62 protein-coding genes and 1 riboswitch (2 of these 63 running past the window's edge) are annotated in these 52,447 nt (G+C 67.6%); of the genes, 29 read left to right on the top strand and 33 right to left on the bottom strand.

The features are described 5' to 3' along the window. Positions 1-298, top strand: the end of a protein-coding gene (locus ACFQ2S_RS04810) for an aldo/keto reductase (RefSeq protein ID WP_386073156.1). The gene continues 533 nt to the left of window position 1, outside the view; only the last 298 of its 831 coding nucleotides appear in the window; its start codon lies beyond the left edge, outside the window; it ends in the stop codon at positions 296-298. Between the two features lie 16 nt (positions 299-314). Here the strand turns inward: ACFQ2S_RS04810 and trmB are convergent, their stop codons facing one another. The 6 genes from trmB to ACFQ2S_RS04780 form a co-directional block, all read right to left on the bottom strand. Continuing rightward, a complete protein-coding gene (trmB, locus tag ACFQ2S_RS04805) occupies positions 315-1,028 on the bottom strand; it encodes a tRNA (guanine(46)-N(7))-methyltransferase TrmB (protein WP_386073154.1) in 714 nt (237 codons plus the stop codon). A 244-nt stretch (positions 1,029-1,272) separates the two neighbouring features. After that, positions 1,273-2,442 (bottom strand): methionine adenosyltransferase, encoded by a 1,170-nt coding sequence (gene metK, locus ACFQ2S_RS04800; protein ID WP_386073152.1) that lies wholly within the window; start codon positions 2,440-2,442, stop codon positions 1,273-1,275. A gap of 3 nt (positions 2,443-2,445) precedes the next feature. Next, a riboswitch (SAM-SAH riboswitch) is annotated at positions 2,446-2,494 on the bottom strand. A 32-nt stretch (positions 2,495-2,526) separates the two neighbouring features. Next, entirely contained in the window at positions 2,527-4,059 is a 1,533-nt protein-coding gene (gene lnt / locus ACFQ2S_RS04795) for an apolipoprotein N-acyltransferase (RefSeq protein ID WP_386073150.1), read from the bottom strand. 6 nt (positions 4,060-4,065) lie between these two features. After that, entirely contained in the window at positions 4,066-4,995 is a 930-nt protein-coding gene (locus ACFQ2S_RS04790) for a transporter associated domain-containing protein (protein ID WP_386073148.1), read from the bottom strand. Between the two features lie 38 nt (positions 4,996-5,033). Next, positions 5,034-5,534, bottom strand: a complete 501-nt coding sequence (ybeY, locus tag ACFQ2S_RS04785) for an rRNA maturation RNase YbeY (RefSeq protein ID WP_386073146.1) — start codon at positions 5,532-5,534, stop codon at positions 5,034-5,036. A gap of 13 nt (positions 5,535-5,547) precedes the next feature. Then, entirely contained in the window at positions 5,548-6,564 is a 1,017-nt protein-coding gene (locus tag ACFQ2S_RS04780) for a PhoH family protein (RefSeq protein ID WP_386073144.1), read from the bottom strand. A gap of 386 nt (positions 6,565-6,950) precedes the next feature. Here ACFQ2S_RS04780 and ACFQ2S_RS04775 point away from each other — a divergent pair, with 386 nt between their 5' ends. Further along, on the top strand, positions 6,951-7,280 hold the full coding sequence (locus ACFQ2S_RS04775; RefSeq protein ID WP_089230895.1) for a hypothetical protein: 330 nt from the start codon (positions 6,951-6,953) through the stop codon (positions 7,278-7,280). 54 nt (positions 7,281-7,334) lie between these two features. On the opposite strand, the gene miaB is transcribed toward ACFQ2S_RS04775, so the two are convergent. Continuing rightward, positions 7,335-8,654: a tRNA (N6-isopentenyl adenosine(37)-C2)-methylthiotransferase MiaB gene (miaB, locus tag ACFQ2S_RS04770; RefSeq protein WP_386073141.1), complete on the bottom strand. Its 1,320-nt coding sequence runs from the start codon at positions 8,652-8,654 to the stop codon at positions 7,335-7,337. Positions 8,655-8,800: 146 nt separating this feature from the next. On the opposite strand from miaB, the gene ACFQ2S_RS04765 reads away from it, so the two are divergent. Beyond that, complete coding sequence (locus tag ACFQ2S_RS04765; RefSeq protein WP_386073139.1) at positions 8,801-9,655, top strand: hypothetical protein; 855 nt, start codon at positions 8,801-8,803, stop codon at positions 9,653-9,655. 104 nt (positions 9,656-9,759) lie between these two features. Here the strand turns inward: ACFQ2S_RS04765 and ACFQ2S_RS04760 are convergent, their stop codons facing one another. Both ACFQ2S_RS04760 and irrA read right to left on the bottom strand, forming a co-directional pair. Then, entirely contained in the window at positions 9,760-11,178 is a 1,419-nt protein-coding gene (locus ACFQ2S_RS04760) for a uracil-xanthine permease family protein (RefSeq protein WP_386073137.1), read from the bottom strand. A 180-nt stretch (positions 11,179-11,358) separates the two neighbouring features. Beyond that, complete coding sequence (gene irrA, locus ACFQ2S_RS04755) at positions 11,359-11,775, bottom strand: iron response transcriptional regulator IrrA (RefSeq protein ID WP_386073135.1); 417 nt, start codon at positions 11,773-11,775, stop codon at positions 11,359-11,361. A 179-nt stretch (positions 11,776-11,954) separates the two neighbouring features. Here irrA and fabA point away from each other — a divergent pair, with 179 nt between their 5' ends. The 3 genes from fabA to ACFQ2S_RS04740 are packed head-to-tail and all read left to right on the top strand — an operon-like array spanning position 11,955 to position 14,524. Beyond that, positions 11,955-12,467, top strand: coding sequence for a 3-hydroxyacyl-[acyl-carrier-protein] dehydratase FabA (fabA, locus tag ACFQ2S_RS04750; RefSeq protein ID WP_386073133.1), 513 nt, complete (start codon positions 11,955-11,957; stop codon positions 12,465-12,467). Positions 12,468-12,499: 32 nt separating this feature from the next. Next, positions 12,500-13,729, top strand: a complete 1,230-nt coding sequence (gene fabB, locus ACFQ2S_RS04745) for a beta-ketoacyl-ACP synthase I (protein WP_386073131.1) — start codon at positions 12,500-12,502, stop codon at positions 13,727-13,729. 6 nt (positions 13,730-13,735) lie between these two features. Then, complete coding sequence (locus ACFQ2S_RS04740; RefSeq protein ID WP_386073129.1) at positions 13,736-14,524, top strand: enoyl-ACP reductase FabI; 789 nt, start codon at positions 13,736-13,738, stop codon at positions 14,522-14,524. A 56-nt stretch (positions 14,525-14,580) separates the two neighbouring features. Here the strand turns inward: ACFQ2S_RS04740 and ACFQ2S_RS04735 are convergent, their stop codons facing one another. Further along, positions 14,581-15,036: a VOC family protein gene (locus ACFQ2S_RS04735; RefSeq protein ID WP_386073128.1), complete on the bottom strand. Its 456-nt coding sequence runs from the start codon at positions 15,034-15,036 to the stop codon at positions 14,581-14,583. Positions 15,037-15,203: 167 nt separating this feature from the next. Between ACFQ2S_RS04735 and ACFQ2S_RS04730 the strand changes: the two genes are divergently transcribed. The 6 genes from ACFQ2S_RS04730 to ACFQ2S_RS04705 are packed head-to-tail and all read left to right on the top strand — an operon-like array spanning position 15,204 to position 20,925. Beyond that, positions 15,204-15,893, top strand: a complete 690-nt coding sequence (locus ACFQ2S_RS04730) for a haloacid dehalogenase type II (protein ID WP_386073127.1) — start codon at positions 15,204-15,206, stop codon at positions 15,891-15,893. After that, positions 15,890-16,726, top strand: a complete 837-nt coding sequence (locus ACFQ2S_RS04725; protein ID WP_386073126.1) for an alpha/beta fold hydrolase — start codon at positions 15,890-15,892, stop codon at positions 16,724-16,726. Before ACFQ2S_RS04730 ends, ACFQ2S_RS04725 begins: the two co-directional genes overlap by 4 nt. Further along, positions 16,723-17,694, top strand: a complete 972-nt coding sequence (locus ACFQ2S_RS04720) for a threonine ammonia-lyase (RefSeq protein WP_386073125.1) — start codon at positions 16,723-16,725, stop codon at positions 17,692-17,694. Before ACFQ2S_RS04725 ends, ACFQ2S_RS04720 begins: the two co-directional genes overlap by 4 nt. Before the next feature lie 22 nt (positions 17,695-17,716). Continuing rightward, the gene (pcaD, locus tag ACFQ2S_RS04715; RefSeq protein ID WP_386073123.1) at positions 17,717-18,502 is read left to right on the top strand and encodes a 3-oxoadipate enol-lactonase; all 786 of its coding nucleotides are present in this window, start codon (positions 17,717-17,719) and stop codon (positions 18,500-18,502) included. 52 nt (positions 18,503-18,554) lie between these two features. Continuing rightward, positions 18,555-19,805 carry a TCR/Tet family MFS transporter gene (locus ACFQ2S_RS04710; protein WP_386073122.1) on the top strand — a complete coding sequence of 417 codons (1,251 nt, stop codon included), beginning with the start codon at positions 18,555-18,557 and terminating at the stop codon, positions 19,803-19,805. 31 nt (positions 19,806-19,836) lie between these two features. Continuing rightward, entirely contained in the window at positions 19,837-20,925 is a 1,089-nt protein-coding gene (locus ACFQ2S_RS04705; protein ID WP_386073120.1) for a Zn-dependent alcohol dehydrogenase, read from the top strand. A 36-nt stretch (positions 20,926-20,961) separates the two neighbouring features. Here the strand turns inward: ACFQ2S_RS04705 and ACFQ2S_RS04700 are convergent, their stop codons facing one another. Beyond that, positions 20,962-21,222 carry a hypothetical protein gene (locus ACFQ2S_RS04700; protein WP_089230880.1) on the bottom strand — a complete coding sequence of 87 codons (261 nt, stop codon included), beginning with the start codon at positions 21,220-21,222 and terminating at the stop codon, positions 20,962-20,964. 211 nt (positions 21,223-21,433) lie between these two features. On the opposite strand from ACFQ2S_RS04700, the gene ACFQ2S_RS04695 reads away from it, so the two are divergent. Further along, positions 21,434-21,616, top strand: a complete 183-nt coding sequence (locus ACFQ2S_RS04695) for a hypothetical protein (RefSeq protein WP_386073118.1) — start codon at positions 21,434-21,436, stop codon at positions 21,614-21,616. A gap of 44 nt (positions 21,617-21,660) precedes the next feature. Here ACFQ2S_RS04695 and ACFQ2S_RS04690 read toward each other — a convergent pair whose 3' ends face one another. Both ACFQ2S_RS04690 and ACFQ2S_RS04685 read right to left on the bottom strand, forming a co-directional pair. Then, complete coding sequence (locus tag ACFQ2S_RS04690) at positions 21,661-21,936, bottom strand: hypothetical protein (RefSeq protein WP_089230878.1); 276 nt, start codon at positions 21,934-21,936, stop codon at positions 21,661-21,663. 81 nt (positions 21,937-22,017) lie between these two features. Then, the gene (locus ACFQ2S_RS04685) at positions 22,018-22,779 is read right to left on the bottom strand and encodes an alpha/beta fold hydrolase (RefSeq protein WP_386073117.1); all 762 of its coding nucleotides are present in this window, start codon (positions 22,777-22,779) and stop codon (positions 22,018-22,020) included. Between the two features lie 82 nt (positions 22,780-22,861). Between ACFQ2S_RS04685 and ACFQ2S_RS04680 the strand changes: the two genes are divergently transcribed. From ACFQ2S_RS04680 to ACFQ2S_RS04670, 3 genes are all read left to right on the top strand, one after another. Further along, positions 22,862-23,236, top strand: coding sequence for a hypothetical protein (locus tag ACFQ2S_RS04680; RefSeq protein WP_386073115.1), 375 nt, complete (start codon positions 22,862-22,864; stop codon positions 23,234-23,236). A gap of 220 nt (positions 23,237-23,456) precedes the next feature. Then, positions 23,457-23,756 (top strand): type II toxin-antitoxin system Phd/YefM family antitoxin, encoded by a 300-nt coding sequence (locus ACFQ2S_RS04675; protein WP_386073114.1) that lies wholly within the window; start codon positions 23,457-23,459, stop codon positions 23,754-23,756. A 66-nt stretch (positions 23,757-23,822) separates the two neighbouring features. Further along, entirely contained in the window at positions 23,823-23,957 is a 135-nt protein-coding gene (locus ACFQ2S_RS04670; protein WP_386073112.1) for an entericidin A/B family lipoprotein, read from the top strand. A gap of 4 nt (positions 23,958-23,961) precedes the next feature. Here ACFQ2S_RS04670 and ACFQ2S_RS04665 read toward each other — a convergent pair whose 3' ends face one another. Further along, positions 23,962-24,138, bottom strand: coding sequence for a CTP synthetase (locus tag ACFQ2S_RS04665; protein ID WP_386073110.1), 177 nt, complete (start codon positions 24,136-24,138; stop codon positions 23,962-23,964). Positions 24,139-24,334: 196 nt separating this feature from the next. Between ACFQ2S_RS04665 and ACFQ2S_RS04660 the strand changes: the two genes are divergently transcribed. After that, on the top strand, positions 24,335-24,538 hold the full coding sequence (locus ACFQ2S_RS04660; RefSeq protein ID WP_386073109.1) for a hypothetical protein: 204 nt from the start codon (positions 24,335-24,337) through the stop codon (positions 24,536-24,538). Positions 24,539-24,626: 88 nt separating this feature from the next. On the opposite strand, the gene ACFQ2S_RS04655 is transcribed toward ACFQ2S_RS04660, so the two are convergent. From ACFQ2S_RS04655 to ACFQ2S_RS04640, 4 genes are all read right to left on the bottom strand, one after another. Next, positions 24,627-25,001: a glycine zipper family protein gene (locus ACFQ2S_RS04655; protein ID WP_089230871.1), complete on the bottom strand. Its 375-nt coding sequence runs from the start codon at positions 24,999-25,001 to the stop codon at positions 24,627-24,629. Positions 25,002-25,206: 205 nt separating this feature from the next. Then, positions 25,207-25,464: a hypothetical protein gene (locus ACFQ2S_RS04650; protein ID WP_386073107.1), complete on the bottom strand. Its 258-nt coding sequence runs from the start codon at positions 25,462-25,464 to the stop codon at positions 25,207-25,209. A 101-nt stretch (positions 25,465-25,565) separates the two neighbouring features. Further along, the gene (locus tag ACFQ2S_RS04645; RefSeq protein WP_386073105.1) at positions 25,566-26,111 is read right to left on the bottom strand and encodes a tetratricopeptide repeat protein; all 546 of its coding nucleotides are present in this window, start codon (positions 26,109-26,111) and stop codon (positions 25,566-25,568) included. A 108-nt stretch (positions 26,112-26,219) separates the two neighbouring features. After that, positions 26,220-26,549 carry a GYD domain-containing protein gene (locus ACFQ2S_RS04640; protein ID WP_386073103.1) on the bottom strand — a complete coding sequence of 110 codons (330 nt, stop codon included), beginning with the start codon at positions 26,547-26,549 and terminating at the stop codon, positions 26,220-26,222. A gap of 238 nt (positions 26,550-26,787) precedes the next feature. Here ACFQ2S_RS04640 and ACFQ2S_RS04635 point away from each other — a divergent pair, with 238 nt between their 5' ends. The 3 genes from ACFQ2S_RS04635 to ACFQ2S_RS04625 all read left to right on the top strand — a co-directional run bounded on the left by ACFQ2S_RS04635 (position 26,788) and on the right by ACFQ2S_RS04625 (position 28,923). Further along, positions 26,788-27,216 (top strand): CBS domain-containing protein, encoded by a 429-nt coding sequence (locus ACFQ2S_RS04635; protein ID WP_386073102.1) that lies wholly within the window; start codon positions 26,788-26,790, stop codon positions 27,214-27,216. Positions 27,217-27,509: 293 nt separating this feature from the next. Further along, positions 27,510-28,175 carry a hypothetical protein gene (locus ACFQ2S_RS04630; protein WP_386073100.1) on the top strand — a complete coding sequence of 222 codons (666 nt, stop codon included), beginning with the start codon at positions 27,510-27,512 and terminating at the stop codon, positions 28,173-28,175. A 415-nt stretch (positions 28,176-28,590) separates the two neighbouring features. Beyond that, positions 28,591-28,923: a nuclear transport factor 2 family protein gene (locus ACFQ2S_RS04625; protein WP_386073098.1), complete on the top strand. Its 333-nt coding sequence runs from the start codon at positions 28,591-28,593 to the stop codon at positions 28,921-28,923. Positions 28,924-28,932: 9 nt separating this feature from the next. Here the strand turns inward: ACFQ2S_RS04625 and lepA are convergent, their stop codons facing one another. Beyond that, entirely contained in the window at positions 28,933-30,744 is a 1,812-nt protein-coding gene (lepA, locus tag ACFQ2S_RS04620; RefSeq protein WP_386073096.1) for a translation elongation factor 4, read from the bottom strand. A 200-nt stretch (positions 30,745-30,944) separates the two neighbouring features. Here lepA and ACFQ2S_RS04615 point away from each other — a divergent pair, with 200 nt between their 5' ends. Next, a complete protein-coding gene (locus tag ACFQ2S_RS04615) occupies positions 30,945-31,847 on the top strand; it encodes a calcium-binding protein (protein ID WP_386073095.1) in 903 nt (300 codons plus the stop codon). A gap of 66 nt (positions 31,848-31,913) precedes the next feature. Here the strand turns inward: ACFQ2S_RS04615 and ACFQ2S_RS04610 are convergent, their stop codons facing one another. Beyond that, positions 31,914-33,308 (bottom strand): calcium-binding protein, encoded by a 1,395-nt coding sequence (locus ACFQ2S_RS04610; protein ID WP_386073094.1) that lies wholly within the window; start codon positions 33,306-33,308, stop codon positions 31,914-31,916. 199 nt (positions 33,309-33,507) lie between these two features. Here ACFQ2S_RS04610 and ACFQ2S_RS04605 point away from each other — a divergent pair, with 199 nt between their 5' ends. The 4 genes from ACFQ2S_RS04605 to ACFQ2S_RS04590 all read left to right on the top strand — a co-directional run bounded on the left by ACFQ2S_RS04605 (position 33,508) and on the right by ACFQ2S_RS04590 (position 35,935). Further along, positions 33,508-34,347 carry a calcium-binding protein gene (locus ACFQ2S_RS04605; RefSeq protein WP_386073092.1) on the top strand — a complete coding sequence of 280 codons (840 nt, stop codon included), beginning with the start codon at positions 33,508-33,510 and terminating at the stop codon, positions 34,345-34,347. A gap of 245 nt (positions 34,348-34,592) precedes the next feature. Beyond that, positions 34,593-35,183 carry a VOC family protein gene (locus tag ACFQ2S_RS04600; protein WP_386073091.1) on the top strand — a complete coding sequence of 197 codons (591 nt, stop codon included), beginning with the start codon at positions 34,593-34,595 and terminating at the stop codon, positions 35,181-35,183. Positions 35,184-35,187: 4 nt separating this feature from the next. Then, the gene (locus ACFQ2S_RS04595) at positions 35,188-35,460 is read left to right on the top strand and encodes an acylphosphatase (RefSeq protein WP_386073089.1); all 273 of its coding nucleotides are present in this window, start codon (positions 35,188-35,190) and stop codon (positions 35,458-35,460) included. A gap of 151 nt (positions 35,461-35,611) precedes the next feature. After that, positions 35,612-35,935 carry a hypothetical protein gene (locus ACFQ2S_RS04590; protein WP_386073088.1) on the top strand — a complete coding sequence of 108 codons (324 nt, stop codon included), beginning with the start codon at positions 35,612-35,614 and terminating at the stop codon, positions 35,933-35,935. A 67-nt stretch (positions 35,936-36,002) separates the two neighbouring features. On the opposite strand, the gene ACFQ2S_RS04585 is transcribed toward ACFQ2S_RS04590, so the two are convergent. After that, positions 36,003-36,482, bottom strand: a complete 480-nt coding sequence (locus tag ACFQ2S_RS04585) for a low molecular weight protein-tyrosine-phosphatase (RefSeq protein WP_386073087.1) — start codon at positions 36,480-36,482, stop codon at positions 36,003-36,005. A 306-nt stretch (positions 36,483-36,788) separates the two neighbouring features. Here ACFQ2S_RS04585 and ACFQ2S_RS04580 point away from each other — a divergent pair, with 306 nt between their 5' ends. Continuing rightward, the gene (locus tag ACFQ2S_RS04580) at positions 36,789-37,499 is read left to right on the top strand and encodes an NAD-dependent deacylase (RefSeq protein ID WP_386073085.1); all 711 of its coding nucleotides are present in this window, start codon (positions 36,789-36,791) and stop codon (positions 37,497-37,499) included. Between the two features lie 178 nt (positions 37,500-37,677). Here ACFQ2S_RS04580 and ACFQ2S_RS04575 read toward each other — a convergent pair whose 3' ends face one another. The 5 genes from ACFQ2S_RS04575 to meaB form a co-directional block, all read right to left on the bottom strand. After that, positions 37,678-38,145 (bottom strand): copper chaperone PCu(A)C, encoded by a 468-nt coding sequence (locus ACFQ2S_RS04575; protein WP_386073084.1) that lies wholly within the window; start codon positions 38,143-38,145, stop codon positions 37,678-37,680. Positions 38,146-38,216: 71 nt separating this feature from the next. Further along, entirely contained in the window at positions 38,217-38,555 is a 339-nt protein-coding gene (locus ACFQ2S_RS04570; RefSeq protein WP_386073082.1) for a hypothetical protein, read from the bottom strand. A gap of 97 nt (positions 38,556-38,652) precedes the next feature. Continuing rightward, positions 38,653-38,940: a 50S ribosomal protein L28 gene (rpmB, locus tag ACFQ2S_RS04565; RefSeq protein ID WP_089230852.1), complete on the bottom strand. Its 288-nt coding sequence runs from the start codon at positions 38,938-38,940 to the stop codon at positions 38,653-38,655. Positions 38,941-39,108: 168 nt separating this feature from the next. Then, entirely contained in the window at positions 39,109-39,984 is an 876-nt protein-coding gene (locus ACFQ2S_RS04560) for a DMT family transporter (protein WP_386073080.1), read from the bottom strand. Between the two features lies 1 nt (position 39,985). Further along, the gene (meaB, locus tag ACFQ2S_RS04555) at positions 39,986-40,969 is read right to left on the bottom strand and encodes a methylmalonyl Co-A mutase-associated GTPase MeaB (protein WP_386073079.1); all 984 of its coding nucleotides are present in this window, start codon (positions 40,967-40,969) and stop codon (positions 39,986-39,988) included. A 396-nt stretch (positions 40,970-41,365) separates the two neighbouring features. Between meaB and ACFQ2S_RS04550 the strand changes: the two genes are divergently transcribed. Both ACFQ2S_RS04550 and hrpB read left to right on the top strand, forming a co-directional pair. After that, positions 41,366-42,094 carry a DUF3108 domain-containing protein gene (locus ACFQ2S_RS04550; RefSeq protein ID WP_386073077.1) on the top strand — a complete coding sequence of 243 codons (729 nt, stop codon included), beginning with the start codon at positions 41,366-41,368 and terminating at the stop codon, positions 42,092-42,094. Positions 42,095-42,102: 8 nt separating this feature from the next. Next, positions 42,103-44,547, top strand: coding sequence for an ATP-dependent helicase HrpB (gene hrpB / locus ACFQ2S_RS04545; RefSeq protein WP_386073075.1), 2,445 nt, complete (start codon positions 42,103-42,105; stop codon positions 44,545-44,547). Between the two features lie 114 nt (positions 44,548-44,661). Here the strand turns inward: hrpB and argF are convergent, their stop codons facing one another. The 3 genes from argF to ACFQ2S_RS04530 form a co-directional block, all read right to left on the bottom strand. After that, positions 44,662-45,588, bottom strand: a complete 927-nt coding sequence (gene argF, locus ACFQ2S_RS04540; protein ID WP_386073073.1) for an ornithine carbamoyltransferase — start codon at positions 45,586-45,588, stop codon at positions 44,662-44,664. A gap of 109 nt (positions 45,589-45,697) precedes the next feature. After that, entirely contained in the window at positions 45,698-46,879 is a 1,182-nt protein-coding gene (locus ACFQ2S_RS04535) for an aspartate aminotransferase family protein (protein ID WP_386073071.1), read from the bottom strand. A 230-nt stretch (positions 46,880-47,109) separates the two neighbouring features. Beyond that, complete coding sequence (locus ACFQ2S_RS04530) at positions 47,110-47,913, bottom strand: ABC transporter permease (protein WP_386073069.1); 804 nt, start codon at positions 47,911-47,913, stop codon at positions 47,110-47,112. A gap of 148 nt (positions 47,914-48,061) precedes the next feature. Between ACFQ2S_RS04530 and ACFQ2S_RS04525 the strand changes: the two genes are divergently transcribed. Then, a complete protein-coding gene (locus tag ACFQ2S_RS04525) occupies positions 48,062-48,685 on the top strand; it encodes a GcrA family cell cycle regulator (RefSeq protein WP_386073068.1) in 624 nt (207 codons plus the stop codon). Between the two features lie 135 nt (positions 48,686-48,820). Here the strand turns inward: ACFQ2S_RS04525 and ACFQ2S_RS04520 are convergent, their stop codons facing one another. The 4 genes from ACFQ2S_RS04520 to ACFQ2S_RS04505 all read right to left on the bottom strand — a co-directional run. After that, positions 48,821-49,867, bottom strand: coding sequence for a cytochrome-c peroxidase (locus ACFQ2S_RS04520; protein WP_386073066.1), 1,047 nt, complete (start codon positions 49,865-49,867; stop codon positions 48,821-48,823). 179 nt (positions 49,868-50,046) lie between these two features. Next, complete coding sequence (locus ACFQ2S_RS04515; RefSeq protein WP_386073064.1) at positions 50,047-50,808, bottom strand: ABC transporter permease; 762 nt, start codon at positions 50,806-50,808, stop codon at positions 50,047-50,049. Then, positions 50,805-51,746 (bottom strand): ABC transporter ATP-binding protein, encoded by a 942-nt coding sequence (locus tag ACFQ2S_RS04510; RefSeq protein WP_386073063.1) that lies wholly within the window; start codon positions 51,744-51,746, stop codon positions 50,805-50,807. The genes ACFQ2S_RS04515 and ACFQ2S_RS04510 overlap by 4 nt, the downstream gene beginning before the upstream one ends. A gap of 147 nt (positions 51,747-51,893) precedes the next feature. After that, positions 51,894-52,447: the 3' end of a hypothetical protein gene (locus ACFQ2S_RS04505; protein WP_386073062.1), read on the bottom strand. The gene runs 1,534 nt beyond the window's last position; the window shows 554 of its 2,088 coding nt (coding positions 1,535-2,088); the start codon falls outside the window, past its right edge; it ends in the stop codon at positions 51,894-51,896.

Here is a 52,447-nt window from a genome sequence, read left to right as displayed (position 1 = left end):
CGCAAGGCACGGCATCGTGACCCAGGCCTGGACACCGCTCGGCAACGCCCGCTCCTTCGAGGACGCGCCCATTACCGAGGCCGCCGCACGCACCGGGAAGAGCCCGGCTCAGGTCGTTTTGCGCTGGCACATCCAGCTCGGCAACGCGGTGATCCCGCGCTCCGAAAAGCCTTCGCGCCAGGCCGAGAACCTCGACGTCTTCGATTTCGATCTGACCCCGGCCGAGATGGAGGCGATCGCCGGGCTCGACATCGGCCTGCGCTGCGGGCCGGACCCGTCGGTCTTCCGCCTGCTCTGAGCGGCCTGCCTGCGGGTCAGTCCCGCAGGAAGGTCAGGTAATGCGGCACCCGGCCCTCGCGCAGCGCCTTCTGCTCGTAACGGGTGGAGATCCAGTCATCCCAGGGCTCGCGCCAGTCGGCCGGGCCCTCCGCCGTCCAACGAAACCCGTGGCGAGGCACCTGCTCCAGAGTCTGGCGAACGTAGTCGGGGATGTCGGTGGCCACCCGCAGCTGGGCGCCGGGCTTTAGCACCCGCGCCAGCGGCGACAGGTGCTCGGGCGTGACGAAACGGCGCCGGTGGTGCCGCTTCTTCGGCCAGGGGTCGGGATAAAGCAGGAAGGCGCGCGAGATCGACGCCTCGGGCAGCACGTCGAACATATCGCGGGCGTCGCCGGGATGGACGGCGATGTTCTCCGCCCCCGCGGCCCGGATCTTGCCGAGCAGCATCGCGACGCCGTTGATGAAGGGCTCGCAGCCGATGATCCCGGCCTGCGGATGGGTCACGGCCTGGTGGACCATGTGCTCGCCGCCGCCGAATCCGATCTCCAGCCAGACATCGCGCTCACCGAACAGGCCGGCGAGGTCGAGCGGCCGGCGCTCGGGGTTGGACTCCCAGTCGACGGGGCCGGGCGACAGCTCCGCCAGGTCTTCCTCGAGATAGGTCTGCTGGCTCGGGCGCAGGGTCTTGCCATGGCGCCGGCCATAGAAATTGCGCCACGGGGCGCCGTTGGGGCTGTTCTTCGGGGTCATGGGCGCTGCCTTTGTCAAAGGCCATGGCCGCGGTCAAGCGGCGAACTGCCGGAGCGGGGCGCGACCGCCGCGCGCGAAAGCGCGCGGCCCGGCCCAACCGGATGAGCCCCCGGCAGGGGGTGAAGACGGGCGGGAGCCCGCCGGTGCCAGTCAAGACGCTTGGGGAGCGGGGAAACGGGGGCTGTCTGCCCCCGCGCCTCCCGAGGAATTTCCAGGACAGACCACGCCGCGGCCGGTATCGGCTTCACGCGATTGCCTTCTTCAGAGCCTCCGCCAGGTCGGTGCGCTCCCAGCTGAAACCGCCGTCGGCATCCGGGGCGCGGCCGAAATGGCCGTAGGCCGAGGTACGCTCGTAGATCGGCTTGTTGAGGTCGAGATGGGTGCGGATACCGAGCGGCGTGAGGTCCATCACCTGGGCGACCGCACGCTCGATCGCCACCTCGTCGACGAGGCCGGTGTCGTAGGTATCGACATAGATCGACAGCGGCTTGGCGACGCCGATGGCATAGCTGAGCTGGATACAGCAACGTTCGGCGAGGCCTGCGGCAACAACGTTCTTGGCGAGGTACCGCGCGGCATAGGCGGCCGAACGGTCGACCTTGGTCGGATCCTTGCCGGAGAAGGCACCGCCGCCGTGCGGGGACGCACCGCCATAGGTGTCCACGATGATCTTGCGACCGGTCAGACCGGCATCGCCATCCGGCCCGCCGATCACGAAGGTCCCGGTCGGGTTCACCCACCATTCGGTCTTGTCGGAAATCCACTCCGCCGGGAGAACCTCGCGGATGTAAGGCTCCACGATGGCGCGGATGTCGGCCGAGGACTGGCTCTCGTCGGCGTGCTGGGTCGACAGCACGATGGAGGTCACCTCGACAGGCTTGCCGCCTTCATAGCGGATCGACAGCTGCGATTTCGCATCCGGGCGCAGCAGCGGCTCGGCGCCGCTCTTGCGGGCCTCCGAGAGGCGGCGGAGGATCGCATGGGCGTACTGGATCGGAGCGGGCATCAGCTCGGGCGTCTCGTTGACGGCATAGCCGAACATGATCCCCTGGTCGCCGGCGCCGTCGCGGTCCACGCCCTGGGCGATATGGGCCGATTGCTCGTGCAGGAAGTTGAGCACCCGGCAGGTGTTCCAGTGGAACTGATCCTGCTCGTAGCCGATGTCCTTGATGCAGTCGCGGGCGATCTGGCCGATGCTGCCCATGAACGTCTTGAGACGTTCCTCGTCCGACAGGCCGACCTCGCCGCCAATGACCACCATCCCACTGGTGGCAAAGGTCTCGCAGGCGACGCGGGCGTTGGGTTCTTCGGTCAGGAATGCATCGAGAACGGCGTCCGAGATCCGGTCGCAGACCTTGTCGGGGTGCCCCTCGGAAACCGATTCCGAGGTAAAGGTGTAATTCTGTCGGGACATGGGTGCTCCATTGAGGTTACGCCGCCACGCCAGGAAGCCGTTGTGACGGACTGACGTAACCCATATTCCCGCGGCGAGACGCGGTCAACTGATGCCGCGACGCCGTCCGATCGCCGCGATTCCGAGGGCCAGCGCCAGCACCACCCCGAACACCGGCAGATCCCCGAACCGCGCATACGGCGTCGGCGCAAGGGCCGCCGGCAGCCGCGCATCGACGAAGCCAGAGGTCTCCAGCGGAAGCTGTGCGATCGGGCGGCCGTAGGGATCGAAGGCGGCCGAGACGCCGGTGTTGGCGGCCCGGACCAGCGGCACCCCCTGCTCCACCGCCCGCAACCGCGCCAGCGCGAGGTGCTGGTAGGGGCCGGAGACGCGGCCGAACCAGGCGTCGTTGGTGATCTGGACGATCCAGTCCGCCCGGCCCGGAGCACGGGCGATGTCGTTGGGAAAGATCGCCTCGTAGCAGATCAGCGGCAGAACCTGCCCCATCGCGCCAAGGTCGAGGATCTGGGGACCGGGGCCGCTGGCATAGCCGCCGAGATTGGCTGCGAGCCCGTAGATTCCGAGCCGCCCGAGCAGGTCGGAGAAGGGCACGTATTCGCCGAAAGGCACCAGGTGGTGCTTGTCGTAGAGCGCCTGCATCTGCCCGTCCGCCCCCACCACGGCGAGCGAGTTGAACCAGCGGCCCAGCTGGTCCTGCCGTTGGACGCCCATGATCGTCATGGCGCCCGCGGCAGCGGTCGCCGTGCGGTCGAAGGCGGATTGCGCGTTGTGCAGCAGGTAGGGGAGCGCGGTTTCCGGCCAGATCACGACGTCGGGCCGCGGCGCGCCGTCAAGCGGCTCCGCCTCGGTCAGATCGATGAGCCGCTCGAAGAAGACGGGCACCATCTCGGCGGACCATTTCAGGTGTTGCGCGGCGTTGGGTTGCACCAGCCGAACCGTTGCCGGCGGCTCGCGCAGCTCGGCCGGCCCGGCCGGCACCCGCAGCTTGCCGTAGACCCCGGGCAGGGCGAGGAGCGCAATGCCGGCCAGCGCTCCGACCAGCGCCCGCCGTGCGCCGAACAGCACCGGCATCGCAGCCGCGACGAGCGTCAGAAGGGTCAGACCGTGGGCGCCTGCGATCGCGGCGAACTGCATCTGCGGCCAGCCGATCCAGATGTGCCCGACGAGCGCCCAGGGAAAGCCGGTGAAGATCACCGAGCGAAGCCCCTCCGCCGCGGTCAAAGCCAGAACGGCCCAGGCCGCCCGCCCGCGCTGCCCCGCGCCCAGCCGCGCCGCGAGACCGATGGCCAGAGCCCAGAACAGCGCCAGCCCCCCGGCCATGAAGAACAGCGCGAAGGGCGCCATCCAGCCGTGGCGCGCGACGTCCACGAGGAAGGGTTCGACGATCCAGAACAGGGAGGCCGCGAAATACCCGGTGCCGAACGCCCAGCCGCGCCATGCCGCCACCCGCCACCGGGACGGGACGGACAGGAGACAGAGCGACACGGCGAAGGCGGCGAGCGAGATCCAGGCCCATCCGAGAGGGGCCTGTCCCACTGCCGCCAGCGCACCAAGGCCAAGGCACAGCGCGATCCCCGAGCGGCGGCTCTCCACCGCCCGTGTGATTGCGGCCGCCATCGGAGCCTACTCGGCTGCGGCGGTGGATGTGGTGCTCAATGCCACGCCGGGAAGCCGGACGCGCAGGCGCTTGATGCGCCTCGGGTCGGCATCGACAACCTCGAACTGGGCGCCGGACGCGTGCGGGATCACCTCGCCGCGCGCAGGAACCCTGCCGGTCTCCATGAAGACCAGGCCGCCCAGGGTGTCCACTTCTTCCTCGTCCTCCTCCTCGACCAGCTTCATGCCGATCTCGGATTCGAACTCCTCTAGCGGCGCGCGGGCAGAGGCGAGGTAGCAACCGGGCTTTTCCTCGACCCAGTAATCCTCTTCCTCGACGTCGTGTTCGTCCTCGATCTCGCCGATAACCTGCTCAATCAGGTCCTCGATCGTCACCAGCCCGTCAACCCCGCCATATTCGTCGATCACCAGCGCCATGTGACGCCGATCCGTCTGCATCTTCTGGAGCAGAACACCGATTGGCATGGAGGGCGGCGCGAAGATAAGCGGGCGCAGCATCTGATGAAGGTCGAATCCTTCGCCACCATTGCCGTTGAACCCGTAACGCAACGCGATGTCCTTGAGGTGGACGAGGCCGAGCGGCTTGTCGAGCGTGCCGTCATAAACGGGCAGGCGCGTGTTGCCGCTTTCGCGAAACACCTCGATCAGCTCGCCGAGTTCGATATCGACCGGAACCGAAGTGATCTCGACACGCGGGATCGCAACATCCTCCACGCGCATCTGGCGCAGGTTCGCCATGCCGCGGCGATGTCCGCCGGAGGCTGTGGCCACGCCCGTGTTCGGGGTCGTGCCGTCCTGTTCGTCAGCGGGGTCGTCCTCCGACCCTGCTTCGGTGAAAAGATCCGCAATCCGGCCAAAAAAGCCACGTTGCGAGGATATGTCTGTCTCCTGCGCGCTTTGCGCTGCGCTAGAAGCCCCGTCGGGTGTATCGCCCATCGTCCCTTTCCAAACATGCCGGTACCGCCGGCGGGACCCTAATACGGGTCCGGAAAACCAAGGTCAGCAAGTATCTCAACCTCGAGCCGTTCCATCAAGACGGCATCTTCGTCGCAGATGTGATCGTACCCCAGTAAATGCAAGATCCCGTGAACAATCAGGTGCGTCACGTGGGCTTGTAGTGGCTTTTCCGCCAATTCCGCTTCGCGACAGCAGGTTTCCCAGGCCAGCGCAATATCGCCGAGAAAGGCCGGTTCGCCGGGAAAATCCGCCTCAGGACCCTCCGGCTGCCCGCCCGGTGTGTCGGGGGACAGGTCCTCCGCCGGCCACGACAGCACATTTGTCGCCGCTTCCTTGGCCCTGAACTCGGCGTTGAGGACAGCGATTCGCCTGTCGTCGGTCGCCAGCATGGCGCATTGGCAGTCTTCGGGCAGGCCGAGGTGACGCAGGGTGGCGGCCATGGCGCGTTCGGCAAGCGCTTCGAGACCGATGCCCTCCCAGGCCGGCGCCTCGATCACCACGTCGACGGTGTCGCTCATGCTGGGACGCGGCTCATCCGACGGCGGCCTCGGTGTCGTAGGCCTCGATGATCCGCGCGACGAGCGGATGCCGGACGACGTCTTTGGCCGAAAAGTAGTTGAAGGAGATCCCCTCGACCCCGCTCAGCAGCCGCTCGGCCTCCACCAGCCCGGACGTGACGCCGCGCGGCAGGTCGACCTGCGTGCGGTCGCCGGTGACGACCATCCGGGAGCCTTCGCCCAGACGGGTGAGGAACATCTTCATCTGCATCGTCGTGGCGTTCTGCGCCTCGTCCAGCACCACGGCGGCGTTCGCAAGCGTGCGGCCGCGCATGAAAGCCAGCGGAGCGACCTCGATCTTCTTCTCTTCCTTCAGCTTGGCTACCTGCTTGGCCGGAAGGAAATCGTTCAGCGCGTCGTAGAGCGGCTGCATGTAGGGATCGACCTTCTCCTCCTGCGTGCCGGGCAGGAAGCCCAGCCGCTCGCCGGCCTCGACGGCCGGGCGGCAAAGGATGATCCGGTCCACGTGCCCGCCGATGAAGAGGTTCACCGCGACGGCGACGGCGAGGTAGGTCTTGCCGGTGCCCGCCGGCCCGATGCCGAAGGCGAGCTCATGGGCCATCAGCGAGCGCACGTAGGCTTTCTGCGCCTCGGTGCGGGGTTCGACGATCTTCTTGCGGGTCTTGATCTCGACCTTTCCGCCCTGGAACATCTCGAGCTGGTCGCCGGCCCGCGGCGCGGCCTCGTCCTCCAGCGTTCCCAGCCGGATCGCGCCGTCGATGTCGCCCGGCTCCAGCGGCCGGCCGGCCTCGAGACGTTCGTAGAGTTCCTGCAGCACCACCGCACCGCGCGCCCGCGCCTCGCCATCGCCAATCAATGCCAGGTGGTTACCGCGCCGGATGATCTGCAGGCCCAACTGGTGTTCGATCTGGGACAGGTTCCTGTCGAACTCACCGCAGAGTTCGACGAGCAGCCGGTTGTCCGGGAACTCCATCGGAGTTTCGAGAATGTCATCGGGAGGTGGCGGGGTGGTCAGGGCACTGATTCCCAAAAATGCGGCTCCGCTGCTCGTGTTTGCGTTGAGTGAATGCTGCCCTCCCACCCGACCACTTGGCAAGTGAAAGGGTGGAAATTTCACGCGAGTGACACAAAAAGCGCCACACCAGGGCGATCGTTCCGCCAGATATAGGGGTCAGCTACCGCCGGTGGCGCAGCCTTCGACGGCAACCATAGTCGCGATGCAAGGTGCCGCAGGCCTCGGCGCGGTTCAATCAGCCGCATGAAATGGATCGTTTCCAACTGCGCGACTTCACAGCACGCCCTGCGCTGATATACTTTCGCGACCTGTCTTTCGCATCGAGCTGGTATTGGGTGGGGACCCCGGCCGGCGTGTTGTTGTGTAATGTTGTGTAGTCTTGCCGAAAGGGAACTGAAACCATGACCGCGACTATCTGCAGGGTGGCGCTTGCTGCTGGCCTGACCCTCGGACTTGCCTCCTCCGCGATGGCCCAGATGAAATCGATTCCGTCGCCGGCCGACGACAATCCCAACCAGATCAACGTGAGCTGCTATCGCGGCCCGCTGAAGACGGTTGCCTGGGATCGCCCGAACGCCGTTTTCATCGAGGACCTCGTGCAGCTTGGCTATTCCTTCCAGGAAGCCCATGCGATCGGCGAGCGCGTCTGCCGGGACGAATACGGCGTCGGAAATGGCGACCACAAGATCGCCACGCTGATGAAGCTCCTCAAGGAAAACCCGCCGCGCTGACCGGATGGTCGGCGCCGGGCAGGTCCCCTGCCCGCCCGCCGGCACCAGCGCGTGTCAGACGAGCGTGCCCGCCAGCGAGTTGGGCGCGCTTTCGGTGATTCTGGCCCGGACCAGCGAACCGGGCACCAGGTCGGCGACCATGTGCACCGCGTGCAGGTGGTCGGACTTGCCCACCACCTGGCCGGGCAGCCGCCCCGCCTTTTCCACCAGTACACCGACCTCGCGGCCGACCATCGCGTCCTGCGCCGCGCGTTGCTGACGGGTCAGCAGGGCCTGAAGCCGCTGCAGCCGGTCGTCGGCTTCGGCCGGGTCCACCAGCGGGCGTTCGGCCGCGGGCGTGCCGGGGCGCGAGGAATACTTGAACGAGAAGCACTGGCCGTAGCCCACCTCCTCGACCAACGCCATCGTCGCCAGGAAGTCCTCCTCGGTCTCTTCCGGGAAGCCGACGATGAAATCGCCCGACATCAGGATGTCCGGCCGCGCTGCGCGGATGCGCTCGACCAGCCGGATGTAGTCCTCGGCGGTGTGGCCCCGGTTCATGCGCTTCAGGATCCGGTCGGAGCCCGATTGCACGGGCAGGTGCAGGTAGGGCATCAGCTTGTCGCAATCGCCGTGGGCCGCGATCAGGTCGTCGTCCATGTCCCTGGGGTGCGAGGTCGTGAAGCGGATGCGGTCGAGCCCGTCGATCTCGGCCAGCCGCCGGATCAGCCGGGCCAGCCCCCAGGTCTCGCTGCCCTCCTCGCCGTGGTAGGCGTTGACGTTCTGGCCCAGCAGGGTGATCTCGCGCACCCCCTGCTCCACCAGCCCCTCCGCCTCGCGCAGAATGCGCGAGACCGGACGGGAGACCTCGGCGCCGCGGGTATAGGGCACAACGCAGAAGGCGCAGAACTTGTCGCAGCCTTCCTGCACCGTCAGGAAGGCCGTGGGCCCGCGCCTCGGCTTTGGCCGCTGCGGCAGGTGGTCGAACTTCATCTCTTCAGGGAAGTCGGTGTCGAGCGCCTTCTGCCCCGACCGTGCCCGCCGTTCCAGCTCTGGCAGCCGGTGATAGCTCTGCGGTCCGACCACGAGGTCGACCAGCGGCTGGCGGCGCAGGATCTCCTCGCCTTCGGCCTGGGCCACGCAGCCGGCGACGCCGATCTTGAGGTCCGGGTTCGCCAGCTTCAGCGGCTTCAGGCGGCCGAGTTCGGAATAGACCTTCTCCGCCGCCTTCTCGCGGATGTGGCAGGTATTGAGCAGGATCATGTCCGCGCCCTCGGGGCTGTCGACCTGCTCATAGCCCTGCCCGCCCATGGCCTCGGCCATGCGCTCGCTGTCGTAGACGTTCATCTGACAGCCGTAGGTCTTGATGTAGAGCTTCTTCGGCGCCTCGGTCATGGCCCTGCCTCCTGATCGCTGGCGGGCGGCATAGCGCAGCGCGGGCGGCGGCGCAACGCCGCAGGGCCGGTTGCGCGCCCCCCCGCCTTGCTCCTATCGTGCGCTGCGACAAGGGCGAACGCCCGCCCCGCAGGAGCAGGCACGGCATGGTACATCCCGATCTCGACAGCCTTCTGGCCGGCGATAGCGAAGCCCTCTCCCGCGGGCCGGTGGCGGTGATCCTGGCCGAGGACGCCGTCGAGCTGGACTCGACCATAGAGCATCACCTCGGCGCGGGCTTCCGCAGCCTGGTCGTGCTGACCGGCCCGGGCGTGACGCTGCCCGCAGGCCTGCCCGACAGCGTGCGCGCGGCGCGGTTCGATCCCCATGCCGAAGACGCGCTGACCGCGAACATGAACCGCCTGATCGCCGCGGCACCACCGGGAACGTGGATATATTACTGCTACAACGCGGAATACCTGTTCTTCCCGTTCGTCGAACACCGCACGGTGGGCGAGATGCTCAGCTTCCACGCCGAGGAGCGGCGGGACGCGATGCTGACCTTCGTGGTTGACCTCTATGCCGACGATCTCGGCGCCCATCCCAACGCGGTCAGCCGCGGGCGGGCCCATATCGACCGGACGGGCTATTTCGCGCTGGCGCGGGAGGGCGCAAAGGAGCGCCAGCTGGATTTCTACGGCGGGCTGCGCTGGCGGTTCGAGGAACACGTGCCCAAAGCGCGGCGCCGGATCGACCGGATCTCCCTGTTCCGCACCAAGCGCGGCCTGCGCCTTCGGCCCGATCACACTTTCGACGATGAGGAATACAACACCTACGCCTGCCCCTGGCATCACAACCTGACGGCGGCGGTCTGTTCGTTTCGCGCCGCCAAGGCGCTGAAGCTCAATCCAGGCTCGACATTTGACATCCCGAGCTTCTGGTGGACCAACTCGGTCCGCTTCGACTGGTCGTCGCGCCAGCTGATGGATCTGGGATTGATGGAGCCGGGCCAGTGGTTCTGACCCGGCTCTCCAGTCTGTTGCGTCGCGCATCCGGCTGATTCCGCGGCAGGGGTATTTCTGCCAAGAAGAAAATGGCCTTGGCGCCGCGGCCCGGAGCGAGTGGTTTACTCCGCCGGAACGTCCGTGTGCGCCATCCCGCCAGAGATCTCTTCGGTCGCTTCGTCACTCAACGGCTCGGGCAGCACGAGGTTCAGCACGATGGCGATCAGCGCCGCGGGCAGCAGGCCGGAGGTCATCAGGATGCGCAGGGTATCCGGCAGGTGCTGCACCGCGCCGGGCTCCAGCTGCAGGCCAAGGCCGACCGAGAGCGCGATGGCGAAGATCACCATGTTGCGCTTGTTCCAGTCGACATCCGACAGCATCGAGATACCGGCTGCAACGACCATGCCGAACATGACGATCACGCCGCCACCCAGCACTTCGATCGGCACCGTGCGGATCACCCCGCCGACCTTGGGAACCAGCCCGCAGAGGATCAGGAACAGCGCGCCGATGGTCACCACGTGACGGCTCATGATGCCGGTCATGGCGATCAGGCCGACGTTCTGGCTGAACGAGGTGTTGGGCAGGCCGCCGAAGATGCCGGCCACGGCGGAGCCGACACCGTCGGCATAGGTGGCGCCGGCGACCTCCTTGTCGGTGGCCTCGCGCCCGGCGCCGCCCTTGGTGATGCCAGAAACGTCGCCCACGGTCTCGACCGCAGAGACGAAAGCCATGAGACAGAAACCGATCACGGCGGCGAGGCTGAATTCGAAGCCGTACTTGAAGGGCTGCGGCAGGGCGAAGGCGGCCGCGTTGTTCCAGCTGCCGGAGATCGAGGCGACGGTTAGCATACCGGTCATCAGGGCGAAGATGTAGCCGGCGAGGATTCCGATCAGCACCGCGGATACCGACAGCATGCCCTTGGCGAAGAACTTGAAGCCCAGGGTGACGAACACCACCACCAGCGCCGCCGACCAGCTTTGCAGGCTGCCGTACTCCGGTGTGCCGATCTTGGGCACGCCGCCGGCTGCGTACTGAATGCCGACCTTGACCAGCGCGAGGCCAATCATCATCACGACCAGGCCGGTCACCAAAGGCGGGAGCGCAAAGCGGATCTTGCCGATCACCGTGCCGAGCGCAGCGTGAAAGAGCCCGCCGATCAGGATGCCGCCGAAGAGCGCGCCGAGGCCATCGACGCCCTTGCCCGCCACCAGTGGGATCATGATCGGGATGAAGGCGAAGCTGGTGCCCTGCACGATCGGAAGCCGTGCCCCCACCGGCCCGAAGCCCAGGGTCTGGAACAGGGTCGCGATCCCGGCAAACAGCATCGACATCTGGATCAGGTAGAGAAGTTCCGGGAAATCGGGTGAATTGGACCCGAAGCCGAAGCCCGCCGCGCCTGCGACGATGATCGCGGGCGTGACGTTGGAAACGAACATCGCCAGCACATGCTGAATCCCCAGCGGTACGGCCTTGTGAAGTGGCGGCGTGTAGTCCGGATCGCGGAGCTGTTCCGGCGTTCCGATGGAATCTGTGTTCATGGTTTCCGTCCCCGTGTTTCTTGATTTCTGTCAGGGGACAGAATGGCGGACCCAGAGTCCCGCGATTTTGGGATCCAGCCCCTGCCGCACCGGGTCAGAGATCCGAATCCGGGCAACAAAGTCGCAATTGCGCAAGAAAGCGGCAGTCGTCCTTCGCGTCCGGGAAGACCCTGAACGCGGTCAGAGCTTGCGCAGCCGGATCACCACGTCGACGCTTGCCACCTCCGCGCCCTCGGGCACCCGGGGCAGGCGCGCGATCTCGAGTTCCTCGGAAGGTGCGTCGGTCAGGCGCTGGCTGTCTTCCCAGTAGAAATGCGGGTGATCCTCGGTGCAGGTGTCGAAGTAGCTCTTCGTTCCGTCCACCGTGATCTCGCGCATCAGCCCGGCATCGCAGAAGGCGCGCAGTGTATTGTAGACAGTTGCGAGAGAAACCTGCTCGCCGGCCTCGCGCGTCGCCTCGAACAGGCTCTCGGCCGTGACATGGCGATTGCGTCCGTCCCCGACCAGCAGCGCGGCCAGCGCGACGCGCTGACGCGTGGGCCTCAACCCGCCCCGGGCGAGCCAGTCCGATCCGCGTGCACGATGCTGGTTGGTCATGTGGTGGTTTCCGGTAACCTGTTCGATTTCGCTCTATATGCCCATTTCCTGTAGGATTTCAAATTAAAACAGGTCGCAACTGCGCATCGGGGCCGCGTCTGCCCGCGCCCTTGCGCCGGTCGGACACGCGGTGCTAGAGAGCGCCAAACAGAGTAAAAGGCGCCGGGAGGGCAGGCTTTATGGCCGAGAGACAGACAAGTTTCGAGAAAGAAGATCTTCTGCGGTGCGCCCGCGGTGAGATGTTCGGCCCCGGCAATGCCCAGCTTCCGCTTCCGCCGATGCTGATGGCGGACCGGATCACCGATATCTCGGAAGACGGCGGCGAGTTCGGCAAGGGCCATCTCGAGGCCGAGTTCGACATCACGCCGGACCTCTGGTTCTTCGAATGCCACTTCCCCGGCAACCCGGTCATGCCCGGCTGCCTCGGTCTCGACGGCCTGTGGCAGCTTACCGGATTCAACCTTGGCTGGCGCGGGATGAAGGGTCAGGGCTTTGCGCTCGGCGCCGGCGAGGTCAAGTTCTCCGGCATGGTGCGCCCGGAGACGAAGCTCGTCTCCTACCGCATCGACTTCAGCCGCATCATCGACCGAAAACTCAAGCTCGGGGTGGCCAACGGCAAGGTCTATGCCGATGGCGAGGAGATCTATAACGTCACCGGCCTCAAGGTCGGCCTCGCCGAAGCGAAGTCCTGAACCGTACCGGAACCCAGGAAGGGAGATCCACCATGCGTCGCGTCGTCGTCACCGGTCTTGGCATCGTCTCGCCGATCGGCAACACCGCTGAGGAAGTGACCGCCAGCCTCAAGGCCGGCCGCTCCGGCATTGCCCGCGACGAGGCGATGGTCGAGCACGGCTTCCGCAGCCAGATTTCCGGCCAGTTGAAGATCGACCCGGCCGAGCATATCGACAAGCGCGCCCTGCGCTTCATGGGACCCGGCGCGGCGTACGCGCATATCGCCATGAGCCAGGCGATCGCCGATGCCGGGCTCGAGGAGAGCGATGTGGTCAACACCCGCACCGGCCTGATCGCCGGCTCCGGCGGGCCGTCAACCTCGGCCATGTTCGCCGCGCACCAGACGGTCCTGAAATCCGGCGGCACCAAGCGCATCGGCCCCTTCGCGGTGCCCAAGTGCATGTCCTCGACGATCTCGGCCAACCTCGCGACGGCCTTCAAGATCAAGGGCATCAACTACTCGATCACCTCGGCCTGCTCGACCTCGCTGCACTGCATCGGCAACGCCGCGGAGCAGATCATCATGGGCAAGCAGGACGTGATGTTCGCCGGCGGCGGCGAAGAGCTCGACTGGACGCTCTCCTGCCTGTTCGACGCGATGGGCGCGATGTCGTCCAAGTACAACGACACCCCGGAGACCGCCTCGCGCGCCTTCGACGCCACCCGCGACGGTTTCGTCATCGGCGGCGGCGGCGGCATGGTGGTTCTGGAGGAGCTGGAGCACGCCAAGGCCCGCGGCGCGACGATCTATGCCGAGGTCACGGGCTTCGCGGCCACCTCCGACGGCCACGACATGGTGGCGCCCTCCGGCGAGGGCGGCGAGCGGGCCATGCGGCTGGCGCTCGACACCATCCCAGAGGGTCGCAAGGTCAGCTACATCAACGCCCACGGCACTTCCACGCCGGTCGGCGACGTGGGCGAGATCGAGGCGGTGCGCCGCGTCTTCGGCGAGGGCAACACGCCCCCCGTTTCCTCGACCAAGTCGATGACCGGCCATGCGCAAGGCGCCGCCGGCGTTCTGGAATCGGTGTTCTGCCTGCTGATGCTGAAGGACGATTTCATCGCGCCCTCCATCAACGTGACCGAACTCGACCCGGCCCTGAAGCCGGAAGAGATCGCTACCAAGTTCGTCGAGAACGCAGGGCTCGACACGGTGATGACCAACAGCTTCGGCTTTGGCGGCACCAACGGCTCCATGCTCCTCTCAAAATTCGGCGGGTAACACCAGATGGCTAAACTGATGACCGGCAAGCGCGGCCTGATCATGGGCGTGGCGAACGATCGCTCCATCGCCTGGGGCATCGCCAAGGCAATGGCAGGCGCGGGCGCCGAGCTGGCCTTCTCCTACCAGGGCGAGGCCTTCGGCAAGCGGGTGGAGCCCCTGGCCGAGAGCCTCGGCTCCGACATCCTTGTCGACATCGACGTGACCAACGACGAGTCGCTCGACGCCGGCTTCAACCTGCTCAAGGAGCGGTGGGGCAAGCTGGACTTCGTGGTCCACGCCATCGCCTATTCCGACAAGAACGAGCTCGGTGGCCGGTTCATCAACACCACGCGGGAGAACTTCCGCACCTCGCTGACCATCTCCTGCTATTCGCTGATCGACGTTGCCCGCCGGGCCGCGCCGCTGATGCAGGGCGGCGGCACGATCCTGACGCTGACATACCAGGGCTCCAACCGCGTGACGCCCTATTACAACGTCATGGGCGTGGCCAAGGCGGCGCTGGAATCCACCGTGCGCTACCTGGCCAATGATCTCGGCCCCGATGGCATCCGGGTCAACGCGATCTCTCCGGGTCCGATGAAAACCCTCGCAGGTGCCGCGATCAGCGGTGCACGCAAGACCTTCCGCCTGACCGAGGCCAACGCGCCGCTGCGCGCCAACGCGACGCTCGACGCCGTCGGCGGCACAGCCGTCTACCTCGCCTCCGAGGCCGGCGCCTGCACCACCGGCGAGATCATCCATGTCGACGGCGGCTACCACGTCCTCGGCATGCCGCAGCCGGAAAACATCTGAGCCGACGCGCCCTGAGCGGCGCGTCGCACCAATCCGAGATCAGACCCGGTCCTGCATCAGACCGGGAAATTGTCCTCGTCCAGCTCCGCCTCGGTCACGTGGCGCAGATCCTCCGCGACAAGATCGTCGGTCGGGAAGACTGGCGTCAGAAGCCCGACAGGCGCCCCGCCGGCGTCGCTCACCAGAGCGATGCGCCCCACGCCCGCAACATCCATCGGCGCCTGCATCACCCGCCCGCCGGCAAAGCGCGTGCGTTCAAGCGCCGCGTCGATGTCATCCACCGCGATATAGGTGAACCAGTGCGGATCGTCGCCTTCGAACTCCTCGAGCCCGGTCACGTCCCGGATCCCTGCCACCGGCCGCCCGTGCGCGACCGCGACACGGTAATCCTCCTCGCCCGCCGGCAGGTCCTCGAAACTCCAGCCGCAAACGTCCTCGTAATATTTCACCGAGCCCGGCAGGTCGCGGGTCATCAACTCGCTCCACCAGATCGCTCCATGATTCAGGCTCATGCCGATATTCCTCCCTGAATGTCGCTCCAACCTACCTCTTCGCGCGCCCCATGATACCGCGTCGGCCCGCGTCGGGACATTGGACGCCGGGGCGCAGGGCCGCATCCGGATCGGCCATTTTCATCCGCCGGTCGTTATGCCAGTGTCGCCGCCGTAGGAGGCCCTCCATGACCATTCGCATCGCTGTATTCGACGCCTACGGCACGCTTTTCGACGTTGCAGCCGCCGCCCGCCGCGCAGCGGCCGAGTCCGGGGGCGCCGCACTTGCGGAGCACTGGCAGTCGCTGGCCGCGATCTGGCGCGACAAGCAGGTGCAATACACATGGCACCGGGCGATCACGGGGGCGCACACCGATTTCTGGCAGGTGACCTGCGATTCGCTCGACTACGCGCTCGAGGCGACCGGCCTGCTCGGCAACGCGGCGCTGCGCGACCGGCTGCTGGCGCTCTACCGCGAACTCGACGCCTATCCCGAGGTGCCGGAGATGCTGGCGCGGCTGCGCGAGGCCGGGATGCAGACGGCGATCCTGTCGAACGGCGCGCCCGGGATGCTGGCCGACGCGGTGAACTCGGCCGGCATCGGTGACAGCCTGGACGCGGTGCTTTCGGTCGAGGAGGTCGGGATTTTCAAACCCGACGCGCGGGTTTATGACCTCGTGGGCAAGCATTTCCCCGGCGACCGGGCAGAGGTGCTCTTCGTCTCCTCGAACGGTTGGGACGCCGCCGGCGCGTCGGGATACGGCTTCACCACGGCCTGGGTGAACCGCATGGGGCTGCCGATGGAACGCCTGCCCTGGACGCCGCAGCACGTGCTCGCGGACCTCACTCCGATCCCCGACCTGGCGACAGGCAAATGACTCAGTTCTTCCAGACCGACGACGGCCTGCGGCTCGCCTACGACGATCAGGGCAGCGGCCATCCGCTCCTGTGCCTCGCCGGGCTCACGCGCAACATGGCGGATTTCGAGCCGGTGGTGGAGCGTTTCGCCGACCGAGCCCGCATCATCCGGCTCGACAGCCGCGGCCGCGGCCTCTCGGACCACGATCCGGATTTCACGAATTACAACCTCGTCCGCGAGGCGCAGGACGCGGTTGCGCTGCTGGATCGCCTCGGCCTCGACAAGGCGAGCATCCTTGGCACCTCTCGCGGCGGGCTGATCGCGATGGGGCTGGCGGTCGGTCACCCTGACCGGCTGATCGGCGTGGTGCTCAATGACATCGGCCCGGTGATCGAACCGGACGGCATGTCCCAGATCATGGGCTATCTCGGCTTCCGGCCCGACTTTCGCGACTACGATGAGGCGGCGGACAAGTTGCCCGAGATCATGGCGGCCCAGTTCCGGAACGTCTCCCGCTCGCAGTGGCGGGACTTTGCCCGCCGCGTCTGGACCGAGGCCCCGGACGGGCTCGACCTGCGCTACGATGCGGCGCTTCGCCAGGCGGTGCTCGAGCACTCCGCCACCGACGACATGCCCGACCTCTGGCCCCTCTTCGACGCGTTGCAATCCCTGCCCACCGCGTTGATCCGCGGCGCCAACTCGAACCTGCTGTCGCGCGAGACCGCGGACGAGATGGTCCGCCGCCAACCCGACATGATCTTTGCCGATGTCCCGGACCGCGGCCATGTGCCCTTCCTTGACGAGCCCGAAGCGGTATCGGCGATTGAAACCTACCTGGAGCGTGCTACATGAATATCGGTGAAATCGAAGCTGCCGCGCAGCGCCTGGAAGGTCGGGCGCGGCGCACGCCGCTGCTCGGCTCGCCCTTCCTCGACGAGATCGCGGGCAGGCAGGTTCTGGTGAAGGCGGAATGCCTGCAGCACACTGGCAGCTTCAAGTTTCGCGGCGCCTGGTCGGCGGTCTCGACGCTGCCCGAAGACATCCGCGGCGTGCTCGCCTTCTCCTCCGGCAACCATGCCCAGGGCGTGGCGATGGCGGCGCGGCTGCGCGGGCTGCCCGCGGTGATCGTGATGCCCGCCGACGCGCCGCGCCTGAAACGCGAGAACACCGCCGCGCTCGGCGCCGAGGTCGTCACCTACGACCGCGCCACGGAAGACCGCGACGCGCTCGGCGAGGCGCTGGCTGCCGAACGCGGGCTTGCCCTGATCCGCCCCTTCGACGACCCGCGCGTGATCGCGGGGCAAGGCACCTGCGGGCTGGAGATCGCCGGGCAGGCGGCTGACCTGGGGATCGACAAGGCCACCGTGCTGACCTGCTGCGGCGGCGGCGGGCTGACCTCGGGGATCGCGCTGGCGCTGGAAGCCCGGGCGCCGCGGATGAAGGTGCGCACGGTCGAGCCCGAGGGCTTCGACGACACCGCCCGCTCGCTCGCCTCGGGCCATATCGAGACCAACCCGGCGATGACCGGCTCGATCTGCGACGCGATCATCACCCCTTCGCCGGGCCGGCTCACCTTCCCGATCATGAAGCGGCTCTGCGGCCCCGGCCTCGTGGTGAGCGACGAGGAATGCCTGCGCGCCATGGCTCTGGCCTTCCTGCGGCTCAAGATCGTGATCGAGCCGGGCGGCGCGGTGGCGCTTGCGGCGGCGCTGTTCCGGAGCGACGACCTGGACGACGGCCCGGTGATCTGCACCGCCTCGGGCGGCAATGTCGACTCGGAGCTGTTCCGCACCGCCCTCGAACGCTACGGCGACGCCTGACCAGCCCAACGGAGACCACCAGATGCAGATCGCAGATCTTGGCGACATCAAGCTTCACTGGCGCGAGGACGGCACGGCGGACGGCCCGGCGATCGTCTTTGCCAATTCGCTCGGCACCGACCTGCGGGTCTGGGACAAGGTGGTCGCCCGCCTGCCGCAGACCTACCGGATCATCCGCTACGACATGCGCGGCCATGGCCTTTCCGACTGCCCGCCCGCGCCCTATGCGATGGGCGCGCTTGTGCGTGACGCCGAGCGGCTGCTGGACCTGCTCGAGGTGCGCGACGCGGTCTTCGTCGGCCTCTCGGTTGGCGGCATGGTGGCGCAAGGGCTCGCCGTAAAGCGGCTGGACCAGGTGCGGGCGATGGTGCTCTCGAACACCGCCGCCAAGATCGGCACCAAGGAGATGTGGGACGACCGCATTGCCGCGGTCCGCTCGGGCGGCATCGAGAGCCTCGCCGACGGCATCATGGAAAAGTGGTTCACCCCCGCCTTCCGCGCCACCGCAGAGCTGGCGGGCTGGCGCAATATGGTCACCCGCTCGCCGCTCGAGGGTTATATCGGCACCTGCCACGCCATCGCGGGCACCGATTTCTACACCCCGACCTCCGGGCTCGGCCTGCCGACGCTCGCCATCGCCTGCTCCCATGACGGCTCCACGCCGCCGGACCTGGTGCGCGAGACCGCCGAGCTGGTGAAAGGCTCCGAGTTCCACCTGATCCGCAACGCCGGGCACATCCCCTGCGTCGAGGCGCCGGACGAATATGCCGACCGCCTGACGGAGTTCCTCACCGCCATCGGCCACTGACCGGCGGCCCCCGGGGCCAGCGTGCCAGGCTGGCCGCCAACAGCAGGTCCAGATGACCGAGACAGCCGAGCCCCTCCCCGCGTCCGGACGCCACCGGCTTCCGCTCACCTTCGTCCTGATGACGCTGGTGATCGACGCCATGGGGATTGGGCTGATCCTGCCGGTCATGCCGGAGCTGATCCGCGAGGTGAACGGCGGCTCGCTCGCGCAGGCGGCGGTCTGGGGCGGGATCCTCGCCACCGCCTTTGCCGCCATGCAGTTCCTCTTCGGCCCCGTGCTCGGCTCGCTCTCCGATGCCTGGGGACGCCGTCCGGTGCTGCTTATCTCTCTGGCCGTCATGGTGCTCGACTACCTTCTGATGGCCTTCACCCATTCGATCTGGGTGCTGCTCGCCGCGCGCGTCGTTGGCGGCATCCTCGCGGCCACCCATGCCACCGCCATGGCCTTCGTCGCCGACATCTCCCGCCCGGAGGAAAAATCCGCCCGCTTCGCCCTGACCCATGCCGCCTATGGCGTGGGCTTCGTGCTCGGGCCGCTGATCGGCGGGATGCTGGGCACCTTCGGGCCGCGGGCGCCGTTCTTCGCCGCGGCGGCTCTGGCGCTGCTCAACCTAGTGCTCGGGATCTTCGTGCTGCCGGAAACCGTGACCGACCGCATGCGCCGCCGCTTCACCTGGCGGCGTGCCAATCCGTTCGGCGCGATCGGCCACATCAGCCGCCTGCCCGGCGTCGGCCGCCTGCTGGCGGTGCTCGCGATCTATGAATTCGCGCTCTACGTCTACCCGGCGATCTGGGCCTATTTCACCCCGGTCCGCTTCGGCTGGGACACGGCGCTGGTCGGCGTCTCGCTCGGCGCCTTCGGCATCGGATACACCATCGTGCAGGCCGGGTTGATCCGACCGATCCTGAAGACCCTCGGCGAACACGGGACGATCCTGTTCGGCCTGAGCTTCGAGGTCGTGCTGCTGACCACGCTCGGCTTCATCACCTCCGGCACGGTGGCGATGATCCTGACGCCGGTCTCGGCCATCGGCTCGGTTGCGGTACCGGCGCTGCAGGGACGAATGTCGCGCGAAGTCGGGGAGGACGCGCAGGGAGAGCTGCAGGGCGTGATCACCTCGACCATCTCGCTCGCCACCCTTCTCGCGCCGCTGCTCATGACGCAGGTATTCTACTTCACCACCCGCGAGAACGCCGGCTTCCACCATCCCGGCACCGCCTTCCTGCTTGCCGCAGCGTTGATGGTCGTCTGCGTGCTGATCTATGTCGCCGGAGCACAAGAACGAGCGCGGGTTCATCGCTGAAGCTGCCGCGAAACACCTTGCGGAGCCACCCATGACCCGGATCCAAGCTGCCGTCTGCCGCGCCTTCGGTACACCACTCGAGATCGAGACGCTCACCCTCGCCGCCCCCGGCCCCGCGGAGGCGCAGGTGCGGATGGAAGCGGTGGCGGTCTGCCATTCCGACATCTCCTTCATCGACGGCGGCTGGCAAGGCCAGTTGCCGGCGGTCTACGGCCACGAGGGCGTCGGGCGCGTTACCGCGATCGGGGCGGAGGTGCACGGGCTGCATGTGGGCGACCGGGTGCTGGTGACGCTGATCCGGTCCTGCCACCATTGCCCGAGCTGCGCCACCGGCCACCCGGTCCATTGCGAGACCGCAACAGACCCGGCCGCCGGCCCGCTCCGCGACGCCGATGGCGACCCCGTGCTGAACGCGATGAACTGCGGCGCCTTTGCCGAGGCGGTCACCGTCCACCACAGCCAGCTCGTGCCAATCCCCGACGAGATACCCCCAGAGAGCGCCTGCCTGCTCTCCTGCGGGGTGATCACCGGCGTCGGCGCGGCGATCAACACCGCCGGGCTCCGTCCGGGCCAGACGGCCGTGGTGATCGGGGCCGGCGGGGTCGGGCTCAACGCGATCCAGGGGGCGCGGATCGCGGGGGCGGCGCGGGTCATCGCCATCGACATGTCGGAGAAGAAGCTCGCCGCCGCGCGGGACTTCGGCGCGACCGACGGTCTGCTCGCAAGCGATCCCGATGCGGCCGCAGCACTGCGCCGGATTGCCCATCGCGGCGCCGATGCCGTGCTGGTCTGCACCGGCGCCATCGCCGCCTACGAGAGCGCCTTGCGCCACCTCGGCCGACGCGGCCGTGCGGTGCTCGTCGGGATGCCGCACTCGGGGCAGATGAGTTCCTATGAGCCGGTGATCCTCGCCGCGCTCGGACAGGGCATCATCGGCTCCAAGATGGGCGACACGGTCCTCGCGCGGGATATCCCCTGGATGATCGACCTCTACCAGCAGGGCCGGCTGAAGCTCGACGAGCTGGTCTCCGGCTGCTGGTCCCTGGCGCAGATCAACGAGGCCATCGCCGACACCCGCACTGGCGGCGCCCGCCGCAACGTGATCCTGTTCCCGGCCTGACCGGCGCAGACCGGGATCCGGCTCCGAACAGGGAGGTCAGCGCAGGGCGGACAGGTTTGCGACCAGCAGGGTCCGGCGCCGATCCGTCTCCTCGTTGATCTGTTCGGCGACGCCCGTGGCATGGGTCAGGTGCTGTTCGACCACGGCGGCGTTCTCCTTGCAGCAGACCTCCATGGCCGCGTGCATGGCCTTGTCGATGGCGGCCAGGATCTCGGCTTCGTGGCCTTCGGTAACGCCCGTGCCCTCGATCGCCTTGATCTCTTCCAGCGCCTGATGCGCGATCGCGTTGAGTGTCATTGCTCGCTCCTCCTTGCCCGATATCTAGGCATGGCCGCGCGCCCGCCTCAAGAGCGTGCGACAGCGCGACACCGAGCTGACGTAGAGGCAAAACGCATGAAAAAGGCCGGGCACGTCCAAGGACCTGCCCGGCCTTGATCGGTATCAAGGAATGCCAGCGGTTCCACGACTATCCGGAACCGCGTGCGCCCCCTGTGCGAAAGGACCTCTCATGCTCCGCCTGACGCTGTTGCTTCACGCGATCACCTCCACCGTCATCATGGGCACCGGGATCGTGGCGGTGCTGGTGATGGGTTTTGTGTCGGGCGTGGCGATCCTGGCCTGCGTGCTGGCCGGGATTGTGCTCGGCTTCCCTTTGGCGTGGCTGATTGCGAAGAAACTGCGCGAGGGATGACTCGCCCGCGAGCGGGGTATTTGAAAACAACCTGATCTTGTGGGTCATGCGGATCCGCGCGCGGCCTCTGGATGAACCTTGATGAAATGCTGCAGGGTGCGGAAAAGTTCCTTGGCATGGCTCACGTCGTCGCGATGCATTGCGACACGCATGTCATCGCAGATCATCTGGTGTACCTTCTGCGGCCCCTTGGGCAGATGCATGAGGTACTCCGCCAGCATGGCGGCATCGAATTCCCCGATGTGCTCATGCTCGGCAAGCGCGGCGATCTCCGCCCGCGTCAGGCAGTTCATGTCCTCGATATCGTCGAGTGTGATCATCCTATCCTCCCCTTTCGGCTGACCCACCTGAGACCTTTCTAGCACGCAGTTTCCGCTGCGTCATTGATTCCGATCAAGCGGTCACCCGGCGAGGAAGGCGGCGATCGTGGCTTCGAACTCGCGGGGCTTTTCGGCGTGCAGCCAGTGGCCGGCACCGGGGATCTTGGCGAAGCGCGCTTGCGGGAAAAGCCTTTTTATATCAGCTCGGTATTCCGGCAGCACGTAGTCGGAGGCGCCACCCGAAAAAAACAGGGTTGGGCCGTTGAAGTGGCCGCCGGGGTCGGGCCAGCCGAGGATCTTGTCCATCTCCTGGGCCAACACGTCGAGGTTGAGCTTCCAGCGCGGCGGGGTGGACTTGAGGTCCAGCGACTGCAGCAGGAAGGCGCGGGTCTGGCTGTCGGGGACGATGCGCTGGAGGTCGCGGTCGGCCTCGCTGCGGCGGGTCAGGCCGTCGAGGTCGAGTTCCTGCATGGCTTCGACGAGGTGGAGCTGGGTGTGGCTGTAGGAAACGGGGGCGATGTCGGCGACGACCAGGCGGCGGAGCAGGTCCGGGTGGGTGAGCGCCAGCATCATCGCCGATTTGCCGCCCATGGAATGCCCGACGATGTCGACCATTCCTCCATTCTTTTCAATGACCTGGGCGAGATCATCTGCCATGTCGCGATAGCCGTTGGCCTCGGCGCGGAAGCTGTCGCCGTGATTGCGCATGTCCACCGTCAGCACGGGCCGGTCGACGCTGAGCCGTTTGGCGACGACGCCCCAGTTGCGGGCGGAGCCGAACAGGCCGTGGACGATGAGCAGCGGCAGACCCTCCTCGGGGCCGTGGCGGTAGGTGGTCAGCATGGTTTTTCCGAACGAATCCTCATGGTTGGGCCTGTTGTTGATTCCCTGTTTCCGGCGGGTGGGCAACGGGGTAGAAAGCGCCATGATGGAGAACTCGTTGCCGGAAACCAATGCCGCTCTTGCCCTGCTGATGCGGGAGAAGCTGGGCGTGCGGGGCGCGGACCGGCTGGAGGTGAAGCTCCGGCGGGCCGGCGGGCTGTTGCCAAGGGCGCTCCGGAAGGACGCCAAGTACTTGGTGGACATGGAGAAACTCTACGCCAACCCGAAGCTTCGACGGCAAATCGATAGCGCGCGGGTGAGCGAGGCGAGCGCCAACCTGCGGCGGCACCTCGAAGCGATCGACCCGCGCGACCGGCGGATCGGGTGGATGCTGGGGGTGGTGACGCCGCTTGCCTTTAACCTGTTGCTGATCGCCGCGGCCTTCATCACCTGGCTGGTCTGGACCGGCCGCGTCTGAGCCCGGGAACCGGTCGAAACGCGCAATCCGGGCCGCGAAACGACCGGACCCGCGGTCGTTTGCCGCCGATTTCCGTTCATTTCGGGTGCGCCTCCTGCCCTCCCGGCGCAAATCCGAGGAAAACGACCGAAACGATCGCCTCGAACGACCGGAAATCGGCGCAACACCCACCGCACGCCGCGCTTGCCATACGTTAACCGGATGCTGGTGGAATGGCGCCATGACCCGCATGATCCCCGCCCCCTACATCCGGACCGATATGATCTCGGTCACCAACTTCCGGACCAACATCGCGATGCTGCTGCCGCAGGTGGTGAACATCCCGTCGCGGCTGCTGCTGACCCGGCATGGCCGGCCCTATTGCGCCGTCGTCTCGATCCGCGACCTGGAGATGGTCGAACGGTTCGACGGGCATTCGCTGGCCGCTCTCCGGCGGGAACAGGACGACATCGCCTGCCGTCTCGCCGCCGCGCAGGAGGCCGGCGAACGTCCGCCCGGGCCGGCGCTGCGGAGCCTGTGAGAGCGGTTGCGCTGGTTCGCAAGCGGCCATAAATTGCGCCGCCAAGACCAAGACCGGAGACCTCGCATGAAACGCCTGATCCTGCCGCTGCTGCTTCTGACGCTCGGGGCCTGCGCCACCGTCGACGGGGCCGGACAAGACCTGTCCAAAGCCGGCGATTTCGTCTCCGACAGCGCCCGCTCCGTCCAGCAGAAGATGTGACCGCTCAGGCCAGCTGCCGCGCGACGAGGTAGCTGACCGGCACCGCGGCGAGAAAGCCCGCGGCGGCGGCCACGAGGATCGGCGTTTGGGTGTCGAGCCCGGCGACGAGGGCGGCAACGATGAAGATGCCGGCCATCGAGGCGCCGATCACGACGAAAAGAAGCATGGCAAGACGAAACATGGGACCTCCGGGCCTGTGCCTGTGAACGGGGACGTGCTGCGGTAAAGGAATATTTTCGATGCGCATTATCGTCCTTGACTCAGGTCAAGTGTAGCGGCGGTGGAACGCCGATTGCGCCCCGGCCGGAATTCCGCCCTTTGCCGACGCTGCGCTGCAGCGTAGAGTTTCGCCAGTTTCCGACGGACGGAGAGCCCCTATGGCCGGCAAGAACCCCTACATGAGCTGGTGGCTGAGCGAAGCGAACAAGGCGGCGAGCGCAAGCCGCGGCCTGTTCGCAGCCGAGATGAGCCGCCAGCACAAGGCGATGACCGACGCCTGGACCGAACAGGCGGTGGAGATGTGGATGGCGTTGTGGTTTCCGTGGCTGCCGCGCAACGGCAAGCGCCGGGGCGGCAGGTAGAGCCGCGCGGGGCACGCGCAGGCCGCCTTTCGACGCCACGGAGGCGCGGCCACCGTCCCTTGGGACAGGCGGCCGCGCGACGCGGACGTCAGCCGACGACGTTGTAGCCGCGGCCGCGCATACAGTTGCGGATGATCGCTTCCTTGTTCTGCTGCTGCTGCAGCGCACCACCGGCCACACCGGCCGCAGCACCGATCAGCGCGGCGTCGCGGGCGTTGGTGCCGCGGTTGTTGAAGACGGCCGTTGTACCACCGGCCAGCGCGGCGCCGGTCGCGGCGGCGGCGGCGGTGTTATTGTCGAAGGCGCCCTGCTGGGCGGCGATCGACTGGCAGGCCGCCAGATCATTGGCGTAGTTGGGCCCGATCGGACCATCAATCACCGGCTGGTAGCTGGACCCGGTATTCGCGCAGGCAGCAACGATGCAGATGAGCGGAATGGCGGAAAGATTCTTGAGACGACGCATGGGTAGCCCTTTCGGCACTTTGGTTCGCATTGGTCGGGTTTCGTCCGTGGACAGACCCCATTCAATTTCTAGCGAATAATCCGGAGAACGGAACCGGTTTGCTGCATATCTGCGCAGACTTCGTCCTCGCGGGCGCATGGAGGGAGCCGCGACCGGCGATGTTTTGCCGATCGCGTCCGGGCGGGTCTGACGTGCTGCGGCGGGGTCAGACCGTCGCCCCGCGGATTCGGACGAGGCAGCCCAGCACCGCGAATGCCGCGCCGACGCAGATGCCGATCACCAGCTCCAGGGGCTCGACCGCGGCCATGGAAAATCCCGCGAAGACCATGGTTTCGATGGCGCCGATCAGGACGCCGACCACCGCCGCGATGGCGAGGTTGCGCGTCATCATTCCTGCCGCGAAGCCGAGGATCCCCGGCAGGCTGAGAATGTTTGCGGCGATGGTTCCGAGAAGATCGAGCATGGATGGCACCCTCCCCTGTTGCTCGGGCGGAAGTATCCGCCAGCCGGATCGGCCGGTAAAGGCGCAATACGCCACGGGGGGATGCCCCGTGGCGTGATCGGTCAATAGCTGTAGGTGGTTCCGCGCACGATTGCGGAGAACAACGCGGCCTCGGCCCAGCTGCCTTCACCGCCGCGGGCGCGGATCTCGGTCAGTTGCGCGCGGGCGGCGGCTGTGTCGCCCTGCTCCACGAAGGCCTGGCCCATGTAGGAGCGGGCGAGCAGGTTGTCGGGGTTGGCGTCCAGCGCGGCGCGGTAGAAGGCCATTCCGCCCTCCATGTCGCCCATCTTGCGGGCGACGAAGCCGCGGTAGGTGGTGACGCGGTCGTCCTGCTGGTCGGCGATGGCGTCGAGCGCGTCGAGGGCGTGGCGGTACTGCCCGGCATAGGCGAACTCGCGCACCGCGCCGTGCAGCGTCTCGTCGTCGAGGCTGCCGCTTTGCGGGTTGACGCATTTGCCGGACTTGGCGTCCCAGACCATGCCCTTGTCGCAGGTCTGGGTGGTTTCGGTGGGCTTGGGGCTGGAGCTGTCATCGCTGCCGACCGCGAAGGCGGCGAACGGCAGGGCGAGGGCGAAGGCGGCGGTGAGGATGGGCAGGCTGAAACGCATCGGGATCTCCTGTCGCGGTTCGGAGAGCAGGGTAGCTCAGAATCGCACCCCGTCTGCATCCGGCGCCTTCACGGCCGCGTGAGCGGGGCGGAAAGGCGCCGGGGCCGGTCAACCGGGCGGTGTGTAGGCGGAGGCGATCTTGCCTGCCTCCTTCTGTATCTCGGTCAGTTCGGCGGAGGAGAAGGCCCGCTGGGTCTGCAGGTTGGAGGTGGCGCCGGAAGCCCCGGCGACCATCAGCCCGGCGAGAAGCTTGCTGACGTCATCGACGGTGACGATAAGCATGAAGTCCGTGGCGCCGGTGGTGGCGTAGTAGGCCTCCTGCGTGCCGCCCGCGGCCTTGACGAGCGCAGCCGAGGCGGCTTCGCGGTCGCTCGGGCTTGCGATCATGCCTTTCATGGCGGCCTGGGTGTAGCATCCGGTTACGATGAAACGTGGCATCGTCTGTCCTCCCTGAACAGGGCCCGGCACCCGTCCGCGTAGCACGGATCGTTTCCCGCCAGCAGCCCCATCGGAGGATGGTATCACAATTGCTTGACCTAAGGGAAAGAATCCGGGCGCGGCTTGACCCATGTCATGGACCGGGCGGGCGGGAACGGGGTCTGCTGGAGACAGGAGCCGGCCCGGGCGCGAAGGGGCGGCCGGGTCATCGGCACTTCAGGACCTTGGAGGAGACGCGATGACGACGGTAGGACAGATTCTCGAGACGAAGGGGCGCACGGTTCACCAGGTGGGCACGGACGCGATGGTGCTGGACGCGCTGAAGCTGATGGCGGAGGCGAACGTCGGCTCGGTGATGGTGATGGACGGCGAGACGGTCGCCGGGATCTTCACCGAGCGGCAATACGCCCGGCGGGTGTTCCTGATGGGACGCGCCGCGCCCAGCACGCCGGTGCGCGAGGTGATGGAAGCCAAGGTGATCTTTGTCACCCCGCAGGACAACGTGGACGCCTGCATGGCGCTGATGAGCGAGAAGCACATCCGTCACCTGCCGGTGATGGAGGGCGAGCGGCTCGTGGGCATGGTCTCCATCGGCGACCTGATGAAGACGGTGATCGACGAGCACAAGTTCCACCTGGACGAACTCGTCAAATACGTGAGCCGCTGAAGTGTGACCGGGCCTCGGGCCCGGTTAGTCGTTTTGGTGGGGTGGTGGGAGTGTCGGGTCATCGGAATTCGTTGGCAGGAAGGCAAGGCCCTTAGGGTATGCGTTTCTCTCAAAACGGTCCGAGAGTATCCTAATCAGAGACGATCCCATGACCCAGACCAGCAAGCGGCACGATTGAAACTCTCCCACGTTTACTTCGATTTAGCTCTTGATCGGCAGAAAGAATGGAGCAAGCTAGGGAGTCGGGAACCACCCAATTTGGTGGGTCCGCCCATTTTGTTGGAGGTGATTAAATGGTGCGTTACCGGTATTTCATCGGCGTCGTGGCTCTGTGTATGCTTTCTTCAGAGGCTTTCGCAGGGGCATGTGATTACCGTCCCAGCTATCTGCTTGGGGACCGCGGAAGTGACGTAGCTATCGGCGGAGCAGCGGCGGTTGGCGCAACAGGCGGTGCAGCGACAGCGGCAGGATTCTACACATTGGTCCACGCCTCAAGTGGTTTGACGATGTTGGGATCGACAATGGCGGGGACTTCCGCTGCGGGTACAGTAGGGATTATTGGAGGCACAGCCGGCGCCACGGGCACAGCCGCCGCGATAGTTCTGAATCCAGTGGTTTGGGTTCCCGCGCTTGCTGTAGGCCTTGGCGGTGCAGGTCTGGAGGGAGTGTGTGCCTATCTGGTCGACGAGAGAATCACCGATTACGAGCAAGTTCTTGAGATCATGCGTGACTTCAAAGCCCATTCGGATCCGAGGTATTTCGATCTGCAAGAAGGGACGCTGAACCCGTTCATCGTCTTGACCGACGAAAAAGACGAAAAGAAAACGTACAGAGTTGAAAAGCTCTACATCGTCAACGGCCTACTGCTTCATCGAGATCTGGGCCGCAATACCAAGCTTGGCCGTGTGTTATATGTATCTGATCCCAACGAAGACGAAAGCTCGACCGCACAGAATTAGACGGCGAAACCTAGGTCATACAGGACGGCGTCAGGCAACCGTTCGCACGGAGAGGCGTACCCGAACGATACCAACTGTTTAGCCGGTCGACTATCGACAGATCTCGGTCTGAGCACCGTAAGCGCTACATTTCTCAGGTCGTTCTCTATGACCAGCCCGGGCCGCGCCCGACCCTCCCCCCGGGAGGGCGCTTTGGCGGTGTCGGGTGCCGCTCGGAGCGCGGTCGGGGCTTTGGGATAAAGGGGGACCACACGCGTTGGGGCGCGCCCACCCAGGGTCGGGCGCGGCCCTTTGTGCGTCGGATGACCGGGGAGCGCCGGGACTGAGGCCCGAGCAAAGAATCCTTGCCGCAACGTCAACGAGGGGCGCATTCTTTCCCATCCGTTCAGGATCATTTCAGAAAAGGGAGAGAGACATGGCGATTTTCGACGTGATGAATGCGGCCGTTCAGAACAAGGACGCCGACGCCTACCTCGGGCTATACGCCGATGATGCGGTCTTCGTGCGCCACCAGAGCGGGACCACCATGAACAAGGCGGAATTCGACGCGCTGATCCGCAAGATGATGGCCTCGGACGCCATGGTCATGGGGCCACGCCGCAAGATCTACGAGAACGACGACATTCTCGTCATCCACTCGGTCAACGACTATCCGGACGGCACGCGCGAGGCGGTGCTGATGGCCTGCTCGCTCGACGGCGGCAAGATCAGCCGCGTCGAGACAGGGGCAACACCGCTGAAAACGTGAGACCGGGGGTCAGCTGTCCATCTTGAGGGCGTTGATGAATGCTTCCTGCGGAATATCCACCTTGCCGAACTGGCGCATCTTCTTCTTGCCCGCCTTCTGCTTTTCCAGAAGCTTCTTCTTCCGGGTGGCGTCGCCGCCGTAGCATTTGGCGGTCACGTCCTTGCGCATGGCGGAGAGGGTCTCGCGGGCGATGACGCGGCCTCCGATGGCGGCCTGGATCGGGATCTTGAACATGTGGCGCGGGATCAGCTCCTTGAGCTTCTCGCACATCGCCCGGCCGCGCATCTCGGCGCGGTCGCGGTGGACCATCATGGAGAGCGCGTCGACGGGCTCCTCGTTCACCAGCACCGACATCTTGACGAGGTTGTCGGTGCGGTAGCCGTAGAGCTGGTAGTCGAAGGAGGCGTAGCCCTTGGTCACCGACTTGAGCCGGTCGTAGAAGTCGAACACGACCTCGTTGAGCGGCAGGTCGTAGACGGCCATCGCACGGGAGCCGGCATAGGTAAGGTCGAGCTGGATGCCGCGGCGGTCCTGGCAGAGCTTGAGCACGTCGCCGAGGTATTCGTCGGGCACCATGATGGTGGCCTTGATCCGCGGTTCGTCGATGTGGTCGACGGTGGCCGGGTCCGGCATGTCGGCGGGGTTGTGCAGCTCGATCTCGGTGCCGTCGCGCATGTGGACCTTGTAGACCACGGAGGGCGCGGTGGTGATGAGCTCGATGTCGTACTCGCGCTCGATCCGGTCGCGGATCACCTCGAGGTGCAGCAGGCCGAGGAAGCCGCAGCGGAAGCCGAAGCCGAGGGCGGCGGAGGTTTCCATCTCGTAGGTGAAGGAGGCGTCGTTGAGCGCCAGCTTCTCGATGGCGGTGCGCAGGTCCTCGAACTCGGCGTTGTCGACCGGGAAGAGACCGCAGAAGACCACGGGCTGCGAGGGTTTGAAGCCGGGCAGCGGCTTGTCGCAGGGGCGTTTCTGGTGGGTGATGGTGTCGCCGACGCGGGTGTCGCGGACCTGCTTGATCGAGGCGGTGAGCACGCCGATCTCGCCCGGGCCGAGCTCGGCGATGTCGGTCATCTTGGGGCGCAGGACGGCGAGCTTGTCGACGCCGTATCTGGCGCCGGTCTGCATCATCAGGATGTTGTCGCCCTTGCGGATCACGCCGTCCATGACGCGGATCATGACGACGACGCCGAGGTAGCTGTCGTACCAGCTGTCCACCAGCATCGCCTTGAGGGGTGCTGTGCGGTCGCCGGTGGGGGCAGGCAGGCGCTTGACGATGGCTTCGAGCACGTCGGGGATGCCGATGCCGGTCTTGGCGGAGATCAGGCAGGCGTCGGAGGCGTCGATGCCGATGACGTCCTCGATCTGCTCGGCGATGCGCTCGGGCTCGGCGGCGGGCAGGTCGATCTTGTTGAGAACCGGGACGATCTCGTGGTTGGCGTCGATGGCGGTGTAGACGTTGGCGAGCGTCTGCGCCTCGACCCCCTGCGTGGCGTCGACCACCAGCAGCGAGCCCTCGACCGCGCGCATGGAGCGGGAGACCTCGTAAGCGAAGTCGACGTGACCGGGGGTGTCGATCAGGTTGAGCGTGTAGGTGCGGCCGTCCTTGGCGGGGTATTCGATCCGCACGGAGTTGGCCTTGATGGTGATGCCGCGCTCGCGTTCGATGTCCATCGCGTCGAGCAACTGCTCCTTCATGTCGCGTTCGGCGACGGTGCCGGTAAGCTGTATCAGCCGGTCGGCCAGGGTGGATTTCCCGTGGTCGATATGGGCGACGATGGAGAAGTTGCGGATGTGGCTGAGATCGCTGGTCATGGGCGGCATATGAGGAGAATCCGTGCAGTGGTCAAGCACGATAGAACGCCGCGGGAAAATGAGAAACGGGGTTTGGCACGGAACGGGATTGCCGGAGGTGCGGGAAAGTCATAGCGATGGGCTTGCGGCCCGGTACGGGACCACACGGCGGGGCGGCGCGCGGCTGGCGGCCCTGGGACGAACCTGGTGCGGGCCGCGAGGACGAGTGCATGGCGCGTTTCGAGACCACGGGCGATTTCAGCATCCGGAACCTGGATTTCCACCGGCTGTCCAATGGGCTGCGCGAGTCCGGCCTGGAGGAAGACGTTTTCATCGAGGCCGGGACGCGGACGTTGGAGGATCTCTATTTCACCAACTGGCTGATGGGCGGGCGGGAATACCTGACGATGTTTCTCGGCAGCGGTTTCGAGGTGAACCGCAAGGGGCAACTCGTGGCCGGCACGGTGGAGATGGTCTTTGAGGTCGATGAGCAGTCGGACGGCTATTCATGGGGGATCGACATGGTCGACGCCCCGCTCGACGCGGCGGCGCTCCTGGCCGCGATTCTGACCGAAGACACCTCCGACGACCTGGCGCTGATCGAGGCCGCGCTGAGCGGGCGGGACGTGATCCGGCTCGGGGCGGGCGACGACCGGATGAACGGTTTCGACGGCGGCGACCGGATCTTCGGCAGGGCGGGCGACGACACGCTGGGCGGCGGCGACGGCCGGGACGTGATCAAGGGCGGCCGGGGGACCGACCGGCTCTATGGCGACGGCGGGGCCGACCGGCTGTTCGGCGAGGCCGGACGGGATCGGCTCGACGGCGGCGCGGGCGACGACCGGCTGAACGGCGGGCGCGGGGCCGACCAGATGACGGGCGGCGCGGGGGCGGACAGCTTCGTGTTCTCCGCCGGAAACGGCCGCGACGTGATCGCCGATTTCGAGGACGACATCGACGGGATCGTGCTCGACAGCGGGCTCTGGAACAACGGCCTGACCGCCCGGCAGGTGCTCAAGCGGTTTGCCACCGACGCCGGCGACGACGTGGTGCTGGCGTTCGGCGACGATACGCTGCTGGTGAAGGACTTGGCGGACAAGTTCGACTTGGCTGACGACCTGACCCTGCTGTAAACGCGGCGGGTCTCGGCCCCGGGGGCGGGATCGCCCTGCCCTCGCGGCCACCCGCCACTGGCGCGTTCACAGAAAGAAGAAGTCGCTGCGGCTCAGGTCATCTGGCGAGACCCCCAGAAGGGTGATCGAGAAATCGGTGTCGTTGTCGACGCGGATGGTCGTATCCACATCGCCCTCGATGATCAGGTCCCGGTACTTCTCGCTGGTCCAGATCTTCTCCATCCCGAGCTGGAAATCGGTGACCACGTTATGGCCGAGCGAGCCGCGGAAGTAGAACTCGTCGACGCCCCTGCCCCCGGTCATGGTCTGCTTCCCAAAGTTCCCGTAGAGCCAGTCTTTGCCGCGGCCGCCCATCAGGACGTCGTCGCCCATACCGCCAGAGAGGCGATCGTTACCGCCGTTGCCGCGCAGAACGTCGTCTCCCCTGTCACCGCCAAGAACATCGTCGCCCTTGCCGCCGGACAGCCAGTCGTTGCCGTAGCCGGCGTTCAGAAAGTCGTCGCCTCGGTTTCCGAAGAAGCGGTCGTCGCTGGCATAATGTATGTAGGGATTCTCGTGCTCGATCAGCGTGTCATTCTCGACGCCGCCGCGGAGGGTGTCGTTGCCCTCGCCGCCGATGAGGTAGTCGCTGCCGCGCCCGCCGGAGAGCAGGTCGTCGCCCTCGCCGCCAATGAGCTTGTCGCTCCAGCCGCGCCCGAACAGGGCATCGTTGCCGGCACCGCCGGTCAGGACATTGCGGCCCTCGTCGCCGAAGAGCCGCGAGGCCTCGCTGCCGCCGATCACGTTCTCGATGCGGACCAGTTTGTCCCAGCCGGCCCCGGTCTGCTGGTGGGAGGTGATGGCGAGGTCGACCGTGACCGACCCGTGCGAGGAGTAATCGGCGACGTCGATCTTGATGCCGCCATCGAGGATATCGTTGCCGGGACCGCCGATCAGCCTGTCGTTCAGGGCGCCGCCGCGCAGCGTGTCGTTGCCAGCGCCGCCCCAGATCACATCCGAGTTCTGTTCGCCGAAAAGGATGTCGTCGCCCGCCATGCCGTAGAGCGTGTCCCAACCCTTGCTGGCATGCAGGATGTCGTCGCCGTCGGTTCCGACCAGAACGTCCGGGCCCAACGAGGGCGCATCCGGCAGAAGCGCGGCGGGGTCGACCGAGCGCACCTCGCCCTCGGGGGTGATCTCGTAGGCGAAGACCGTCGAATTGAGCTCACCGCTCGCCTCCAGTGCCGCCGCGTCCTGCTGGAAGTAGAACAGAAAGCCGTTGACCGCGTAGTCCACGTCGCCGGCACGCAGGGGTTCGACCGGGTCGGAGCCGGGCACCGTGACGACGGTGGCGGTGGGGAAAGACCGGCTCACCTCGGCTATCGCGTTGATCGTCGTACCGATGCGCGCGGTGCCGAACAGGGTGGCGGCGTCGGCACCGTCCAGGGAGTCGAAGGCCGAAAAAAGGAAGAAGCGTAGCAAGATGACCTCCACGATGCGGGGTCGGGGACGTTGGAGCGGGCCTGGCCCACCGGGAGGCTAGCAAGCGGCGGGCACGGCGCGCATCCGGGACGTCGGGTCACCTGGACAGGCGGGAAACGGCAACGAACCGCCAGCCCCGTTTGACAGGGCCACGGAGGCGTGGAAGGTGGGCGGAAAGAGCAGATGACCGGAGAGCCCGATGGCGAGCGTGAACGCGACCGACACATTCTACCAGCCCTATTACAACCTCAACGACGTATGGAAGGACGCGGTGTCCTTCGGTTTCTACGACGACGATCCGTTCGAGTATTCGGGCACGACCTATCGCGACGCCTTCGAGATCGCCTTTGCTGACGAGGGCTCCTACCTGCTGCTGCAACTCACCGGCCGAAGAATCACGGCGGAGAGCTCCGAGCAATGGAGCGCCGACAACGAGATGACGGGCGGCAAGATCCAGGGGATGCACCTGAGCTTTGACTCCGGCGGCGAACGGATCGACCTTTGGTCGATTCAGGACTTCGAGGTCTCGGCCAAGGACGTCAACGACGCGATGAAGACCAAGCGGACCGGCGATGACGCCCGGATCTTCAAGGCGATCTTCGCCGGCAACGACACCTTCGACCTGAGCCGTTACGATGACGCTGCAATCGGTTACGCCGGGGCCGACACGATGCTGGGCCGCGCCGGCGACGACACGCTGCTTGGCGCGGGCGGCAACGACACGATCAGCGGCGGCAAGGGCGCCGACACGATCGAGGGCGGCAAGGGCAAGGACGTGTTGTCCGGCGACAAGGGGGCGGACACCTTCCTGTTCTCGGTTGGCGACGACATCGACATCATCAAGGATTTCGCGGACGACACCGACCGACTGGTTCTGGATTCAGATCTCTGGAACAACGACCTGACGCGCCGCAAGGTGGTCAACAAGTTCGCCGAGGAGAAATCCGGCAAGGTGGTCTTCGACTTCGGGGACGAGACGCTGGTGCTGCGTGGCATCGACGACAAGACCGACCTGATCGACGACATCACCATCGCCTGAGCGCGGCGGGAGACGCCAGCCGCCAGGCCACGTCGCGCGCCGCTTCCGGGGCCCCGGCGCAGTGGTCCGAGGCGTCGGGATTGGCGCGGACCGCGTCACGCGCCTCTCCGACCGTCACGCAGGGACGCGCTGTCGCGCCGTGGCCGCGCTTGCGCGCCGCAATCCCCGGCACGAGGGAATTTGACCGGAGCCCGCAATGCTATACCCTGCCTTTACGGATGGGTGTCGTTCGGGGGGAGACTGGCATGCGCAAATTGCAGACACAGGGCGTGCACCACATCACGCTAACCGGTGCCGATCGAAAGACATCCATCGATTTCTGGGAGGGCGTGCTCGGCATGCCCTTCGTCTTCGATCAACCCAATCTCGACAGGCCCAGCGAAGGGCATCTGTATTTCGACCCCGGCGACGGGCGGCTGATCACCGTCTTCACCAACGAGAACCGGCGCCCCAACCCGGCGCGCACACCGACCGACGCGGGCTGCGTGCATCATCTGGCGTTCAACGTCAGCCGGGCGACATTCAGCCAGACCGCGAAGCGGCTCGACGAGCGCGGCATCCGGCATTCGGGGCCGAAGGACCGCGGGTTCATGGATTCGATCTATTTCACCGACCCGCTGGGTCTGCTGATCGAGCTGGCCTGCTACCGGTTCGAGCCGCCGGTTGGCTGCACCCATGCCGACGTGATGATCGAGGCGCACCGGATCCGGGTCGCGCGCGGCGATTACAACATTCAGGAGGTGCACCTGGCCGATGCGATCGAGCTGTTGGTGGAGCGGCGCCAGCAGACGCTTTCGGAGAGCCGGGCGCCGGCCGATCCCTATCGCGGGCGCTGAAGCGATGCTGGCGGTCGCGGTGCGGGTGCGCGGACGGGTGCAGGGCGTGGGCTACCGCGCCTGGTGCCGTGGCGAGGCGGCGGCGCGGGGACTCGCCGGTTGGGTCCGGAACGAGGCCGACGGCTCGGTCTCGGCGCTGCTCGAGGGACCCGGAGAGGCGGTCGATTCGATGATCGAGGCGATGCGGAGCGGCCCTCCGGCGGGCCGGGTGGACAGCATCGACTGGGAGGCGCGCGGAGTGACGGGAGCGGATGGCTTCCGGGTGCTGCGCGGATGAAGGTCTGTGGCCGGCGCCCGACAGGCGGGCGCTGATTTTCGCCCCGGCGTTCAGCAAACGTTGATATTTCCCGACAATTCTGGCACAAAGGAGGGATTGGACCATCGACCGCGGCAAGACGGCCGGTCCAGGCAATATCGAGGCAGAGCACATGAAAACCCTCACCACACTTCTGTTGGCGGCGGCGCTTGCGCTTCCGCTTGGCATGATCTCGGCGCCGTCGGCAGAGGCCGGCTCGACCATCGAGCGCGCCTGCATGAGTTCCAACCGCCGCGCGGCCTCCCGGCCGCTGTGCGATTGCATCCAGCGCGTCGCCGACCAGATGCTGACCCGCCGGGACCAGCGGATGGCCGCGAAGTTCTTCAAGGACCCGCACCGCGCGCAGGAGATCCGCCAATCCGACCGCTCCTCGGACGAGGAGTTCTGGAAGCGCTACAAGGCGTTCGGCACTACCGCAGGCAACGTCTGCAGCTGATAGCATTGGCGGCCGGGCATTTCGGCCGCTCTCACGGGGGCCCGCGCCCCCTGCCCGCCGGCCTGCGTCACCGCGGCCGGCGCAACTCTCCCAGAAGCCCCATCGCGGCATGTTCGATGAGCCGCAGGACGAGATCGAATCCGCCCTCGTAATAGGGGTCCGGAACATCGACACGCTCGGACGGGCCATAGGCCAGGAACAGCCGGACGGGCGTTTCGTTGCCCGGCGGGCGTTGCGCCTCGATATCTTCCAGATTCTGACGGTCCATCGCGACGATCAGGTCGAAGCGGGAGAAATCCTCCGGCACGAACTGCCGCGCCCGGAGGCCGGAAAGGTCGTATCCCGAGTCGCGTGCGGTGGCCTGCATCCGCCGGTCGGGGGGCTCTCCCACATGCCAGCTGCCGGTGCCGGCGCTGTCGAATTCCACCGCCTGTCCGGCACGAGAGGCCAGCTCCCGCGCCACGCCTTCGGCAGCGGGAGAGCGACAGATATTGCCAAGGCAGACGAAAAGGATGCGGGGCGGGGCGGCGTGGGTCGGCTCGGTCATGGCCCATGGGTGCGCCCGGGGCGTGGCCGGGTCAAGGCTGCCATTGAGACAGGTTGAGCGGGGTCCGCTTGCGATTCGCTGCCTTGCCCGGAGCCTGTCGCCTCTGCCCGCCCCATTGGCAGCGCTGCGCGGAATCCCGGCGTGCCGAGGCGGTTGCGGGCGCGGATCGCGACACGCCGCCTGTCTGCCGCGGTCTCTGACCTTCGACCGTTGCCTCTGGCGGCTGCCTGTTCCAGAAACGGGGTGAGTGATGCCCCCTGCCCCGCCCGGCCGCGAAACGGGGCACCGGGTCTGAAGGAGCGAAAGATGCGCAAGATCGTGATTCTGACCGGCGCGGGGATCTCCGCCGAAAGCGGGCTGGGGACGTTCCGGGATGTCGGCGGGATCTGGTCGCAATACGACCTCGAGGAAGTCGCCACACCCGAGGGCTTCGCCCGCAACCCGGCCCTCGTCCACGATTTCTACAACGCGCGGCGGGCCAATGCCCAGGCCGCCGAGCCGAACGCGGCCCATGCGGCGCTGGCGCGGCTGGAGCGGGACTGGCAGGGCGAGGTGGTGCTGGTGACCCAGAACATCGACGACCTGCACGAGCGCGCCGGCCACCAGCGGGTGATCCACATGCATGGCGAGCTGACCGGGGCGCTCTGTGCGCTATGCGGCGCCCACTGGACCGCGCCGCTGGTGATGCGGGCCGAGGATGCCTGTCCCGAATGCGGCGAGGCGGCGACCCGGCCGGACATCGTCTGGTTCGGCGAGATGCCCTACGACATGGACCTGATCGAGCGCCACGTGATCAGCGCCGACCTGTTTGCCGCCATCGGCACCTCTGGGCAGGTCTTTCCCGCGGCCGGTTTCGTGATGCATGCGAACGCGGCCGGGGCGGAGACGGTGGAGCTGAACCTCGAGCCGTCGGAGCTGAGCGGGATGTTCGACCGGCGCTTCGAGGGGCCGGCGACCGAGGTCGTGCCGGGCTGGGTCGAGGGGCTTCTGGCCGGCGGGCTCCGTCAGCAGATCTGAGCGCCTCGGCGGTGCGGGCGGAGGGGGGGCTGTCTGCCCCCCGCGCGGCATGGCCGCGCTCCCCCCGAGGATTTTTTCCGACAGAAGAGGCCGGGCGCCCCGGGGGCATGGCCCCCGGCCGGCGCGCGACGGCCGGCAGCGCCGGCCCGAGCGGGTCGGCGCCGCCGACGCGGTCCCGTCAGTTACTCATGCCGTGCTGCATCGGCTGGCCGGGCTGGCGCTGCAGGTCGACCGGGATCTCGACGGTGATGTCGCCGGCCTTCTCGAAGCTCAGCGTCACCGTGACCGTCTCGCCGTCGTTCATCGGACCGGTGAGCCCCATGAACATGACATGGTCGCCGCCGCGCTGGAGCATGTGGGTGCTGCCGGCGGGGATCGGGAAGCCTTCCTCGACCTGCACCATCTGCATCACGCCGTTGGCGTCGCCGATATGGGTATGCAGCTCGACCCTGGCGGCGATGTCGGAGGCGGCGCCGACAAGCCGGTCGTCCTCGCTGCCGGTGTTGTGGATTTCCATGAAGGCCGCACCGGACTTGGCATTGGCCATGGCGGCGCGGGCGTAGGCGTCGACGATCTCGATATCGGCAAGGGCCGGGGTGGCGAGAACGAGCGCGGCTGCTGCCGCGAAGAGGGGGTTCAGGGACATCTGGGTCTCCGTCTGATCTGTGTCTGGTCTGGGTGAGGCCTCGGCAGGCTGCCGGGGCCGGTCGGACAGGATCAGGCGGGAGGGGCGCGGGCGCCGCGGCCGTGCGGCACCCTGGCGGGGGCGATCGCGACGTCCTGCAACCGGTCGCCCCAGACCAGAGCCAGGTCTGCCGGGGCGGCTGTGGCCGGCGGCGCCGGCGGTTCGGCCCAGAAGGCCAGCGCGGCGTCGGGGCAGAGGCCGTGCGATTCGACCGGGTTGCCGTCGGCATCGAAGGAGACCGTGACCGCGCCGTAGCCGGTGCAGATCACCATTTCGCCCACGGCCGGCGCCCTGCCGAGCGCCATGCCGAAGCCCAGGGACGAGAGTCCGAGGCTCAGGATCAGCACGAAGGATAGCAGGCGGCCAGTCATCGGATGCACACTAGACAGGCATCCGGGAAACGCAACGCACAAAAGGAAGCGGCCCCGCCGGTCGGCGAGGCCGCGTCAGAAAGAGCCGGAGGCCGGATCAGGCGGCTGCCTGGGCCTTGGCGATATCCTTTTTGATCTTCAGCGCCTTGGCGGAGAGCTCTTCGTCGCTGGCCTTGGCGAGAAACGCGTCGAGACCGCCGCGGTGGTCGACCGACCGCAGGGCGGAGGACGAGATCCGCAGCTTGAAGGAGCGCCCGAGGGCGTCGGAGATGAGCGTCACGTCCTGCAGGTTCGGCAGAAAGCGGCGCTTGGTCTTGTTGTTGGCGTGGCTGACGTTGTTGCCAACCATCGGACCTTTACCGGTCAGTTCGCAGACACGCGACATTGGATGATCCTCGACGTTCGTATGACAAATGGGGCACAACCCGGGCCAGGGTGTCCGGCCGGGGCGCCCCGAATTCCGTCCGCGCGTTTAAGAGCATGCCGGAGCCGGTGTCAAGCCGATTCCCCCCTTTGCCTGCCCGGTCTACCGCCCCGGCCTGGTGCGCGCCCATCAGCGGCGGCGCAGCCCGCTTTCGCGCAGCATGATATAGAGGCCGGCGGCCAGGATGACGGCGCTGCCCGCAATGGTCATCGCGTCGGGGCGCTCGGAGAAGACGGCCATGCCGAGGCCGACGCCAAAGAGCAGCCGGGTGTAGCGGAAGGGCGTGACCGCCGAGACCTCGCCCATGCGCATTGCGGCGGTGAGCCCGGTGTAGGCTGCGACGCTGCACAGGCTGGCGAGGGCGGCATGGCCGATGCCGGTGGCCACGAAGGTGAGCGGGTTGCCGGTCACGACCAGCAGCAGCGCGCCGGTGGGTACCAGGATCGAGTAGCCGCAGATCCCGATCTGGGCGTTGGTGAGCCCTTTCGGCGCGGCGCGGGTGGCGAGGTCGCGGCCCGCGAAGCCCAGCATGCCCAGAAATGCCAGCAGCGCGCTGCTGTCGAAGCCCGAGAGCCCCGGGCGCAGGATCATCAGCACCCCGGCGAAGCCCGCGAGAATCGCCAGCCAGCGGCGCCAGCCGACCTGTTCGCCCATGAACATCGCGGCGCCGGCGACGACGACGATGGGGGTCGCCTGCAGGATCGCGGTGGCGTTGGACAGCGGGGCCATGGCGATGGCGAGGGTATAGAAGATGCGGCCGCAGGCCTCGAAGGCCGCGCGGAGCCACATCCGCGGGTGGATCATGCGGCGGTCGGCGACCGGCTCGCCGCGGACCAGGCCGAGCAGGACGAAGCCCGCGGTTCCGAAGAGGCCCAGCAGCATCAGCGCCTGCCCAACCGCCATGGTGACGGTGGCGGACTTGAGGAAGGTGTCCTCGAGCGCGAAGGCGGCCATGGCGGCGGTCATGAAGAGCGCGCCGCGGAGGTTGTCGGACAGCGCCGTCACCTCAGGGCGCCGCGTCGAGCAGGGCGAGCATCTCGTGGGCGGCGGCGGCCGGGGCGAGGTCGCCCTCGGCGACACGGGTGCCGAGCGCCTCCATGCGGGCGCGCATCTCGGGCGAGCCGGAGAGCCGGGCGAGCAGGCCGAGGCGAACCTCCTCCTCGAACCAGTGGCGGGACTGGCGGGCGCGGCGGGCCTGCCAGTGGCCGGTCTCGCGGCGCCAGGCGGCGAGGGTCTGCATCTCCTCCCAGGCGGTCTTCAGCCCCTCGCCCTCGACGGCGGAGACGGTCATTGCCTTGGGGAAGCCCTCCGGGTCCTCGGGGCGCTTGCGCAGCAGGTGCAGGGCGCCGGCGTAGTCGGCGCAGGTGCGGGTCGCCACCGGCTTCAGCGCGCCGTCGGCCTTGTTGACGAGGATCATGTCGGCCATCTCCATGATGCCGCGCTTGACCCCCTGCAGCTCGTCGCCGCCCGCCGGGGCGAGCAGCAGCAGGAAGATGTCGGACATCTGGGCGACCATGGTTTCGGACTGGCCAACGCCCACGGTCTCGATCAGCACCACGTCGAAGCCTGCCGCCTCGCAGAGCGCGACCACCTCGCGGGTGCGCCGGGCGACGCCGCCGAGCTCGGACTGGCTTGGCGAGGGGCGGATGAAGGCGTTGGGGTTGCGCGAGAGCGTCTCCATGCGGGTCTTGTCCCCGAGGATCGAGCCGCCCGAGCGGGCCGAGGACGGGTCGACCGCCAACACGGCGACGCGCAGTCCCTGCTCGGTCAGCATGTTGCCGAAGCTCTCGATGAAGGTGGACTTGCCGACGCCGGGCGTGCCTGAGAGGCCGAGGCGCAGCGCCTCGTTGCCGGTGTCGGAGAGCGCCTCGGCAAGCGCGAGCGCCTGGGCACGGTGATCGGCTCTGTTGCTCTCGATCAGGGTGATGGCCCGGGCGAGCGCGCGCCGTTCGCCAGCCTTCACCCGGCGTGCCAGGTCTTCGATATCCATGCGCCTGCGATCCTCCGCGTTGCCTCGGGGCGGGTTCCTCGGCGCCTGTCTTCCTCCTCCCGGCCGGAAATGTCCAGACGCCGCCACGGGCCTGCGCGCCGAAGGCGCGCCCGGCCCAACGGGCGCCCGACGCCCTGCGGGCGGAGGGCGTCGGCGGGAGCCGCCCGGTTTGGGTGCGGCGTGAAGGTTCGCTTCGACGCGCAGGCGGAGAGGTCGGACGGGGGGCTGTCTGCCCCCCTCACGCCCCGTGCCGGGGCTCCCCCGAGGATACTTCCCGACAGGGGAAGGCCATGGGCGGGAGCGCGCTGCTTCACCGGCTCGTGTGACGCCGTCGGTTGACCTGACGCGGGTTTTGCGGCCCTGTGACGGCATGACAGCCCCCAGCCGGAGACGCCGATGCGCCGCCTGACTGCCGTTCTTCCCGCTATCGCGCTCGCCCTTGCGATCCTGCCCGTACACCCGCTTGCCGCGCAGGAGGAGAAGGCGGTGTTCGACGTGAGTTTCGCCGGCATTCGCGGCGGCACGCTCTCGATTGCCGGCACCGAGAGCGGCGGGCAGTACAGCGCCGCCGCCGTCGCCGAGAGCAGCGGGCTGGTCGGCGGCATCTACCGGCTGAAGGCCGAGGCGAGGTCGTCGGGCCGGGTGTCGGGGAACCGATACACTCCCGCCGCCTATGACGAGGCGACCCGGGAGCGCGGCGAGAGCAAGACCAAGCAGATCCGCTTTCCTAGCGGCGTTGCCACCGTGACCCAGGATCCGCCCGACACGAGGCGCAAGGACTGGCATGCCGAGGGCAAGGATCACCCCGGCGTCGTGGACCCGATGACCGGGCTCTTCGCGCTGCTTCGGAGCCGGCCGGCGGGGCTGGCCTGCGACCTCGACATCTCGACCTATGACGGACGCGAGGTGCACCGGATCAAGCTCTCGGGCGGCCGGCAGGAGGGCGACCGTTTCGTCTGTCCGGCGCAGTACATCCGGGTGGACGGCTACAAGCCCAAGGATCTGGCCGACACCAGCTTCCGCAATTTCGAGGTCACCTACGACACCTCGCGCGGCGATCTCTGGCCGGTGGTGGAGGTTCGGGCACGCACAAGCTATGGCAGCATGGTGTTTTCCCGCCGCTAGGCCCGCCCATGCCCCCTGCCCCGCTTCCGATCGATGCCGTCCTGCCAGAGCTGGTGGAAGCGCTGAAACGCGCCGGACAGGCCGTTCTGCAGGCGCCGCCGGGGGCCGGCAAGACGACGCGGGTGCCGCTGGCGCTGCTGGAAGCGGGGCTGACGGAGGGCCGGATCCTGATGCTCGAGCCGCGGCGGCTGGCGGCGCGGGCGGCGGCCGAGCGGCTGGCGGAACAGCTGGGCGAGGTCCCCGGGGCGACGGTCGGGTTCCGCATGCGCGGCGAGACGCGGGTCGGGCCGGGCACGCGGATCGAGGTTGTGACCGAGGGCATCCTGACCCGGATGCTGCAGGCCGATCCGGAGCTATCCGGGGTCGGCGCGGTGCTCTTCGACGAGTTCCACGAACGCTCGCTGAACGCCGATCTCGGGCTGGCGCTCTGCCTCGAGATCCGCGAAGCGCTGCGCGACGATCTGATCCTGCTGCCGATGTCGGCCACGCTCGATGCCGCCCCGGTGGCCGAACTGATGGGCGGCGCGCCCGTCATCACCGCCGAGGGCCGCGCCTTTCCGGTGGAGATCCGGCACCTCGAGCGGCCGCTCGACAAGCGCGCGCGGCTGGAACAGGCGGTGGCCGAGCAGGTGCTGGAGGCGCTCGGCCAGACCGGGGGCAGCCTGCTGGTCTTCCTGCCCGGCGAGGGCGAGATCCGGCGCACGGAGGCGCAGCTCGCCCCGCGCCTGCAGGAGGGCGTGGCGCTGCATCCGCTCTTCGGGGCGATGCCGTTCAAGGCCCAGCGCGCGGCGGTCGCGCCGGCCCGCGACGGCCGCAAGGTGGTGCTGGCGACCTCGATCGCCGAGACCTCGCTGACCATCGAGGGGATCACCTGCGTGGTGGACGCCGGCCGGGCGCGCCGGGCGCGGTTCGACCCAGGCTCCGGCATGTCGCGGCTGGTGACCGAGCGCGTGACCCGGGCCGAGGCGACCCAGCGGGCCGGCCGCGCCGGGCGGCTGGCGCCGGGCACCTGCTACCGACTCTGGACCAGGGGCGAGGAAGGCGGGCTCGCGGCCTTCCCTCCGGCCGAGATCGAGGCCGCCGACCTGACCGGGCTGGCGCTCGAACTGGCGCTCTGGGGCAGTACGTCCCTGCCCTTCCTGACCCCGCCGCCGGAGGGGGCGCTGGCCGAGGCGCAAGCGCTGCTCGCGGGCCTCGGCGCGCTGGATGCCGCGGGGCGCATCACCGAACACGGCCGCGCCATGGCCGCCCTGCCGCTGCACCCGCGGCTCGCGCATATGTTGCTGCGCGCCGGCCGCGACGCCGCGCCTCTGGCCGCGCTGATGGCCGAACGCGATCCGCTGCGCGGCGCGCCCTGCGACCTGTCGCTGCGGCTTGCCGCGCTGCGCGAGCCCAGGAGCGCCCCAGTGCCGCCCGACCGCGGCGCGCTGGAGCGCATCCGCACCGAGGTCGTGCGCCTCTCCCGGCTGGCGCCGGACACCGACGCCGGGTTCTCGCCGGCGGAGGCTGCCGCCCTCGCCTATCCCGACCGGATCGGCCTGCGCCGCCCCGGCGATGCGCCGCGCTGGCTGCTGTCGGGCGGCAAGGGCGCGGTGATGAACGAGGCCGATCCGCTGGCCGACCAGCGGCTGATCGTGGCCACCGACCTGGACGGAGACGCGCGCGAGGCGCGGGTCCGCCTGGCCCTGCCGATCACCGAGAGCGAGCTGCGCGGGCTATATGGCGACCAGATCGGTTGGGTCGACGTCGCCGAATGGTCGAAGCGCGAGCGCCGGGTGGTGGCGCGGCAGCAGGAGCGCTTCGGCGCGCTGGTGTTGGCCGACCGGATCTGGCGCGACGCGCCGGCCGAGGCGCTGGCGCAGGCGGCGCTGGAGGGGGTACGCCAGCTCGGCCTGCCGTGGAGCGATGCCGCGCGGCGGCTGCAGGCGCGCGCCCTGCTCTACCGCGACGAGGGCGGCGAGATCGCCGATCTCTCGGAGGAGGCCCTGCTGGCCGAGGCCGAGAATTGGCCGCTGTCCTTCCTCGGCACCGCCCGCTCAGCCGACCAGATCCGCGGCCTCGACCTGACCGAACCGCTCCGCGCCCGGATCGGCTGGGACGCAATGCAGCGGCTCGACCGGGAAATGCCCGGCGCCTTCACCACGCCTCTTGGGCGCAAGGTGCCGATCGATTATTCGGGCGAGGCGCCGGAGATCGCGCTTCGGGTGCAGGAAATGTTCGGCCAGACCACCCACCCGACGGTCGGGCCCCGCCGCCTGCCGCTGCGGATCACCCTGCTCTCCCCTGCCGGCCGCCCGGTGCAGACCACGATGGACCTGCCGGGCTTCTGGGCCAGCTCCTACGCCGACGTCCGCAAGGACATGCGCGCGCGTTACCCGAGACATCCCTGGCCGGAGGACCCGACCGAGGCCGACCCGACCCTGCGCGCAAAACGCCGAAAACCCGGCGCCTGACCCGGTCTCTCCTGGTAAAAATACCCTCGGGGGGAGCTTCCCGGACCTGTCCGGGAAGCGCGGGGGGCAGACAGCCCCCCGCCACCGAACCGGTCCGCGGCTGCGCCGGATGGCTCAGAGCCCGAGGCACCAGCGCATGATCGCCTTCTGCGCGTGCAGGCGGTTCTCGGCCTCGTCGAAGATCACCGATTGCGGCCCGTCCATCACCGCCGAGGTCGCCTCTTCCTCGCGATGCGCGGGCAGGCAATGCATGAAGAGCGCCTGCGGGCCGGCGGCGGCCATCAGGCGTTCGTTCACCTGGTAGGGGCGCAGCTGGTTGTGGCGGCGTTCCTGCGCCGACTTGGAATCGTGCATCGACAGCCAGGTGTCGGTGACCACCAGGTCCGCCCCCTCGACGGCCTTGTGCGGGTCGCGCTCGATCTGAACCGAGACCCCCTGCTCGCGGGCGAAGCCGACGAACTCGGGCTCGGGGTCCAGCGTCGGCGGGCCGGTGAAGGTGAAGTCGAAGCCGAACTGGCCGGCGGCGTGCAGGAAGGAGGCGCAGACATTGTTGCCGTCGCCCGACCAGACCACCTTTCGGCCGGCGATCGGGCCGCGGTGCTCCTCGAAGGTCAGGATGTCGGCCATGATCTGGCAGGGGTGCGAGCGGTTGGTGAGCCCGTTGATCACCGGCACCGTCGCGGCTTCGGCCAGCTCCAGCAGGGTGGCCTCCTCGAAGGTGCGGATCATGATCATGTCGACGTAGCGCGAGAGCACGCGGGCGGTGTCCTCGATGGTCTCGCCATGGCCGAGCTGCATGTCGCTGCCAGAGAGCACCATTGTCTGGCCGCCGAGTTGGCGCACGCCCACGTCGAAGGACACGCGCGTCCGGGTCGAGGGCTTTTCGAAGATCAGCGCCACCATGTGGTTGGCGAGCGGCAGGTCGGCATCCGGGGTGCCCTTGGGCTGGCCGTTGCGGGCCTCCTTCATGGCGCGGGCGCTGTCGATCATGGCCCGGAGGTCGGCGGGGGCGGTCTTGTGGATGTCGAGGAAGTGGGTCATCGGTCGGTCTTTCTGGGCCGGGAGGCCGGGGGGCTGTCTGCCCCCCGATCGCCCCGGGCTTACCCGGGGCGCCCCCCGAGGATATTTGGAAACAGGAGAAGCAAGCGGCTCAGGCTGCCTTGGCAGCGCGCTGCGCCATGCGGTCGAGACGTGCCAGCGCCTCCGCGATCTCCTCGTCGGAGATGTTGAGGGCCGGCAGCAGCCGGATCGTGTTCTCGGCGGCGGGCACGACGAGGAGTTCCTCGGCATAGCCGGCCTGCACGATCTCGGCGGCGGCGGGGCGGCAGCGGAGGCCGAGCATCAGCCCTTCGCCGCGCACCTCGTCGAAGACGTCGGGATGGGCGGCGACGAGGCCCTCGAGGCCCTGGCGCAGCAGCGCGGCCTTGCGGTTGACCTCGGCCAGGAACGACGGGTCCGCCACGGTGGCGAGCACGGCCAGGGCAACGGCGCAGCCCAGCGGATTGCCGCCATAGGTAGAGCCGTGGGTGCCGGCGGTCATGCCAGCCGCGGCGGCCTCGGTGGCCAGCACCGCGCCGATCGGGAAGCCGCCGCCGATCCCCTTGGCCACCATCATGATGTCGGGCGTGACGCCGGCCCATTCATGGGCGAAGAGGCGGCCGGTGCGGGCCACGCCGCATTGCACCTCGTCGAAGATCAGCAGCACGCCGGCGGCGTCGCAGGCCGCGCGCACCTCGCGCAGGGCGGCGTCGCCGAGGCTGCGGATGCCGCCCTCGCCCTGGATCGGCTCGATCAGCACCGCGCCGACTTCCGGGTCCTCGAGCGCCTTGCGCAGAGCCGGGAGATCGCCGAACGGCAGGTGGACGAAGCCCGGCAGGACCGGGCCGAAGCCGCCGATCATCTTCTCGGTCCCCGCGGCGGCGATGGCGGCGGAGGAGCGGCCATGGAAGGCGCCGTCGAAGGTCAGGATCTTGACCCGTTCTGGCTGGCCCTTGGCGTGCCAGTACTTGCGCGCCATCTTGACCGCCAGTTCGCAGGCCTCGGTGCCTGAATTGGTGAAGAAGCAGGTGTCGGCGAATGTCAGCTCCACCAGCCGGTCGGCGAGCGCCTGCTGCCGGTCCACCTGATAGAGGTTGGAGGTGTGCCAGAGCGCGCCGGCCTGGTCGGTCAGTGCCTGCACCAGGCTCGGGTGGGCATGGCCGAGCGCGTTGACCGCGATGCCCGCGCCGAGGTCGAGAAAGCGTCGCCCGTCGCGCTCGATCAGCCAGCTGCCTTCACCCCTGGTGAAGTTGAGCGGTGCACGGTTGTAGGTCGGCAGGACGGACGGGATCATCGACGGAACCTTTGGTCAGGAGTGCGAAGGAGTGCCAGCGGGCGCGAGATGTGTCAATGCGACAGGGCGCTTGCGGGCTTTTCTTAGGGAAATGACGGCAGAACGGGCGCAGGCTGGCGGCCCGCGGGAGGCGGGGTCAGCGGCGACGTCGGATGCGTCGGAGCAGGGGCCGGGTCTGTGTCATGCGCGGCGTCTAGCGCAGAACGTGCCGCCGCGCCAGAGGTTTCCGGTCAGGGCTTGAGGCGGTAGCCGCGGCGCACCCAGTGCCAGCACCAGACGATGATGATCGCCGTGACCGTGGTCAGGATCGCCAGCCCGAGCAGCGGCGAGCGGTCGGAGATGCCGAGCACACCGTAGCGCACGCCGTCGATCAGGTAGAAGATCGGGTTCCAGTGCAGCAGGTGCGCCATAACCGGCGGCACGGCCTCGACCGAGTAGAAGGTGCCGGAGAGGAAGGAGAGCGGTGTGATGACGAAGTTGGAGATCGCCGCGACCTGGTCGAACTTGTTGGCGAAGATCGCCGCCAGCAGGCCGAGCCCGGCCATCAGCGCCGCACCCAGCGTGATGAAGAGCAGCGCCAGCAGCGGCGATTGCACGGTGATGCCGAGCACCGGCATCATCACCAGCCCGATCGGCAGCGCCACGAAGAGCCCGCGCCCGACCCCACCGGCGATGTAGCCGGCGACGATCTCGCCGGCCGAGAGCGGCGGCATCAGCGTGTCGACGATGTTGCCCTGCACCTTGGAGACCAGCAGCGAGGAGGAGGTATTGGCGAAGGCGTTCTGGATCACCGTCATAGTCAGGATGCCCGGCGCGATGAAATGCAGGTAGCTGAAGCCCATCACCTCACCCCGGCCGGGCCCGATGGCGATGGAGAAGATCGCGAGGAACAGGCCGGCGGTGACCAGCGGCGCCATGATCGTCTGCATCCAGATGCTGAGGAACCGCTGCATCTCGCGCCGGGCGAGCGTCTTCATGCCCAGCCAGTTGATACGCCCGAAGCGGCGCATGCCCATTGCCGATGGTTCGTTCATGGTGCTGGTCCCCCTGCCTTTGGCGCCCTCTTGCCGGGGTCGCTTGTAACCCCACGGCCCGCGTCTTAATATAGGGACGAGATGAACGTAAGGGCGGCGCCGTGGAGTTTCCGCGGGGGCGCTTTTTTCCATTGGAGATGGCTGGCAGATGTCCTGGACCGAAGAGCGCGTCGAGACCCTCAAGAAGATGTGGAGCGAAGGCCAGAGCGCCAGCCAGATCGCCAAGGAGCTTGGCGGTGTGACCCGTAACGCCGTGATCGGCAAGGTGCACCGGCTCGGCCTTTCGAACCGTAACGGCGGTGGCGGCACGGCGGAGAAGGCGAAGCCTGCCGAGGTGGAAGTGCCCGAGAAACCCGCCGTGAAGGCCGAGGCGCCGCGTCCGAAGCCGGTGCGCGAGGCGCCGGTGGCGGCCGAGCCCGTCGAGGAGGCGAAACCCGAGCCAGTGGTCGCGGCCGACCCCGAGCCCGTCGAAGCGCCGGTCTCTCCGGCACGCCGCCAGATTATTCCCGCCGGCCAGCCGTTGCCGCCGCAGCCTTCTGCCAACGAGATCAGCCCCGAGGCGCTGGCCTCGGTGCGGGAGATCGAGAAGAAGGCGCGCCGGCTGACGCTGATGGAGCTGACCGAGCGGACCTGCAAATGGCCGATCGGCGACCCAGCGACCGAGGATTTCTGGTTCTGCGGCCTGCCGGTGCAGGCGGGCAAGCCGTATTGCGAGGCGCATGTTGGCGTGGCGTTCCAGCCGATGTCCTCGCGCCGCGACCGCCGCCGCTGAGCGCTGCGAACTCACGGAATTCGAGGGGCGCCCGCTGTGGCGCCCTTTTTCGTTGCGCGAGCGCCGCGAAAGAAATGCGCCGCACCGTGGAGAGCGGTGCGGCGCTGTTTCGTGCCGTGGATCCGGCCAGACCGGTTACTCGGCGATGACCTCGCCTGTCGGACGCGGAGTCGATGCGGTCTCGGAGGGCAGCACCGGATAGACCACCTCGGGCATCTCACCCGTGAGCGAGTCGAGGAAGGCGACGATCTGGTCGATCTCCTCTTCCGGCATCTCGGTGCCGAGCTGCGAGATCGACATAATCTGCACGGCTTCCCGCAGGCCCCAGACCACGCCGGAGTGGAAGTAGGGAGCCGTCAGGGCGATGTTACGCAGGGGAGCGGCCCGGAAGACATACTCGTCATCCGCCGTCTCGGTCACGGCATAGCGGCCAACGTCGCCTTCCGGCAGGATGTCCGCGCCCGGCTTCTCGATCAGGCCAAAGGGGTAGTAGTCGTGCCCACCGACGTTGACGCCGTTGTGGCAAGCGACGCAGCCGTTATCCATGAACAGCTGAAGGCCGGCCTTTTGCGTCTCGTCCAGCGCGTCTTCGTTGCCGTTCAGGAAGGCGTCGAAGGGCGACGGCGTGGTGAGCGTGACCTCGTAGGCCTCGATCGCCTTGGCGAAATTGTCGAAGCTGACCGGGTCGGCTTCCTCGGGGAAGGCCCCTTTGAACCAGTCGACGTATTGCGGCATCGAATTGAGCGTGGCAACGACATTGTCGGGCGTGTTGGCCATCTCGACGCCGGCCTGCACCGGCCCCTTGGCCTGGGCCTTGAGGTCTTCCGCGCGGCCGTCCCAGAACTGGGCGACGTTGAACACCGCGTTCAGCACGGTTGGCGAGTTGCGCGGCCCCTTCTGCCAGCCATGGCCGATCGAGGTCGGCATGTTGTCGTCGCCGCCGGTTGCCAGGTTGTGGCAGGAATTGCACGAGAACACCCCCGAGGCGGACATTCTCGGATCGAAGAAGAGCGCCTTTCCGAGGTCGATCTTTTCCGGCGTGATCGCGTTGCCGGACGGCGCCATGAGGGTCGACGGCAACGGCTGGAAATACTCCAGCGCCGCGTCCCGAAGTTCGCTCGCGGCGGTCTGGCCGGCAACAGCGCAGACGAGAATTCCACTGGCTGCAAGTGTCCGACGCATGTTCAACTCCCTTTAGAATGATTCCACCTTTGCGGGAGTGGCGTCCAAAAGGCGCAGGCCGTCCTTGATCCAGATCAAGTCCTTGCAATCGGGCGGACGTTCCGCTACGTCACTGAAATCAAATGCGAATTTTCGCATTCAAGTTCACCAGGGCGACGCTGCGGCCTTCGGAAAACTACCTAGGGTTTGATACGCCAGCCGGTGCGGAAGATCGTCCAGATGACCGCGAGGCAGGCGGCGAGGAACACGGTGATCGCGGCGATCGAGAGGCCGACCGGCACGTCGGCGACGCCGAAGAAGGTCCAGCGGAAGCCCGAGATCAGGTAGAGCACCGGGTTGAAATAGGTGACCGTCTGCCAGCCCGGCGGCAGCATCGAGACCGAGTAGAAGGCGCCGCCCAGGAACACCAGCGGCGTGATCACCAGCAGCGGGATCAGCTGCAGCTGCTCGAAGTTCTTGGCCCAGATGCCAATGATGAATCCCATGAGCGCGAAGCTGACGGCGGTGAGCAGAAGGAAGATCACCATCCAGACCGGGTGCGCGACGTGCAGGTCGACGAAGAAGGTCGAGGTGATCAGGATGATGACCGCGATCATCAGCGCCTTGGACGCCGCCGCGCCGACATAGCCGATGACGATCTCGATGAAGGAGAGCGGCGCCGAGAGCAGCTCGAAGATGGTGCCGATGAACTTGGGGAAGTAGATCCCGAAGGAGGCGTTGGTGACCGATTGCTGCAGCAGGGTCAGCATCACCAGCCCCGGCACGATGAAGGCGCCGTAGTCGACCCCTTCCACGGTGTCGATCCGCGCGCCGATGGCGGCGCCGAAGACCACGAAGTAGAGCACGGTGGACAGAACCGGCGAGACGATGGATTGCGCGATCGTCCGGAAGGTGCGGTTCATCTCGTAGCGGTAGATCGCGGCGACGGCGTTCCAGTTCATGCCCGTTCCTCCTCCCGCCCTTCGCGGACCAGTTGCAGGAAGACCTCCTCGAGCGAGCTTTGCCGGGTGGAGAGGTCGCGCAGGCTGAGACCGGCAGAGGCGATGTCGCCCAGCAGCCGGGTCATGCCGGTGCGCTCGGCATGGGAATCGAAGGCGTAGCTCAGGTGCATCCGGTCCTCGGAGAGCGTGAGGTTGTGGTCGGCCAGCGCGGCCGGGATCGCGTCGAGCGGCTCGCCGAGTTCCAGCCGCAGTTCCTTGCGGCCGAGCTGGTGCAGCAGGCGCGCCTTTTCCTCCACCAGCAGCAGGCGGCCGCGGTCGATCACCCCGATCCGGTCGGCCATTTCCTCGGCCTCCTCGATGTAATGGGTGGTCAGGATGATGGTGACGCCGCTGGCGCGCAGCTCGCGCACCAGCTCCCACATCTCGCGGCGCAGCGTGACGTCGACGCCGGCGGTCGGCTCGTCGAGGAACAGAACGCGCGGTTCGTGGCTCAGCGCCTTGGCGATCATCACCCGGCGCTTCATGCCGCCCGAGAGTTGCTGGTTGCGGTTGGTGCGCTTGTCCCAGAGGGTCAGCGCGCGCAGCACCTTCTCGATATGCGCCTCGTCGCGGGACTTGCCGAAGAGGCCGCGGGAGAATCGCACGGTGTTGATGACTTTTTCGAACGGCTCAAGGGCGATCTCCTGCGGCACGAGGCCGATGAGGCTGCGGGCGGCGCGGTACTCGTGCTGGATGTCGTGGCCGCCGACGGTGACGCTGCCGCGCGTGGGGCTCACGAGGCCACAGATCGTGGAGATCAGCGTGGTCTTGCCGGCCCCGTTCGGGCCGAGCAGGGCAAGGATCTCGCCCTCCTCGATGTCGAGGCTGACGCCCTTCAGCGCCTCGAACCCGCCCTCGTAGGTCTTGGACAGGTCGGTGATGGAAATGATGGGAGCCAAGGGCCCTGCCTCCTTGTCGCGCAGACCCCTATGTAGTCCTGTCCGGCGGCCGCGCCAAGTCGCCCGACGCGCGGGAAGCCGGGCGGCGGCGCACAGGTCATGTGCCCCGGGCGCGAGTTGTTCCGGGCGGCGTCGCGCCCGACCGCGTCAGCGGCGGCCCTCGCGGAGCCAGGCGCCGAGGGTCAGGCCGATGGCCATCAGCAGGAACAGAAGCGGTGCGACCAGCGGGATCACGGTGACATCGGCGGTGCGGTAGGCCTCGCGCGGGGTGATGCCGATCCAGCCGCGGCCGGCGGCGCTGCGCCCCTCGCGGACCTGCCGGATGGAGGGCAGCCCCTCCTCGATCCGGAGGGTGCCGCCGCGATGGGCGTCGATGGCGCCGGCCAGCGGCGCGCCGGAGGCGATGGTCTCCTCGAACTCGCGCGGGGCCGCCGGGCCGAGAGCGACGACGCCGCTCAGCTCGTCCTGCGCCAGCCGGTAGAGGCCGGTCTCGGGCCCGGTGAACTGGCCCATGAAGAGGCCGGGGCTGGCTTCCCGAAGCTCCACGAGGCGGGAGGAGCCGTCGGGGGCGGTGACCTCGACCGGGCCGGGCGCCTCGCCCAGCGTGCGGCGGGTTAGGGTCACGTCGAGCCCCTCGGCGCTTGCGGTCAGCGCCTCTTCCTCCAGCTCGGGTTCCTTCATCATCCAGTGGGCCAGCCGGC

The sequence above is a fragment of the Tropicimonas aquimaris genome (assembly GCF_042676185.1).
In the GTDB taxonomy this organism is placed as follows: Bacteria; Pseudomonadota; Alphaproteobacteria; order Rhodobacterales; family Rhodobacteraceae; genus Tropicimonas; species Tropicimonas aquimaris.
This window is presented reverse-complemented; position numbering and strand designations above follow the sequence as displayed.

Excerpts from the sequence above, each read along its gene's own strand:
- ACFQ2S_RS04680 (WP_386073115.1), top strand. The coding sequence starts at position 22,862 with ATGATGGAGAACTCGTTGCCGGAAACCAATGCCGCTCTTGCCCTGCTG.
- ACFQ2S_RS04695 (WP_386073118.1), top strand. The coding sequence starts at position 21,434 with ATGCTCCGCCTGACGCTGTTGCTTCACGCGATCACCTCCACCGTCATC.
- hrpB (WP_386073075.1), top strand. The coding sequence starts at position 42,103 with ATGCCCCCTGCCCCGCTTCCGATCGATGCCGTCCTGCCAGAGCTGGTG.
- ACFQ2S_RS04520 (WP_386073066.1), bottom strand. The coding sequence starts at position 49,867 with ATGCGTCGGACACTTGCAGCCAGTGGAATTCTCGTCTGCGCTGTTGCC.
- ACFQ2S_RS04735 (WP_386073128.1), bottom strand. The coding sequence starts at position 15,036 with ATGAGCCTGAATCATGGAGCGATCTGGTGGAGCGAGTTGATGACCCGC.
- lnt (WP_386073150.1), bottom strand. The coding sequence starts at position 4,059 with ATGGCGGCCGCAATCACACGGGCGGTGGAGAGCCGCCGCTCGGGGATC.
- ACFQ2S_RS04590 (WP_386073088.1), top strand. The coding sequence starts at position 35,612 with ATGAAAACCCTCACCACACTTCTGTTGGCGGCGGCGCTTGCGCTTCCG.
- ACFQ2S_RS04640 (WP_386073103.1), bottom strand. The coding sequence starts at position 26,549 with ATGCCACGTTTCATCGTAACCGGATGCTACACCCAGGCCGCCATGAAA.
- ACFQ2S_RS04655 (WP_089230871.1), bottom strand. The coding sequence starts at position 25,001 with ATGCGTCGTCTCAAGAATCTTTCCGCCATTCCGCTCATCTGCATCGTT.
- ACFQ2S_RS04585 (WP_386073087.1), bottom strand. The coding sequence starts at position 36,482 with ATGACCGAGCCGACCCACGCCGCCCCGCCCCGCATCCTTTTCGTCTGC.
- ACFQ2S_RS04580 (WP_386073085.1), top strand. The coding sequence starts at position 36,789 with ATGCGCAAGATCGTGATTCTGACCGGCGCGGGGATCTCCGCCGAAAGC.
- ACFQ2S_RS04575 (WP_386073084.1), bottom strand. The coding sequence starts at position 38,145 with ATGTCCCTGAACCCCCTCTTCGCGGCAGCAGCCGCGCTCGTTCTCGCC.
- ACFQ2S_RS04700 (WP_089230880.1), bottom strand. The coding sequence starts at position 21,222 with ATGACACTCAACGCGATCGCGCATCAGGCGCTGGAAGAGATCAAGGCG.
- ACFQ2S_RS04725 (WP_386073126.1), top strand. The coding sequence starts at position 15,890 with ATGACTCAGTTCTTCCAGACCGACGACGGCCTGCGGCTCGCCTACGAC.
- ACFQ2S_RS04550 (WP_386073077.1), top strand. The coding sequence starts at position 41,366 with ATGCGCCGCCTGACTGCCGTTCTTCCCGCTATCGCGCTCGCCCTTGCG.
- irrA (WP_386073135.1), bottom strand. The coding sequence starts at position 11,775 with ATGACCAACCAGCATCGTGCACGCGGATCGGACTGGCTCGCCCGGGGC.
- ACFQ2S_RS04615 (WP_386073095.1), top strand. The coding sequence starts at position 30,945 with ATGGCGCGTTTCGAGACCACGGGCGATTTCAGCATCCGGAACCTGGAT.
- miaB (WP_386073141.1), bottom strand. The coding sequence starts at position 8,654 with ATGACCGAGGCGCCGAAGAAGCTCTACATCAAGACCTACGGCTGTCAG.
- ACFQ2S_RS04530 (WP_386073069.1), bottom strand. The coding sequence starts at position 47,913 with ATGAACGAACCATCGGCAATGGGCATGCGCCGCTTCGGGCGTATCAAC.
- ACFQ2S_RS04525 (WP_386073068.1), top strand. The coding sequence starts at position 48,062 with ATGTCCTGGACCGAAGAGCGCGTCGAGACCCTCAAGAAGATGTGGAGC.
- lepA (WP_386073096.1), bottom strand. The coding sequence starts at position 30,744 with ATGCCGCCCATGACCAGCGATCTCAGCCACATCCGCAACTTCTCCATC.
- ACFQ2S_RS04570 (WP_386073082.1), bottom strand. The coding sequence starts at position 38,555 with ATGACTGGCCGCCTGCTATCCTTCGTGCTGATCCTGAGCCTCGGACTC.
- ACFQ2S_RS04765 (WP_386073139.1), top strand. The coding sequence starts at position 8,801 with ATGGTACATCCCGATCTCGACAGCCTTCTGGCCGGCGATAGCGAAGCC.
- ACFQ2S_RS04515 (WP_386073064.1), bottom strand. The coding sequence starts at position 50,808 with ATGAACTGGAACGCCGTCGCCGCGATCTACCGCTACGAGATGAACCGC.
- trmB (WP_386073154.1), bottom strand. The coding sequence starts at position 1,028 with ATGACCCCGAAGAACAGCCCCAACGGCGCCCCGTGGCGCAATTTCTAT.
- ACFQ2S_RS04775 (WP_089230895.1), top strand. The coding sequence starts at position 6,951 with ATGACCGCGACTATCTGCAGGGTGGCGCTTGCTGCTGGCCTGACCCTC.
- ACFQ2S_RS04675 (WP_386073114.1), top strand. The coding sequence starts at position 23,457 with ATGACCCGCATGATCCCCGCCCCCTACATCCGGACCGATATGATCTCG.
- ACFQ2S_RS04790 (WP_386073148.1), bottom strand. The coding sequence starts at position 4,995 with ATGGGCGATACACCCGACGGGGCTTCTAGCGCAGCGCAAAGCGCGCAG.
- metK (WP_386073152.1), bottom strand. The coding sequence starts at position 2,442 with ATGTCCCGACAGAATTACACCTTTACCTCGGAATCGGTTTCCGAGGGG.
- ACFQ2S_RS04600 (WP_386073091.1), top strand. The coding sequence starts at position 34,593 with ATGCGCAAATTGCAGACACAGGGCGTGCACCACATCACGCTAACCGGT.
- ACFQ2S_RS04730 (WP_386073127.1), top strand. The coding sequence starts at position 15,204 with ATGACCATTCGCATCGCTGTATTCGACGCCTACGGCACGCTTTTCGAC.
- ACFQ2S_RS04630 (WP_386073100.1), top strand. The coding sequence starts at position 27,510 with ATGGTGCGTTACCGGTATTTCATCGGCGTCGTGGCTCTGTGTATGCTT.
- ACFQ2S_RS04670 (WP_386073112.1), top strand. The coding sequence starts at position 23,823 with ATGAAACGCCTGATCCTGCCGCTGCTGCTTCTGACGCTCGGGGCCTGC.
- fabB (WP_386073131.1), top strand. The coding sequence starts at position 12,500 with ATGCGTCGCGTCGTCGTCACCGGTCTTGGCATCGTCTCGCCGATCGGC.
- ACFQ2S_RS04685 (WP_386073117.1), bottom strand. The coding sequence starts at position 22,779 with ATGCTGACCACCTACCGCCACGGCCCCGAGGAGGGTCTGCCGCTGCTC.
- ACFQ2S_RS04645 (WP_386073105.1), bottom strand. The coding sequence starts at position 26,111 with ATGCGTTTCAGCCTGCCCATCCTCACCGCCGCCTTCGCCCTCGCCCTG.
- ACFQ2S_RS04595 (WP_386073089.1), top strand. The coding sequence starts at position 35,188 with ATGCTGGCGGTCGCGGTGCGGGTGCGCGGACGGGTGCAGGGCGTGGGC.
- ACFQ2S_RS04710 (WP_386073122.1), top strand. The coding sequence starts at position 18,555 with ATGACCGAGACAGCCGAGCCCCTCCCCGCGTCCGGACGCCACCGGCTT.
- argF (WP_386073073.1), bottom strand. The coding sequence starts at position 45,588 with ATGACCCACTTCCTCGACATCCACAAGACCGCCCCCGCCGACCTCCGG.
- ACFQ2S_RS04635 (WP_386073102.1), top strand. The coding sequence starts at position 26,788 with ATGACGACGGTAGGACAGATTCTCGAGACGAAGGGGCGCACGGTTCAC.
- ACFQ2S_RS04760 (WP_386073137.1), bottom strand. The coding sequence starts at position 11,178 with ATGAACACAGATTCCATCGGAACGCCGGAACAGCTCCGCGATCCGGAC.
- ACFQ2S_RS04605 (WP_386073092.1), top strand. The coding sequence starts at position 33,508 with ATGGCGAGCGTGAACGCGACCGACACATTCTACCAGCCCTATTACAAC.
- rpmB (WP_089230852.1), bottom strand. The coding sequence starts at position 38,940 with ATGTCGCGTGTCTGCGAACTGACCGGTAAAGGTCCGATGGTTGGCAAC.
- ACFQ2S_RS04690 (WP_089230878.1), bottom strand. The coding sequence starts at position 21,936 with ATGATCACACTCGACGATATCGAGGACATGAACTGCCTGACGCGGGCG.
- ACFQ2S_RS04740 (WP_386073129.1), top strand. The coding sequence starts at position 13,736 with ATGGCTAAACTGATGACCGGCAAGCGCGGCCTGATCATGGGCGTGGCG.
- ybeY (WP_386073146.1), bottom strand. The coding sequence starts at position 5,534 with ATGAGCGACACCGTCGACGTGGTGATCGAGGCGCCGGCCTGGGAGGGC.
- ACFQ2S_RS04650 (WP_386073107.1), bottom strand. The coding sequence starts at position 25,464 with ATGCTCGATCTTCTCGGAACCATCGCCGCAAACATTCTCAGCCTGCCG.
- ACFQ2S_RS04535 (WP_386073071.1), bottom strand. The coding sequence starts at position 46,879 with ATGATCCCGTCCGTCCTGCCGACCTACAACCGTGCACCGCTCAACTTC.
- ACFQ2S_RS04720 (WP_386073125.1), top strand. The coding sequence starts at position 16,723 with ATGAATATCGGTGAAATCGAAGCTGCCGCGCAGCGCCTGGAAGGTCGG.
- pcaD (WP_386073123.1), top strand. The coding sequence starts at position 17,717 with ATGCAGATCGCAGATCTTGGCGACATCAAGCTTCACTGGCGCGAGGAC.
- ACFQ2S_RS04665 (WP_386073110.1), bottom strand. The coding sequence starts at position 24,138 with ATGTTTCGTCTTGCCATGCTTCTTTTCGTCGTGATCGGCGCCTCGATG.
- meaB (WP_386073079.1), bottom strand. The coding sequence starts at position 40,969 with ATGGATATCGAAGACCTGGCACGCCGGGTGAAGGCTGGCGAACGGCGC.
- ACFQ2S_RS04660 (WP_386073109.1), top strand. The coding sequence starts at position 24,335 with ATGGCCGGCAAGAACCCCTACATGAGCTGGTGGCTGAGCGAAGCGAAC.
- ACFQ2S_RS04705 (WP_386073120.1), top strand. The coding sequence starts at position 19,837 with ATGACCCGGATCCAAGCTGCCGTCTGCCGCGCCTTCGGTACACCACTC.
- ACFQ2S_RS04625 (WP_386073098.1), top strand. The coding sequence starts at position 28,591 with ATGGCGATTTTCGACGTGATGAATGCGGCCGTTCAGAACAAGGACGCC.
- fabA (WP_386073133.1), top strand. The coding sequence starts at position 11,955 with ATGGCCGAGAGACAGACAAGTTTCGAGAAAGAAGATCTTCTGCGGTGC.